Below are 56490 nucleotides of genomic sequence, written 5' to 3'. Positions count from 1 at the left end.
GCGCAGGCAGGACGGCAACCACGAGGGCGGAAGGTGACCGTGGCGGCAGGACGTGTCGTCGCCGGCCGCTATGCGCTGTCCACGCTCATCGGGCAGGGCGGCATGGGCCAGGTCTGGACGGCCTACGACCAGCGGCTCGACCGGCGTGTGGCGGTGAAGCTGCTGCGCCCCGACAAGGTGGCCGGCCAGGAGGCGGACGAGCTGCGCCGCCGGTTCGTGCGCGAGTGCAGGGTGACCGCGCAGGTCGACCACCCCGGGCTGGTCACCGTGCACGACGCGGGTAGCGCGGGCGAGGAGCTGTTCCTCGTCATGCAGTACGTCGACGGCGCAGACCTCTCCGACCACCTCGCCGAGCACGACCCGTACCCGTGGCAGTGGGCGGTCGCGGTCGCCGCGCAACTGTGCGCCGTACTGAGCGCCGTGCACGCCGTGCCGATCGTGCACCGGGACCTCAAGCCGCGCAACGTGATGGTGAAGCAGGACGGCACGGTCACCGTCCTCGACCTCGGTGTCGCGTCGGTCATGGACACGGACACCACCCGCCTCACCCACACCGGTTCGCCGATCGGCTCGCCCGCCTACATGGCGCCCGAGCAGGCGATGGGCGGCGCGGTCGGCCCGTACACCGACCTGTACGCACTCGGCGTACTGCTGCACGAACTCCTCAGCGGTGACGTGCCCTTCGCGGGCTCTACGGCGCTCGGCGTGCTGCACCGGCATCTGTACGAGCCGCCGGTGCCCGTGCGCCGCATCCGTCCCGAAGTCCCGGAGCCCCTCGAAGCGCTCGTCCTGCGCCTGCTCGCCAAGGACCCGCAGCACCGCCCCGGCTCCGCGCAGGACGTGTACGAGGAGCTGGCGCCGCTGCTGCCCGCGCGCGGGATGCCCACCGGGGCGCCCCTCGACCCCACACGACCCTTCCTGCGCCCGCACGCCCCCTGGCCGGACCGCGCGCGCACGCCCGCGCCTCAGCCGGCCTCGATCACCCCGGTCGCTGAAAAACCGGATGTCGCCGGCGCCGTCGACGAGGTCAAGCGTCTGCTCGGGGAGGGCCGCATCACCCAGGCCGTCGACATCCTCGGCGCGATCCTGCCCACCGCCGCCGAACAGCACGGCGAGCACTCCCCGGTCGTCCGCACCCTGCGCAAGCAGTACGCGGCCACGCTCATGGACGACGGCCAGTACCGGCGCGCGCTGCCCGAACTGCGCCGCCTCGCCGACGAACGCGCCACCGAGGCCGGCCAGGCCGACCCGCAGGCACTGCGCTTCCGCTACGAGGCGGCCCAGTGCCTGGAGCAGCTCGGTGAACCGGCGGCGGCACTCGCGGAGTACCGCGCGCTGCTGCCGTACTACGAGAACCAGTACGTGTCCGGCGACCCGGCCCTCGCCCACGACGTCCGCCGCCGCATCGGCCTCCTCCTGCTCGCCCTGGGCGACCGCGCCGCCGCCCACGACACGCTGGCCCGCCTGCTGCACGACGCGGAACGACTGCACGGCCCCGGCCATCCGCTCGCGGGGGAGGTGCGGCGGACCTTGCAGTGGCTGGGGCAGATGCGGGGCTAGAACCGGCCGGATGCGCCATAGACGGCCGTGCGGGTGGGCGGCGGTGCCCGAAGTCCTGGCGAATCGTTGGTCGAATGGGTTGGCCAGAGCTTGGTCACTGCCTACCATCGATCACCGCAAGACCTTGTGCACTGTCGCACAATCTCCTCGGGAGGTCCCCTTGCACCGCCGCCGTCGCACCGCGCTCCTCCTCTCTGCCGCGATCGCCGCGGCCCCCCTCCTCACCGCCTGCGGAAACGATGCGCATCCGGGTGCGGCGGCCGTCGTCGGAGGCCAGCGGATCACCGTCTCCCAATTGGAGACCCGGGTGAACGAGGTGCGCGAGGCACAGCGCGCGGCGGTCCCCGACGAGGCACAGTACGAACAGGCCATCGCCAAGACCGGCACCCTCACCCGCGACACCCTGCACAACATGGTCCTCGACCGGGTGCTGCACCGCGCCGCCCAGGACGCGGGGGTGACCGTCAGCCGCAAGGAACTCCAGCAGATGCGCTCCGCCCTGGAGCAGCAGACCGGCGGCGCCGAGGCGCTGGAGGCGGCCTGGCTGCAGGAGTACGGCATCGCCCCCGAGCGTCTCGACGAAAACCTCCGTCTCCAGCTGGAGGCCCAGAAGCTGGCCGCCAAGCTGGGCACCGACACCTCTGATCCCGCCTTCTGGAACACCCTGGCCAAGGCTTCCAAGGACCTCGACGTCGACCTCAACCCGCGCTACGGCAGCTGGGACGTCCAGAAGAGCAGCCGCGTCGACGCGAAGACACCGTGGGTACGGGAGATCACGGCGACGGGGACGCAGCAGACGACGTAGCGGTACGGCGGGGCCATCGTCCGCAGGCACATGCGCGTGCGGGCCCATGCGCGTGCGGGCCCATGCGCGTGCGGGCCCATGCGTGTGCAGGCCCGTGACTCCGTGGACAAGCGTGCCTGTGGACAACCCCGCCTGTGGACAACTCGCGGGGCCGTCGGCGGCGTGCGTTAGCTTCGAATCGTGAACGCAACCAGCCCCGGAGCCACCACCAGCCCCGAAGCCGCCCCCGGCCGTATCGTCCTGCTCACCACCAGCCACCGTGTCGCGCCCGGCCTGCTGTCCTGGCCCGCCTGGCAGGCACTGCACGCCGCCGACCGCGTGCTCTGCGCGGACGGCGCGCACCCGCAGCTGCCGTATCTGCGCGAGGCGGGGATAACCGTCGAGGAGGCGTCGCCGACCGCCGAGGAGCTGGTCGACGTGTGCGCCGGCGGCAGGACCGTGGTCGTCGTGGCGACCGGCGAGGGCGAGCCGGCCCTCACGGACGGCCTGGCGCGCCTCGCGGGCTCCGGCCGCGTCCACATGCCGGAGCTGGAGCTGCTCCCCGCCTCCTACGACCTGCCGGGCGCCCGTCTCCTCGACCTCGTCCAGGTCATGGACCGTATCCGCGCCGAGTGCCCCTGGTCCTCCCAGCAGACCCACAAGGGCCTGGCGAAGTACGGCATCGAGGAGGCGTACGAACTCGTCGAGGCGATCGAGGACGGCGACCGCGACGAACTGCGCGAGGAACTCGGCGACGTCCTCCTCCAGGTCGTCTTCCACGCCCGCATCGCCGAGGAGGACTCCGACACTCCCTTCTCCATCGACGACGTGGCCGGCGGCATCGTCACCAAGCTGATCCACCGCCACCCGCACGTCTTCGGCGACGAGACCGCGACCACCCCCGAGGAGGTCAAGGCGCACTGGCTGCGCACCAAGGCGATGGAGAAGCAGCGCACCTCGGTCACGGACGGCGTCCCCCTCGGCCAGCCGGGCCTCGCGCTCGCGGCGAAGCTGGCGTCGCGGGTGCGGACGGCGGGACTGGAGGTGCCGCTCCCGGCCGGGGAGGGCATCGGGTACGAGTTGCTGGCTCTGGCGGTCCGGGCGGAGGCGGCCGGGGTGGACCCGGAGGCGGCGTTGCGCAGCGCCGCGCGGACCTACCGCGACGCCGTGCGGGCAGCTGAAGGGCTCGAGGAGTGAGCGACCAGCCCGGCCCCACCCCGGCCCCTGCCGACACCCCCACCCCTGACCTCTTCACCTGGGAATTCGCCACCAACCCGTACCCGGCATACGCCTGGCTCCGCGAGCACGCCCCCGTCCACCGGACGAAGCTGCCCAGCGGTGTGGAGGCCTGGCTGGTCACCCGTTACGCCGACGCCAAGCAGGCACTGGCCGACCCACGGCTCTCCAAGAACCCGGCGCATCATGACGAGCCCGCGCACGCCAAGGGCAAAACCGGCATCCCCGGCGAGCGTAAGGCCGAGTTGATGACCCATCTGCTCAACATCGACCCGCCGGACCACACCCGGCTCAGACGGCTCGTCAGCAAGGCCTTCACGCCCCGTCGGGTTGCCGAGTTCGCGCCGCGCGTGCAGGAGTTGACGGACCAACTCATCGATCAGTTCGTGGAGAAGGGGAGCGCCGACCTCATCCACGAGTTCGCCTTCCCGCTCCCCATCTACGCGATCTGCGACCTGCTCGGCGTCCCGCGCGAGGACCAGGACGACTTCCGGGACTGGGCGGGGATGATGATCCGGCACGGCGGAGGCCCGCGCGGAGGCGTGGCGCGGTCGGTGAAGAAGATGCGCGGCTATCTCGCCGACCTCATCCACCGCAAGCGCGAAGCCCTCCCGGAGACCGCCGGTCCCGGCGAGGACCTCATCTCCGGCCTCATCCGCGCCTCCGACCACGGCGAGCACCTGACCGAGAACGAGGCCGCCGCCATGGCCTTCATCCTCCTGTTCGCCGGTTTCGAGACCACCGTGAATCTGATCGGCAACGGCACCTACGCCCTTCTCACCCACCCCGACCAGCGTGCCCGCCTCCAGACGTCCCTGGCGGCCGGCGAACGTGCCCTCCTGGAGACCGGCGTCGAGGAACTCCTGCGCTACGACGGCCCCGTGGAGCTCGCCACCTGGCGGTTCGCCACCCGGCCGCTCACCATCGGCGGGCAGGACATCGCCTCCGGCGACCCCGTCCTCGTCGTCCTGGCCGCCGCGGACCGGGATCCGGAGCGGTTCGCCGACCCCGACGTCCTCGACCTCTCCCGCCGTGACAACCAGCACCTCGGATACGGCCACGGCATCCATTACTGCCTCGGCGCCCCCCTCGCCCGTCTGGAGGGCCAGACCGCTCTCGCCACACTGCTCGCTCGACTCCCCGACCTGCAACTCGCGGTGGATTCAGCCGATTTGCGCTGGAGAGGAGGCCTCATCATGCGCGGGCTGCGCACGTTGCCGGTCGATTTCACGCCCCGTGGTCGACTCCTCTCACCTGCGTAAAGGTGACACGCCCTCAAGTCTGTGATCTTCACGTGATCTGTGCGGCATTAACTTGTGACAAGTGATCGGCTGCCTATACGTTCACGGATCAGCGCGACACCGAGCCCCACCCGTCGCGCCGGTCACAGCTGTCTCGCGAAAGGTATCCGCATGCTCACCGGGAACGGTCGTCACCGTCGCCCCCGCCAGGCTCCGGCACTCCTCGTCGCGGCCGGGGTGACCGGCTCCGCCATCGCGATCCCGCTCCTCGCCGCCACCGGCGCGAGCGCGGCCAGCGGCACGACGTGGGACCAGGTCGCGGACTGCAAGACCGGCGGCTCTTGGAGCGAGAACAACGGCGACGGGAAGTACGGCGGCCTCGAGATCGCCCAGGAGGACTGGGAGCAGTACGGCGGCCTCGACTATGCCGCGCGCGCCGACCAGGCCAGCCGCTCCCAGCAGATAGCCGTCGCCGAGAAGATCCTCGCGGACAAGGGCGTGGGCTACTGGTCCACCTGCGGCCTGCTCAACGGGCTCGACAAGGACTCCGGCTCGGCCGACGTCGACACGGGTGTTGCGGGCGACGCGGGCACGTCGGGCTCGACGGGACTGTCCAACTCGACCGGTTCCTCCGGATCATCCGACTCATCCGGATTGTTCGGCTCGGATTCGTCGGCAGACTCGTCCGCGGACGCCTCCTCTCCTTCGCCGCCCGCGTCACCCACCCCGTCTGACACCCCGTCGGGTCCGTCGAAGACGACGGACGACTCGGCCAAGTCCGACGCATCACCTGAATCCGACTCCGGCTCCGCTGCCTCGCAGGAACCCGACAGCCCCTCCACGGGTGCGACGAATGAGGGTGACTCGGACAACTCCTGGCAAGAGGGCGGATTTTCGGGTCTGGTCGACACCGGAGCCCTCAGCGGCGGCCGCCACCGCGGCGGCACCGCCGACGAGAGCACCGCCGACACCGGCGTCACTGGCAACTCCACCGGCCGCCACGCCGCCCGCGGCGACTCGTACACCGTCCGTCCCGGAGACACTCTCGCGTCCATCGCCGACTCCCTTGGCGTCCAAGGCGGGTGGCGTGCGCTCTACGACGAGAACAAAGAAGTGATCGGTGTCGACCCAAGTCGTATCGTCCCCGGTCAGACCCTGGGCGTCGGTGCCGAATAGGGCGAAAACTGGCGGGAGTTCGCGTCACACTTCGCCACCGAATGTCCGGTTTGGTGAAAGTGTGGGATGAGTCTCAGAAGCCCTGATCGTCTTTGAAATTCGGCGGATCGCGTGTCTACGGTCAGGACCGCTCGCCACCGCGAGCCCCGGCTGCCGCAACGCCGAATCCTGCCAGCGGCCGCATGGGAACAGTCGTCGCGTCAAGCGCCGTAGGCAGGAGCGGGGGACCCAAGGTAAGCGCCGGGTCCGGCAGTTGAGGCCCTTCGGGGGCTCGCGGCCGGCACCGGCTTGGGGTGAAGCCGTGCCGCGCACACACCGTGCGCGACACGACCGGGCAACTCAACCGGCCCGAACCCGACAGCTCACCTCGCAGGCGTCGGTGAGGGGATCCATCCATGCTGTTTTCCGGCAAGGGCAAGCACCGTCGTCCGTCCAAGGCCACTCGCGCCATCGCCATCGCCGGTGTGACCGGCGCGGCCGTCGCCGCCCCGCTGATGGCGGCCGGCAACGCCTCCGCCGCCACCGCCTCCGAGTGGGACACCGTCGCCCAGTGCGAGTCCGGCGGCAACTGGTCCATCAACACCGGCAACGGCTACTACGGCGGTCTGCAGTTCTCCGCCTCCACCTGGGCCGGGTACGGCGGCACCAAGTACGCCTCCACCGCCGACCAGGCCACCAAGGCCCAGCAGATCGAGATCGCCGAGAAGGTCCTCGCGGGCCAGGGCAAGGGTGCCTGGCCGGTCTGCGGCAAGGGTCTGTCGAGCGCCGGCTACAGCGGCGGCTCCTCCTCCGACAGCTCGTCGAGCGACAGCGGCACCAGCACCCGTTCGTCCGAGCAGCAGGCCTCGCGTTCCGCCGAGCGCCCGGCCGCGGAGAAGGCCGAGCGTCCGGCCGCCAAGAAGACCGTCACCACCCCGACCGGCAAGAAGGTCAAGAAGGGCGACGGCGAGTACAAGGTCGTCACGGGCGACACCCTCAGCTCCATCGCCGAGGCGCACGACGTCAAGGGCGGCTGGGAGAAGCTGTTCGAGCTGAACAAGGACATCGTCGAGGACGCCGACCTCATCTTCCCGGGTCAGCAGCTCCACCTGAAGTGACAGCGGGCAGGTAGCTGAACCGCAGCGCCCTCATATACGTGAGCTCCATTGTGAGGCCACGTGAGGGCCACCCCCCGTCCCCACGGGCTCCCCGCCCCGGTGCGTCTCCCCCGTACGCACCGGGGCGGGGTTTTTCATGCCTGCCTTGCCTGTGCGTCCTTATTTGGCGTGCCCTTTGTACGGACTCTTTGTTCCGTTCGGAAACAATTTACTCTCGGTTCTGCCCAACGGGTGGGCGACCGGCTGGCCGATCCCCCGGAGCCGGTTAGGCTCGTCTCGCAGAACCCACCGCGGTCCTGCTGACCCGCGTCACATTGAAGAAGGAGATGCTCGTGCCGTCCATCGACGTCGTCGTAGCCCGGGAAATCCTGGACTCCCGAGGCAATCCCACGGTCGAGGTCGAGGTCGGCCTCGACGACGGCAGCACGGGTCGTGCCGCCGTCCCGTCCGGCGCCTCCACGGGCGCCTTCGAGGCCATCGAGCTCCGCGACGGCGACCCGAACCGCTACCAGGGCAAGGGCGTCGAGAAGGCCGTCCTGGCCGTCATCGAACAGATCGGCCCGGAGCTGGTCGGCTACGACGCCACCGAGCAGCGCCTGATCGACCAGGCGATGTTCGACCTGGACGCCACCGACAACAAGGGCTCCCTCGGCGCCAACGCCATCCTCGGCGTCTCACTCGCCGTCGCCCACGCCGCCTCCGAGGCCAGCGACCTGCCGCTCTTCCGCTACCTGGGCGGCCCGAACGCGCACCTGCTGCCCGTTCCGATGATGAACATCCTGAACGGCGGCTCGCACGCCGACTCCAACGTGGACATCCAGGAGTTCATGATCGCCCCGATCGGCGCGGAGACCTTCTCCGAGGCCCTGCGCTGGGGCACCGAGGTCTACCACACCCTCAAGAAGGTCCTGAAGAGCAAGGGCCTGGCCACCGGCCTCGGCGACGAGGGCGGCTTCGCCCCGAACCTCGGCTCCAACCGAGAGGCCCTCGACCTCATCCTCGAGGCGATCAAGGAGGCCGGCTACACCCCCGGCGAGCAGATCGCCCTCGCGCTCGACGTCGCCGCGTCCGAGTTCTACAAGGACGGCTCCTACCTCTTCGAGGGCAAGACGCGCACGGCCGCCGAGATGACCGAGTACTACGCCGAACTCGTCGAGGCCTACCCGCTCGTCTCCATCGAGGACCCGCTGTTCGAGGACGACTGGGAGGGCTGGAAGACCATCACCGACAAGCTGGGCGACAAGGTCCAGCTCGTCGGCGACGACCTGTTCGTCACCAACCCCGAGCGCCTGGCCCGCGGCATCGAGGATGGCGCCGCCAACGCCCTGCTGGTCAAGGTCAACCAGATCGGCTCGCTGACCGAGACCCTGGACGCCGTCGAGATGGCCCAGCGCAACGGCTTCAAGTGCATGATGTCCCACCGCTCCGGCGAGACCGAGGACGTCACCATCGCCGACCTCGCCGTCGCCACCAACTGCGGCCAGATCAAGACCGGCGCCCCGGCCCGCTCCGAGCGCGTCGCCAAGTACAACCAGCTGCTGCGCATCGAGGAGATCCTCGACGACGCGGCGGTGTACGCGGGCCGCTCCGCCTTCCCGCGGTTTCGCTCTGCGAACCATTAAGCACAGCAAGGGCTGACCCTTACCGGGTTAAGCCTTAGCCAGTCGTACGTACGTCCCCGTACTCGGTCCCGTACCGTGTCCGGGGACGTACGCACGTATGAGGGTGAACGGAGGCGGGACATGGCCGTGAAGGACCGCGACCGTTTCTCCACCGCGACCAGGATCCGGCTGCTCGGCGAGCAGACCGCGGCCCGCGTCTACCGCTCCCAGACCAAACGGCAGGCCCGCCGCTCCCGGCTCACCGGCCGGGCGGCGCTGCTCGCCCTGGTGCTGTGCACGCTGATCGTGGCCATGGCCTATCCCATAAGGCAGTACGTCTCCCAGCGCGCCGAGATCTCCGATCTGCAGCGGGAGAAGGAAGAGGCCGCCGAGCGGGTCGAACGGCTGCGGGACCTCAAGGCACGCTGGCAGGACGACGCGTACGCCGAGCAGCAGATTCGGCAGCGGCTGCACTACGTGATGCCGGGGGAGACGGGGTACATCGTCATCGACCCGGACGCGGCCAAGCAGTCGCGCGCCGACCTCGGGGCGGCCGACCGCCCCTGGTACTCGAACGTCTGGGACGCGGTCGACAAGTCCGACGCCGCCGCCCAGTGAACGGATGACAGAAAGACAGGCATGCATACGCCCCCGCCGCCCACCCCGCGCACCGAGCCCACCGACGCGGACGTCGAGGCCTTCAAGCAGCAGCTCGGGCGTCCGCCGCGCGGCCTGCGCGCCATCGCGCACCGTTGCCCCTGCGGGCAGCCCGACGTCGTCGAGACGGCCCCGCGCCTGCCCGACGGCACGCCCTTCCCGACGCTGTACTACCTGACGTGCCCGAAGGCCTCCTCGGCGATCGGCACGCTGGAGGCGAACGGCGTGATGAAGGAGATGACGGCCCGGCTGGAGAGCGACCCCGTGCTCGCCGCCGCCTACCGTGCCGCGCACGAGGACTACATCCGGCGCCGCGACGAGATCGAGGAGCTCAAGGGCTTTCCGAGCGCGGGCGGCATGCCGGACCGGGTGAAGTGCCTGCACGTCCTGGTCGCCCACTCCCTGGCGGCCGGCCCCGGGGTCAACCCCCTGGGCGACGAGGCGCTGGGGATGCTGCCGGAGTGGTGGCTCAAGGGGACGTGCGTGACGCCGGTCCAGGAAACGTCCGTACAGGAGGGGGAGGCCCAGTGACCCGAGTCGCCGCCATCGACTGCGGTACGAACTCCATCCGTCTCCTCGTCGCCGACGCCGACCCAGTGACCGGTGAACTGGTCGACCTGGACCGCCGTATGACGATCGTCCGTCTCGGCCAGGGCGTCGACCGCACCGGACGTCTGGCCCCCGAGGCGCTGGAGCGCACCTTCGCCGCCTGCCACGAGTACGCGGCGATCATCAAGGAGCACGGCGCGGAGCGCCTGCGTTTCGTAGCGACCTCCGCATCCCGGGACGCCGAGAACCGGGACGAGTTCGTACGAGGTGTGCTGGACATCCTGGGTGTCGAGCCGGAGGTCATCACCGGTGACCAGGAGGCGGAGTTCTCCTTCACCGGTGCCACGAAGGAGCTGACGGGGCGGGAGGACCTGCACCGGCCGTTCCTGGTCGTGGACATCGGCGGAGGTTCGACGGAGTTCGTCGTCGGCGACGACCACGTGCGCGCGGCGCGCTCGGTCGACGTCGGCTGCGTCCGGATGACCGAGCGGCATCTCGTCCGGGACGGGCTCGTCAGCGACCCGCCGTCCGAGGCGCAGATCGCGGCGATGCGGGCGGACATCGAGGCGGCCCTCGACCTCGCCGAGCGGACGGTCCCGCTGCGCGAGGCGCACACGCTGGTGGGCCTGGCGGGCTCGGTCACGACGGTCGCGGCGATCGCGCAGAACCTGCCCGAGTACGACTCGACGGCCATCCACCACTCCCGGATCCCGTACGACGAGGTCCGCGAGATCACCGACCGGCTCCTGCGCTCCACCCACGCCGAGCGCGCCGCCATCCCCTCCATGCACCCGGGCCGCGTCGACGTGATCGCCGCGGGCGCCCTCGTCCTCCTCTCGATCATGGAGCGGATCGGTGCGGAGGAGGTCGTGGTGAGCGAGCACGACATCCTCGACGGGATCGCGTGGTCGGTCTCCTGAGCAGGCTGGACGACGTATGAGCGCGTCCGAGGGGGCCTCGCGGGCCCCTCGGAAACGCGTCGTCGGAAAAGTTCGTGAAGTTCTTCACAAGGAAATCGGCCCGGTAGGAGCACGGGAGGCGCTCGGTTGACCCGTCTGGGGGTCCGATACGCCATTGAACGTGTTCAGAAGGGGTGGGGAAGGGTGCTCCGGGAGGTGCCCGCGAGGGCCCGGCGAGGGTGGCTCACGGGTGGGCCGGTCCGAAAGAGAGGCAGCTCACGCGGCATTGACAACGGCCCGCACTGTACGGTGGGTTCCGGTCGCCGCCATGACCTGGATCAGGCGAGCCGCGGAGAATAGCACACACCCTGCCCGAGCTTGTGAAGGGGCGCACGAGCTACCCCCCTGGAGCGGGTGGATACTCGATGGCATGAGCACCACGGAGCGTCCCAGGATCCTCGTAGTAGGCGGTGGGTACGTAGGCCTGTACGCAGCTCGGCGCATCATGAAGAAGATGCGCTACGGCGAGGCGACCGTCACGGTCGTCGACCCCCGGTCGTACATGACCTACCAGCCCTTCCTTCCCGAAACCGCCGCCGGCAACATCTCCCCCCGACACGTCGTCGTCCCGCTGCGACGCGTGCTCCCGAAGGCGGAGGTCCTCACCGGCCGGGTCACCACCATCGACCAGGACCGCAAGGTCGCCACGATCGCCCCGCTGGTCGGCGAGGCGTACGAGCTGCCCTTCGACTACCTGGTCATCGCGCTCGGCGCGGTCTCCCGCACCTTCCCGATCCCCGGCCTCGCCGAGCAGGGCATCGGCATGAAGGGCATCGAGGAGGCCATCGGCCTGCGCAACCACGTCCTCGAGCAGCTGGACAAGGCCGACTCCACGAACGACGAGGAGATCCGCCGCAAGGCGCTCACCTTCGTCTTCGTCGGCGGTGGCTTCGCGGGTGCGGAGACCATCGGCGAGGTCGAGGACATGGCTCGCGACGCGGCGAAGTACTACAACAACGTCTCCCGCGAGGACATGCGGTTCATCCTCGTCGACGCCGCCGACAAGATCCTGCCCGAGGTCGGCCCCAAGCTCGGCCAGTACGGCAAGGAGCACCTGGAGGCCCGCGGGGTCGAGGTCTACCTCTCCACCTCCATGGACTCCTGCGTCGACGGCCACGTCGTGCTGAAGAACGGCCTCGAGGTCGACTCCAGCACCATCGTCTGGACGGCGGGCGTCAAGCCGAACCCGGCCCTGTCCCGTTACGGCCTCCCGCTCGGCCCCCGCGGCCACGTCGACTGCGAGCCCACGCTCCAGGTCAAGGGCACGGACTACATCTGGGCCGCGGGCGACAACGCCCAGGTTCCGGACCTCATCGGCCGCAAGGCGGGCAACGAGAACGCCTGGTGCCCGCCGAACGCGCAGCACGCGCTGCGGCAGGCGCGGGTCCTCGGTGACAACGTGATCTCCGGTATGCGGGGCTTCCCGCAGAAGGACTACTCGCACGCCAACAAGGGCGCGGTGGCCGGGCTCGGCCTCCACAAGGGCGTCGCGATGATCGTCATGGGCAAGATGAAGATCAAGCTGAAGGGTCGCCTGGCCTGGTACATGCACCGTGGCTACCACGGTCTGGCCATGCCGACCTGGAACCGCAAGATCCGCGTCTTCGCCGACTGGACGCTCGGCATGTTCCTCAAGCGCGAGGTCGTGGCCCTCGGCGCCCTGGAGACTCCGCGCGAGGAGTTCTACGAGGCGGCCAAGCCGGCGCCGGTCGCTGCCGCGAGCAAGGCCGAGGAGAAGCCGAAGGCCGAGCAGGCCAAGGCGTCCTGACGCGGCGCGGTTGAACTGACCGAAGGGCTCCCCGCCATCCGTGGTGCGGGGGGCCTTTCGGCGTTTGACGGTGTCGGTGTGTGTCGGTGTGACCGTCGCTGAGGGCGGCCGCACGGTGAAACGCGCGCCAAACCCCATGCCCCGCGCACGCATTTTGCACAGCCGTAACGCGAACGGGGGACTGCGGCTCAGCCCCGCTGGTGTTTACGTGGTGTTGGACATTCCGGGATCCCCCGTCACGGAGGTGTACGCCATGCCACACGCCGCCTCGCGGCTGAAGAGCCTCGTCGAACAGTTGCTGGGAGCCCCACTCCCGGTGCGCATCCGCGCCTGGGACGGTTCGCAGGCGGGGCCGCCGGGCGCACCGACCCTCGTCGTACGCAACCGCAGGGCCGTACGCCGCCTCCTGTGGAAGCCCGGCGAGCTGGGCCTGGCCCGTGCCTGGGTCGCGGGAGACCTGGACATCGAAGGCGACCTCTACGCCGCCCTCGAGCAGATGGCGGGCCTCGTCTGGGAACGCGGAGAGGACGCCAGGACCCTCACCCAGGCCCTGCGCGACCCCGACGTACGCGCCGCCGTCCGCGGACTGTTCGCACTCGCCGGGCCCCCGATCCCGCCCGCCCCGCCCCGGGAGGAGGTCCGCAGACCCCGCCGCCACCTGCACACCAAGCGCAGCGACAAGCGCGCCATCAGCCACCACTACGACGTCGGCAACGACTTCTACGAGATCGTCCTGGGCCCGAGCATGGTTTACTCCTGCGCCTACTGGCCGGCCCCGGAATCCGAAGGCGGCACCCTCGAGACCGCCCAGCGGGACAAGCTGGAACTCATCTCCCGCAAGCTGGACCTGACCCCCGGCCGGCGCCTGCTGGACGTCGGCTGCGGCTGGGGCTCCATGGCCATCCACGCCGCCCGCGAGCACGGCGTGAGTGTCGTCGGCATCACCCTCTCCCACGAGCAGGCCGCGTACGCCCGTAAGCGCGTCGCCGACGAGGGACTGACCGACCGGGTCGAGATCCGCGTACAGGACTACCGGGACGTCGCCGACGGGCCGTACGACGCGATCTCCTCCATCGGCATGGCCGAACACGTCGGCGCCGACCGGTACCTGGAGTACGCCACCGACCTCCGCCACCTCCTCAAGCCCGGTGGGCGGCTGCTCAACCACCAGATCGCCCGCCGGCCGGAGAGAAACGAATCGGCCTATCAGGTCGATCAGTTCATCGACTCCTACGTCTTCCCCGACGGCGAACTCGCCCCCGTCGGCACCACCGTCACCCAACTCGAACGCGCCGGTTTCGAGGTCCGTGACGTGGAGTCGATCCGCGAGCACTACGCCCTCACCCTGCGCCGCTGGGTCGCCAACCTGGAGGCCGACTGGACCCGGGCCGTGCAGCTGACCAGCCCGGGGCGGGCCCGCGTCTGGCGGCTGTACATGGCTGCCTCCGCCCTCGCCTTCGAGCGCAACCGCATCGGTGTCAACCAGGTCCTCGCCATCAAGACCCCGGAGTCCGGCGACTCGGGGATGCCCCTGCGCTCCCGTACCTGGAACTGAACACAGGCGGAAGGGGCCCGTCGCCGTCCGGCGACGGGCCCCTTGTCGTCGTACCCCTACTCGGACTTGATCGCCGCCAGCATGTTCAGCCGCGCCGCCCGCCGGGCCGGCCAGAGCGCCGCCAGGACGCCCACCGTCGCGGCCAGCAGCAGGAACACGGCCATCCGGGCCCACGGCAGGACCAGTTCGTACGTCGCCATGCGCGTGCCGAGCAGCTCACCGGCCGCCCAGCCGAAGAACACGCCGAGGCCGATGCCCAGCACCCCGCCGAAGAGCGAGATGACCAGGGACTCCAGGCGGACCATCCGCTTGATGCCCTTGCGGTCCAGGCCGATCGCGCGCAGCATGCCGATCTCCTGGGAGCGCTCGAAGACGGACATGGCCAGGGTGTTGATGACGCCGAGGACCGCGACGAGCACCGCCATCGCCAGCAGGCCGTAGACCATGTTCAGCATCAAGGTGAACATCTGCGCGATCTCGTTGGACAGGTCCTTCTTGTCCTGGACCTTGATGGCCGGGTTGGAGCCGAGGGCCTTCTCGATCCGGTCCTTCGTCGCGCTCGACGCCCCGTCGGACGTCTTGACCATGACCCGCATGTCGGCCGGGTCCGTCTGGTGCGGGGAGAGGGCGGCGTTGTCCAGGAGGATCCCCTGGATCATGTCGTTGCCCTCGTAGACCCCGGCGACCGTCAGCTTCTGCTTCTCGCCGTCCTCGTAGTTGACGGTGAAGCTGGAACCCGCCTTCCAGTCGTGCAGCTTGGCGGTGTCGGCGTCCACGACCACCTGCGCGCCACCCACCTTGAAGGAGCCCTCGTCGACCTTCAGTTCGGTCAGCTCGCCGATGGTGCTGCCCGTGACGCCGGTGAGGTACTCGGTCTGGCCGTCGATGCGCGAGGGGGCGTTGCGCAGCGGGCTGGTGGCGGTGACGTCGTCGAGCTGCTTCAGCTTCTTCTCGACGTCCGGCGACAACTCGTTGAAGTTCGCCATGGACACCACGTAGTCCGCCTTGATCGCGGACGCCGCCATCTTGTCGATCGACTTCTGCAGGCTGCCCGCCATCACCGTCATGCCGGTGATCAGGGTGAGGCCGATCATCAGCGCGGAGGCGGTGGCGGCCGTACGACGGGGATTGCGCACCGAGTTCTGGCGGGCCAGCTTGCCCGAGACACCGAACACGCGCAGCACCGGTGCCGCGGCCGCGATCAGCGGGCGGGACAGGAGCGGCGTGAGGATGAAGACGCCGATGATGAGGAGGACCGCGCCGAGGCCCATGGGGGCTTGGCCGTCCGAGCCGGACATCGTCGTCGCCGCGAGGACGACCGCGATGCCCGCTCCCGAGAACAGCGCGCCCAGCGTGTTGCGCAGCACCAGCGACTTGGTCGTCGCCTGCGCGTGCACGCTGCTCATCGCCGCCACCGGCGGGATCTTCGCGGCCCGGCGGCCCGGCAGCCAGGCCGCCAGCATGGTGATGAGGATGCCGACGGCGAGGGCCGTGACGACCGTGCTCGGCGCGATGATCAGCGGTCCGTCCGGGACGGCCGCGTCGAACGTGCCCATCAGCGCCCGCAGTCCCGCACCGATGCCGACACCGGCGGCGAGGCCGGTCACCGCGGCGACCGTGCCGACCACGAACGCCTCGACGAGGACGGACCGGGTGACCTGCCGGCGCGAGGCCCCCACGGCCCGCAGCAGCGCCAGTTCCTTGGTGCGCTGCGCGACCAGCATCGTGAAGGTGTTGGCGATGATGAACGTACCGACGAAGAGCGCGATGCCCGCGAAGACCAGCAGGCCCTGCTTCAGCCCGGACATCTGCGAGGCGATCATCTCGGCCTGGTGGTCGGCGAGTTGCTTGCCGGTCGTGGTCTCCGCGACGTCCTTCGGCAGCGCCTTGTCCAGTTCGGCCTTCAGCGCGGCCTGCGTGACACCGGCCTTCGCCTTGACGGCGATCTCGTCGTACGTGCCCGTCTTGCCGAACAGCTGCTGCGCGGTCGCCGTGTCGAAGAGGGCGAGGCTGCCGCCGGCCGCGACATTGCCGTCGTCGGTGGTGAAGATGCCGACGATCTTCGGGTCGAGGACCGGGCCGTCCACCGAGAGCCGAACGGTGTCGCCGACCTTGTACCCGGTGCGCTCAGCGGTCTCGGAGTCGATGAGGACCTCGTCCGCGCCCTTCGGTGCGTGCCCGCTGACCAGCGGATACCGGGCGTCCTTCGTGCCCCAGTAGTTCCCGCCCTGCGACTGGAAGCCGCCGCCGATCAGCTTGCCGTCCTTGTCGGCGATCGCGGTGAAGCCGTTGACCACGCCGATGGCGGACGCGGCGCCGGGCACCTTGGCGCTCTCGTCGAGCACCGCCTGCGTCAGCTCGGCGGTCTTGCCGAGGGTGTCGCCCCTGTTGGCCTGGGTCTCGGGCTCGACGGCCACGTCGACCTGGTCGAAGCCCTTGGCCGAACTCTTCTGGTAGGCCTCGGAGATGGTGTTGGTGAAGACCAGGGTCCCCGACACGAAGGCCACGCCGAGCATCACGGCGAGCACGGTCATCAGGAGCCGGGCCTTGTGCGCGAGTACGTTGCGCAAGGCGGTACGGAACATGGGTGTTCTTCTCAGTTCTTCTCGTCAGTCCTGGCGGTCCTGGCGGTTTTGGCGGTCCTGATCGGGGGTCAGCTGGTGCGGCCCTTGGCGTCGAACTGCTTCATGCGATCGAGGACCGCGTCGGCGGTCGGCCCGTACACCTCGTCGACGAGCCGCCCGTCCGCCAGGAACACCACCCGGTCCGCGTACGCCGCCGCCACCGGGTCGTGGGTCACCATCACCACGGTCTGTCCCAACTCCCGCACCGAGTTGCGCAGGAAGCCGAGGACCTCGGCGCCCGAGCGCGAGTCGAGGTTTCCGGTCGGCTCGTCGCCGAAGATGATGTCGGGCCGGGAGGCCAGGGCGCGGGCCACGGCGACGCGCTGCTGCTGGCCGCCGGAGAGCTGGGAGGGCCGGTGGCCGAGCCGGTCGGCCAGGCCCACCATCCGGATGACCGAATCCAGCCACTGCTTGTCCGGCTTACGGCCCGCGATGTCCATCGGGAGCGTGATGTTCTCCAGGGCGGTCAGGGTCGGCAGCAGGTTGAACGCCTGGAAGATGAAGCCGATCTTGTCCCGGCGCAGCTTGGTCAGCTGCTTGTCCTTCAGGGACCCGAGCTCGGTGTCGCCGATGCGCACGGAGCCGGAGGAGAAGGTGTCCAGGCCGGCCACGCAGTGCATCAGCGTGGACTTGCCGGACCCGGAGGGGCCCATGATCGCGGTGAACTCGGCCTGCTGGAAGTCGATGGAGACCCGGTCGAGGGCGACCACCTGGGTCTCGCCCTGTCCGTAGATCTTCGACAGATCCGTGGCACGCGCCGCCACGGTGGTGGTCCGGCCGGCGATGGATGCGGTGGTCACGAGAAGAGCACTCCTGTAGGACGTGGGGGGTTGTCGAGGGACGTCATCCATCGTCCTGGCCGCGGACGGCCGTGTAGTCAGCCGCTGTTCCGGTTCCGAAGGGCGACTCACGGCGGACCACTCGCCGCGGTGTCATACCTGGGGATGAGGGGCACCCCTGAGGGGTGGCCGGGCGGAGAACAGGTGGAGCCCCCTCGTTCGGGCGGTGAAATTCCGTCATTCCGCATACACGGCCGAGCGTCGCACGTAAGGCTATTGGCAAGTGCGGATGGCCTGTTCCGTGTGCTGATGCACCCTCAGACATCAATAAAATAAGACAACATCGCTCCGCCTGCCCGCTGTTCGGGGGACGCGTCCCGATAGTCTCGGAACCTCGAAGCGGCGCCCATGGCCTGCCCGGATGGTGGAATGCAGACACGGCGAGCTTAAACCTCGCTGCCCCTTCGCGGGCGTGCCGGTTCAAGTCCGGCTCCGGGCACTTTCGACCCTTTTCCCGGCCGCCTTCGCGGCTCTCGTTCCCTGCACCCTTCATTGAAGAGTTCACCGCACGACCCGTTGACAGCGGGCGGATGCGGTCGGAGACTCACGTCAGGAAGTTGGTGAAGTAAATTTCACCATGCGAACGCCAGGCGAACGAAGTCCCCACCCGAACAGAGCGCCTCCGGGGCGCGAACAGAGAGGCTGGTCGATGCGCACCACCGTCGGCATCATCGGAGCCGGGCCCGCAGGCCTGCTCCTCGCCCGGCTGCTCCACAACGCGGGCATCGACTCCGTCGTCCTGGAGAGCCGCGACCGCGCCTACGTCGAGCATCGGCAGCGGGCCGGAATCCTGGAGCAGGGCACCGTGGACGTGCTGCGCGCGGCCGGCGCCGGGGAGCGCATGGACCGCGAGGGGCTGCGCCACGACGGCATCGAACTCCGGTTCGCCAGGAAGCGCCACCGTGTCGACTTCCCCGCCCTCGCCGACGGCCGGTCGGTGATGGTCTACGCCCAGACCGAGGTCTGCAAGGACCTCATCGCCCTCCAGCTCAAGGAGGGCGGCCCGCTGTTGTTCGAGGCGGAGGCCCTCGCCGTCGAGGACGCCGACACCGACCACCCCCGCGTCCGCTTCCGGCACGGAGACCGCGAGGACGTCCTGGAGTGCGACTACGTCGTCGGCTGCGACGGCTTCTGGGGCGTCGCCCGCCAGGCCGTCCCGTCCGAGCTCACCCAGGTGTTCGAACGTACGTACCCCTTCGGCTGGCTCGGCATCCTCGCCGACGTACCGCCCTCGCACGACGAGCTCGTCTACGCCCGCCACGACCGCGGCTTCGCCCTGCTGTCCATGCGCTCCCCGTCCGTCTCCCGCCTCTACCTCCAGGTGCCGGCCGACACCGACGCCGAGACCTGGAGCGACGAGGCCATCTGGGGGGAGCTGGAGCGCCGCTTCGAGACCGCCGACGGCTGGCGGCTGGAGCGCGGCCCGATCACGCAGAAGTCCGTCACGCCGATGCGTTCCTACGTCCACGAGCCCATGCGGTACGGCCGCCTGTTCCTGGCCGGGGACGCGGCGCACATCGTGCCGCCCACGGGCGCGAAGGGCCTCAACCTCGCCGTCGGGGACGTCGTCACCTTCGCGAGGGCACTGACGTACGAGAAGGAGTCGGGCTCTGCGGAGCTGCTCGACGCCTACTCGGAGACCTGCCTGCGCCGCGTGTGGCAGGCCGAGCGGTTCTCCTACGACATGACGACGCTCCTGCACCGCGCCCCCGACGCCACCCCCTTCGAGGACCGCCTCCAGCTGGCCCGCCTGGAGCGGATCGCCTCCACCCGGGCCGCCGAGACCGACCTGGCCGAGGCGTACACGGGGTTCCCGTTCGAGTGACAGGCGATCAGGTGACGGGCGTGTCGCAGCTTGGTCATGAAGGGGCCCCAGCTCTGCCGGGAATCAAAGGTCCGCGTAGCGTGTTGCGCAGCACGACGAGGGAAAGATCCTCCCCAAGCACTAGGGTCAATCCTTTGCCTACCTATTACTCTTGAGCCAAGGCCACGCAGGGTGGCCATGGAGGAGTGAAATGAGGAGCAGCAACCCGGTCTTCTCGCGACGGGGGTTCAGCCGCGACAACGGCTACGCGGGCTTCAACACCGCGCCGCAGGCCGGGGGCGCAGCTGTAGGCACGCAGGGCAACCCGTATGCGCAGCCGCAGGCGGGCAACCCGTACGCGCAGAACCCGTACGCGCAGCAGGACCTTCAGCACGGCGCACCGCCGCAGGCCCCGGTCACCACCGGCCGCATGACGATGGACGACGTCGTCCTGCGCACCGGCACCACCCTCGGCGTCCTGGTCGTCACGGCCGCGCTCGCCTGGGCGCTGCTGCCGATCGACGACGCGAACATCAGCCGGTCGTACGGCATCGGCATCGGTGCCGCGCTGATCGGCATGGTCCTGGCCTTCGTCCAGTCCTTCAAGCGCAAGGCCTCGCCCGCGCTGATCGTGTCGTACGCCGCGTTCGAGGGCGTCTTCCTCGGCGTCCTGTCCAACATCGTCGACAACCGAATCGCCGACGGTGCGGCCATGCAGGCCGTGATCGGCACCATGGCGGTCTTCGCCGGTGTGCTGGTGGCGTACAAGGCGGGCTGGATCCGCGTCAACCGCCGGTTCGTCGGCTTCGTGATGGCGGCCGCGCTCGGCTTCATCCTGCTGATGATGGTGAACCTGCTGTTCGCGGTCTTCGGCGGCGGTGACGGCCTCGGCTTCCGCAGCGGCCCGCTCGGCGTCATCTTCGGCGTCGTCGGCATCCTGCTCGGCGCGTGCTTCCTCGCCCTGGACTTCAAGCAGGTCGAGGACGGCATCGCCTACGGTGCTCCCCGCGAGGAGGCGTGGCTGGCGGCCTTCGGCCTGACGCTGACGCTGGTGTGGATCTACATGGAGTTCCTCCGGATCATCGCGATCCTCAATAGCAACGACTGACGCGGGGCGCGTGCGCCGGCACGAACCGTGTGAAAGGGCCCCGGGCTTCCTGCCCGGGGCCCTTCGTCGTCGAGACAGTGCGCGCTAGAGGAACTTGCGCGCGGCCCTCCTCAGGTCGTACTCGTGGACGATGGCCTTCGCGTGGCCGTAAGCGAGGTCGTATTCGTGGCGGAGCCAGCTGACCTTTTCCTCGAAGCGGAAGAGAGCCGGGCCTTCTTCGACGGTGCGGAGCCAGTCGGAGACTTCACGACCGGTGCAGTGGGGGATGCGGGCGAGCATGTTGCGATGGGTCTCCTCGGAGAGGACGTGGGACATCGGCGCCTCCGGACGCAAAGGGGATGTAAGCCGGTCCTTCAGGTCACCGTGCCTGAGCGTTCGCCTGTTGGCAACAGTCTCGGTGCGAAGCGTAGGCTCGCGGTGTGGTGGATACGACGGTTCTGACCCGGGCTGTGGATCACTTCGCCGATCGCCTTCGGGCGGCGCCGCAGAGTCGGTTGCAGAGAGGGGCTGCGGCGGAAGCGCTGGAGCTGGCCAGGGAGTTGGCGCGTCGGGCCCAGCTTCTGGAGGCGCCTGGGGTGGAGCCCAGGGTGATGCCGGATGCGGGGATGTTCGCTGCCGCGGATCAGATCACGGTGGCTGTGCACGACTTGGTGACCGTGATTTCGACTGACGCCGAGGTCGAGGATGCGGTGGCCTTGGTTGCTCAGGCGCAGAAGAGGGCGGGGGTCTGAGGTTCGTCTGCCCGTTGCGCTCAGAGCGACGCTATGACCCTGTCCGCCAAGATGTAGACGTTCTCCTCGCCGCACGCGAACGTCAGGGTGTACGCGCCCGAGATGCCCGAGCCGCCCAGCAGTATCGGGGTCTCGCCCGTGCGTAGGGCCGCTGCCAGGCGTTCTGCCGTTTCGCGGTGGCCCGGGGTCATGCACAGGGTTGTGCCGTCGGCGAAGACGTAGACGTCGAGGGTGCCGAGCGGGCCGGGGCGGACGTCGGCCAGTTCGATACGGGATGCGGCCAGTTCCTCCAGCGTGGCGACCGTGCGTTCGTGGTCGTTCACGACCGGTGACGCGACCGGGACGAAGTCGGGGTGGGAGGGGTGGCGTCGGCGGGCCGCGGCCAGTTCCGGGGAGTCGCCGGCGAACTCGTCGGCGTCCGCGCCGGGCTCGGCGACCGGCTCCAGGCCCACGAAATCGGCCTGCCGGGGCAGGAACAGTTCGCTGTCGGGCAGGCCCAGCAGGGAGGGCGCGTCGGTGGCGTCACGGGACTCCTGGGCGGCCCAGAACGCCCGCGCCTCCGCGAGCTCGCGCTCACGTTCCTCGGCGAGCGCCTCGGCCACGGCGGCACGTATCTCATCGACGTCGGCGGGGCGGCGGGCGGCCGGCACGCGGCCCCGCGCGGCCGTGGCGTTGTTCTCGGCGAGCTCGGCTTGCAGGGCGGCGATCTGTCGGCGCAGCACCATGAGGGTGCGCAGGACGGCGACGCCCACGGCGCCCGTTGCGGCCGTGGTGACCAACAAGGCGATCGGCATGGCGCTCACTGACGTAACTCCCGGTTCAAAGTCGACCCCCCGACTTCCTACATCAGCTTGAAGGGTGAACCGACCCGCTGTCAGTGCGTAACGTCACGAAACGGACAGGACTTTGGGCCCGAGGTTTACCGCCGAGGTGGCCCTGACCTGCATGGATCCCCTTTCCAAGGGAGATAGGTCACATCCTGGGGGAGATTGGATCACAAATCGGCCCAGAACCTTGGAGTTTCCCGGGTTCTGGGCCGAGGGTCACGCTGGGTGGAGCGTTGACTACGTCAAGGGGTCAGCTGAGGCGCTCGATGACCATCGCCATGCCCTGGCCGCCGCCGACGCACATCGTCTCCAGGCCGAACTGCTTGTCGTGGAACTGGAGGGAGTTGATGAGCGTGCCGGTGATGCGCGCGCCGGTCATGCCGAAGGGGTGTCCTACGGCGATGGCGCCGCCGTTGACGTTCAGCTTGTCGAGGTCGATGCCGAGCTCGCGGTAGGAGGGGATCACCTGGGCGGCGAAGGCTTCGTTGATCTCGACCAGGTCGATGTCGTCGATGGTGAGGCCCGCGCGGCCCAGGGCCTGCTGGGACGCCTCGACCGGGCCGAGGCCCATGATTTCGGGGGAGAGGGCGGAGACGCCGGTGGAGACGATGCGGGCGAGCGGGGTGAGGCCGAGCTCGCGCGCCTTCGTGTCGCTCATGATGACGACCGCGGCGGCGCCGTCGTTCAGCGGGCAGCAGTTGCCGGCGGTGACGAGGCCGTCGGGGCGGAAGACGGGCTTGAGGCCCGCGACGCCCTCCATGGTGACGCCGGGGCGCGGGCCGTCGTCCTTGCCGACCACCGTGCCGTCGGGGGTCGTGACCGGGGTGATCTCGCGCTCCCAGAAGCCGTTCTTGATCGCTTCCTCGGCGAGGTTCTGCGAGCGGACGCCGAACTCGTCCATGTCCTGGCGGGTGATGCCCTTGGCGCGGGCGAGGTTCTCGGCGGTCTGGCCCATCGCGATGTACGGGTCGGGGACGAGGCCGTCCTCGCGCGGGTCGTGCCAGGTGGTGCCCTCCTGCTGGGCGACCTCGGCGGTGCGGGCCTCGGCCTTGGCGAAGAGGGGATTGTGCGTGTCCGGGAGGCTGTCGGAGTTGCCCTTGGTGAAGCGGGAGACCATCTCGACGCCGGCCGAGATGAAGACGTCGCCCTCGCCGGCCTTGATGGCGTGCAGGGCCATGCGGGAGGTCTGGAGGGAGGAGGAGCAGTACCGGGTGATGGTGCAGCCGGGCAGGTGGTCCATGCCCATCTGTACGGCGACGATACGGCCGAGGTTGTTCCCCTGCTCCCCGCCGGGCAGGCCGCAGCCGAGCATCAGGTCGTCGATGTCCCTCGGGTCCAGCTCGGGGATCTTCGCGAGGGCGGCCTGGATGATCGTGGCGGTCAGGTCGTCCGGGCGGAGGTCCTTGAGGGAGCCCTTGAAGGCACGGCCGATGGGGGAGCGGGCGGTCGAGACGATCACGGCTTCGGGCATCACGGCTCCAGACAAGAAGGGGCGGCGCGTAGCGCCTCGTTGAGGGGCGGTGGTCGGGCGGCGGGTGGGAGTACGGGGGATAGGCGTCGTCGTCTGGGAAGTTACCCGTACGTATGGTCCAGGTCACGCTTGTCGGTGTGTGACCCTGACCGCAGTTTTCTAAGCGCTTGCTTTGTCGTGCTCTCCTTGGGGTGCGGGTCGGTCAGGTCGACGGAGTCGCCGGTGTCGCGTCCGGCTCGGGCACCCGCCGACGACGGCGCCGTTTGAGGAGCGCCCACGGCCCCTTCGGCCCCGTCGGCACCGCCGCCGCGACCTCCGTACCGGCCTCGGACGCGGCCTCCGCCGCCGCTCGGGCCACTGGAAGGAAGCCCTCGCGGCGGGAGGCGTCGGGGCGCTCCTCCTCCGCCGGCCACAGGCCCAGCGCCGCGCAGACCGTCGGCAGGACCGCCATCGCCGCCGTCGCGTACCCCTCCGCCGAGGGGTGGTAGTTGTCCGGGCCGAAGAGCTCACGCGGGTTCGCCGCGAACTCCGGGCCCAACAGGTCGCCCAGCGACACCGTACGGCCGCCCTGCTCGACGGCCCCGATCGTCTGGGCGGCCGCCAGTTGCCGCGAGGCCCGGCGGGCGATCCACCGCAGCGGCTGCTGCACCGGCTCGATCGTGCCCAGGTCGGGGCAGGTGCCGACCACCACCTCCGCACCGGCCGTGCGCAGCCGTCGTACCGCCGCGGACAGATGACGTACCGAGCGCGTCGGCGGCATCCGGTTCGTCACGTCGTTCGCGCCGATCATGATCACGCAGATGTCGGGCACCCGTGTCGGGTCCGCCAGGGTCAGGGCCACCTGGCGGTCCAGGTCGTCCGAGCGGGCCCCGGGGGAGGCGACATTACGGAGTTCCACCGGGCGCTCCGCCACCGCCGCCAGCCCCGACGCCAGCAACGCGCCCGGCGTCTGCCCGGCCCGGTGGACGCCCTGGCCGGCCGCCGTGGAGTCGCCCAGCATCGTCAGCCGCAGAGGTGGTTCGCCGGAGGTGGTGTAGCCATGGCCGTACCGGCCGTCCGCCTGGGGGACGTGCGCCACCGTGCCGTTGCCCACATGGCGCTTGGCCAGCTGCACCTCGGCCAGCAGCAGACCCACGGCCGCCGCGCCCACCAGCCCGATCCCGCCGCCGCCGTACGCCGCGCCGGCCGCGATCCGCCGGGCCACCCTCGCCCTCGACATGCTCGTCATCCGTCGCCGCCACCTCCGCCTAGCCCGTACATCCACTCCTTGCCCCGTACGGACCGTGGCCCAATCCCAGCAGCGAGTGAACGACCGTCATGCGCCGCGTACAGGCCATAGGCTGGCGGAACCACTACGACCACATCTTTTGCAGCATCCGGAGACAACGGTGCAATTTCACGACTCGATGATCAGCCTCGTCGGCAACACCCCGCTGGTGAGGCTCAACAGCGTGACCAAGGGCATCCGGGCGACCGTCCTGGCCAAGGTCGAGTACTTCAACCCGGGCGGTTCCGTGAAGGACCGCATCGCCCTGCGCATGATCGAGGCGGCCGAGCAGAGCGGAGAGCTCAAGCCCGGCGGGACCATCGTCGAGCCGACCAGCGGAAACACCGGGGTCGGGCTCGCCATCGTGGCCCAGCAGAAGGGGTACAAGTGCATCTTCGTATGCCCCGACAAGGTGAGCACGGACAAGATCAATGTGCTGCGGGCCTACGGGGCGGAAGTGGTCGTGTGTCCGACCGCCGTCGACCCCGAGCACCCGGACTCCTACTACAACGTCTCCGACCGGCTCGTCCGCGAGACCCCCGGCGCCTGGAAGCCCGACCAGTACTCCAACCCCCACAACCCGCTCTCCCACTACCACTCGACCGGCCCCGAGCTGTGGGAGCAGACGGAGGGGAAGATCACCCACTTCGTGACGGGCGTGGGGACCGGGGGGACCATCTCCGGGACCGGGCGGTATCTGAAGGACGTCAGCGACGGCAAGGTGCAGGTCATCGGCGCCGACCCCGAGGGCTCCGTATACTCGGGCGGCTCCGGGCGGCCGTACCTCGTCGAGGGCGTCGGTGAGGACTTCTGGCCGACGGCCTACGACCGTACGGTCGCGGACGAGATCGTCGCCGTGTCCGACAAGGACTCCTTCCAGATGACCCGCCGGCTGGCCAAGGAGGAGGGGCTCCTCGTCGGCGGCTCCTGCGGCATGGCCGTCGTGGCCGCGCTACGGGTCGCCGAGCGGCTGGGCCCCGACGATGTCGTGGTGGTGCTCCTCCCGGACAGTGGTCGTGGCTACCTCAGCAAGATCTTCAACGACGAGTGGATGGCCGACTACGGCTTCCTCGAGGACGCGGGACCGAGCGCCCGCGTCGGCGACGTCCTCTCCTACAAGGAGGGCGACGCCATCCCCTCCCTCGTCCACATGCACCCGGACGAGACGGTCGGCCAGGCCATCGAGGTGCTGCGCGAGTACGGGGTCTCGCAGATGCCGATCGTCAAGCCCGGCGCCGGCCACCCGGACGTGATGGCCGCCGAGGTCGTCGGATCCGTCGTCGAACGCGAGCTCCTCGCCGCGCTGTTCACACAGCGGGCCTCGCTCGACGACCCGCTGGAGAAGCACATGTCGGCTCCGCTGCCGCAGGTCGGCTCCGGCGAGCCGGTCGGGGACCTGATGTCCGTGCTGGGCGCGGCGGACGCGGCGATCGTCCTCGTCGAGGGCAAGCCGACCGGAGTCGTCAGCCGGCAGGACCTGCTGGCCTTCCTGGCCAAGGGTGCGAAGTAGCGGCAAACGTCCGGTGAACTGCCCGTGTACACGGCGAACTTGCGGTTGCTCACCGGAGTGGTCGACTTCGCTGAAGTGGTACGAGGGCGTCACGTCCGCGCAGCACCCGCTTAACACGGGTCCGGCACATTAGTGGGTGTCGGCAGGGCGGGAGCGGCTCCCCGCCCCGGCCGACGCAGAACGGCGCCAAGGACCTCCGGAGCGGCTCCCGGACCTCCATGGACGCCACGGACGCGCAAGCCCGGCCCTGACCCGGCCCGCGTCCTTCGCGGGGACCGCCGTCGTCCCGCCCCCCGGTAACGGGGGTGCGGCGGTCCCCGCGAATATTATTTCGGGGACCCTTTCCTCACTTCGCCTCACTCCTGACGGAGTGTTCGCCGGCCGTCATTCCTCCCAGTCGCTGTCCTTAGAGGATTTGCGGCGACGGCGGCCGAAGAGGCCAGGGTTGGTGCGGGTGGCCTGGACGACATTGACGCCGACGATGCCGGCCCAGGCGACGAGCAGGCCGGGCAGGTCGGCGACGCCGCCGCCGATCGCGGACAGTGGGACCGCCAGGACAAGTGAGACGATGCCGAAGCCGAAGCGCTCCCCCCAGGAATCGGTGGGCTGCGGTGAGCGGGAGCCCCGGGCCACCACCATCTGCTGCTCGGCGAGCTGTCGGCGCAGTTGGCGCTCGACGGCGCCGTCGATGCGCTGGTCGACCTTCTCCAGGAACGAGTCGACCAGCGCGGACTCGTACTCCTCGCCCAGTTCCCTGCGAGCCCGCAGGGTGGCGTTCAGTTCCTTCTTCAGCTCGGTGTCCCGCGCTTCCAATCCGGTCATATGAGCCACGGTAGGGAGCCGGAACGCCCGTCGCACTGGGGTTAGCCCCCCTGTTCCGGCTGGGGATCCCCCGCGGCGCCCGAGGTGGCGCTCACTTCACCAGTCCGTGCTTCTTGGCGTACGCGTTCGCCACGTCCTCCGGGTCCTTCTTGTCCTTGTCGACCTGGCGGTTGAGCTCGGTGAGGTCCTCCGTCGTCAGGACGTTGCCGAGGCCGGCGAGGGCCTTGCGGACCGTGGGGTCAGCCTTGCGGTCGGCGATGAGGGGGACGACGTGCTGGCCGGGGATCAGGTTCTTGGGGTCCGTCAGCACGACCCAGTCGTTGGCCTGGATGTCGGTGTCGGTGGTGAAGAGGTTCGCCACGTCCACGTCGCCCTTCTTCAGGGCGCCCTTGACCAGCGGTCCGGAGGAGTCCAGCGACTTGAACTCCTTGAACTCGACGCCGTACACGTCCTTGAGGCCCACCACGCCCACCTGGCGCGTCTTCACCTCGGGCGCGGCGCCGATGACCAGGTTGCCGTTCTGCTTCTTCAGGTCGGCGAGGGAGGCCAGGCCGTACTTCTCGGCCGTCTCCCGCGTGACCACGAAGGCGTCCGAGTCCTCGGCCATGCCGTACGGCAGGACCTGGAGGCCGGACGGGAGGGCGATGGTGAGGGCGTTCTGCATCTCCCCCTCCTCCGTCGCCGTGGCTTTCGGGGCGACGTAGTGGAGGAGGGCGCCCTGGTACTCGGGCAGGAGGTCGATGTCGCCGCCCTTGAGGGCGGGGATGAGGATCTCGCGGGTGCCGAGGTTGGGGCGGACGGTGGTTTTCACGCCGGCCGCCTGCAATACAGCGGCATACAGGTACCCCAGCACCTGGTTCTCGGTGAAGTTGGCGGTGCCGATGGTGATGCCGCCCTTGCTGGAGCCGCCGCCGGAGGTGGTGGTGCCCTGTCTGTCGAGGGAGGTGATGCCGCTGGAGCAGGCGGAGAGGGCAGGGACGGAGGCGACTGCGAAGAGGCCGCCGAGGAGGGTGCGTCGATTCATTTCCGGATTCCCTAGGCGGTGCGGTGGCGGAAGAGGAAGCGCTGGAGGCCGGCGAGCGCCAGGTCGAGGACGACGGCGACCGCGGCGACCAGCACCGCGCCGCCGAGCACCTGTACGAGGTCGCGCTGGGCGAGGCCGTCGAAGACGTAGCGGCCCAGGCCGCCGAAGGAGACGTACGCGGCGATCGTGGCCGTGGCCACCACCTGGATCAGCGCGAGGCGCAGGCCCGTCATGATCAAGGGGAGGGCGAGGGGGAGCTCGACCTGGAACAGGACCTGGTGGGCGCGCATGCCCTGCCCGCGTGCCGCGTCCTTCACGTCCGGGTCGACGGCCGTCATGCCCGCGTAGGTGTTGGTGACGATCGCTGGGACCGCGAGGGCGACCAGGGCGACGTACACCGGGGTCATGGACAGGCCACTGGCCAGGAAGACCAGGACCACCAGGCCGACGGTCGGCAGGGCGCGGCCGAAGGACGCGAGGTTGATCGCGAGGAACGCGCCCTTGCCGGTGTGGCCGATCAGCAGGCCGAGGGGGAGGCCGATGGCGGTCGCGATGAGGGTGGCGAGGAGTGAGTACTGGAGGTGTTCGGCGAGGCGGTGGGCGATGCCGTCGGCGCCGGACCACTGGGCGGCGCTGGTCAGCCAGCTGCCGAGGTTCTTGAAGAGTTCGTACATCTCAGGCTCGCCGCCTCTTCCACGGGGTGAGGACGTACTGGACGGCGACCAGCAGCGCGTCCGCGACCACGGCGAGGAGGAGGGTGAGGACCACTCCCACGATCACCGGGGTGGGGAAGTTGCGCTGGAAGCCGTCGGTGAAGAGCTGGCCCAGGCCGCCGTCGCCGATGTAGGTGGCGACGGAGACGAGGGAGATCGACATGACCGTCGCGATGCGGACGCCCGCCATGATCACCGGGAGCGCGAGGGGGAACTCGACGGTGAGGAGCGTACGCAGGGGGCGCGTGCCCATCGCCTTCGCGGCCTCCTTCGTCTTCGCGGGGACCGCGTCGAGGCCCTCGACCGTGTTCCGGAGCAGGACGACCAGGGTGTAGATCGTCAGACCGATCACGGTCGTGGTGCGGGTCAGGCCGCTGACCGGGAGCAGGAGCACGAAGACCGCGATGGACGGGATCGTGAACAGGACGTTCGACGCGCCGAGCAGGAAGCCGCGCAGGGGGCGGACCCGGTGGGCGAGCACCGCCAGCGGGAGCGAGATCAGCAGGCCGAGGAGGACGGCGGTCAGGGCGGCCTGGAGGTGGGAGATCGTGAGGGTGGTGAGGTCGTCGGTGTGGCCGGATATCCACGACCAGTCGATGGTCATGCGGCCACACCCGTCTCCGGCGTCTGAGCACGGGCTTCCGCGTGGGCCTGGCCCGCGTGGGCGTGGATGTCGTCGCGGGAGGAGACGCCGGTGAGGGCCCCCGCCGCGTCGACCCGGGCGATCAGGCCGGTGGGGGAGGCGACGGACTCGTTGAGTGCCGACAGCAGGGAGTCGTCGTCCTTGAGCGGCCGTACGGGGATCTCGGCGTCCTTCGACGTCCAGTGCAGCGGCCCCCGCGCCTCGTCGAGTACGAGGGTCCAGGCGCCGCCCTCGGGGGCCGGGCCCTGCGGGACGTCCGCGAGGGTCCTGAGCGAGAGCAGCTTCAGGCCGCGTTCGGCGCCGAGGAAGTCGGCGACGAAGTCGTCGGCCGGACGGGCCAGCAGCTCGGTGGGCGTGGCGCACTGCACCAGGTGACCGCCGGTGCGGAAGATCGCGATCTGGTCGCCGAGCCGGACCGCCTCGTCGATGTCGTGGGTGACGAAGACGATGGTCTTGCTCAGCTCCTTCTGGAGGCGGAGCAGTTCGTCCTGGAGCTGGGTGCGCACGACCGGGTCGACCGCGCCGAACGGCTCGTCCATGAGCAGCACCGGCGGGTCGGCGGCGAGGGCGCGGGCGACGCCGACGCGCTGCTGCTGGCCGCCTGAGAGCTGGTGCGGGTAGCGGCGGCCGGCCTCGGCGGTGAGGCCGACGGTCTCGAGGAGCTCGGCCGCGCGGGCGCGGGCCTTGCGGCGGCCGTGGCCGAGCAGCAGCGGGACGGTGGCGATGTTGTCGAGCACCGTGCGGTGCGGGAAGAGTCCCGACTGCTGGATGACGTACCCGATGGAGCGGCGCAGCTCGGCGGCGTCCTGCCGCTGGACGTCCTTGCCGCCGACGCGGATGGTGCCGGAGGTCGGCTCGACCATGCGGTTGATCATCCGCAGCGTGGTCGTCTTGCCGCAACCGGAGGATCCGACGAGGACGGTCACGCCGCCTTCCGGCATCCGGAGCGTGAGGTCGTGGACTGCTGTCGTGCCGTTGGGGAAGCGTTTGTGGACCGCGTCGAACTGGATCATGAGTTGTCCCTTGCCCGGCTGTATAACGTCATGCAGAGTTCTTGGTGAGTGAATAGGTTGTCAACGCCTCGGCGTTAATCCGAGGTAACGGATGACTGGAAAGCAAGATCGGGTGTCCTTGTTGAGGAGGGTTTGGGCTTGATGTCGTCTCGGATCGTGGACGCACCGCGGATTGCGGGCTCTTCTCTTGTCGTCCTCGACGGGGTCGGCCTCGGCGTCACCGACGTCGTCCGCCTCGCCGACGGGGCCGCGCGGCCGGTTCCGGGGAGCGAGGGGATGCGGCGCGTCGAGGAGTCCTGGGACGCCGCCCGCCGCATCGCCGCGACCGGCCGCGTCTACGGCCGCTCCACCGGCGTCGGCGCCAACCGGAACGAGGACGTGCCCACCGAAGCGGCCGCCGAACACGGTCTGCGCCTGCTGCGCAGTCATGCCGGTGCCATCGGCGAGGAGTTGCCGGCCCGGCAGGTGCGCGCGATGCTCGCCGTCCGCGCCAACCAACTGCTGGCCGGCGGCGCGGGCCTGAGGCCCACCGTCGTCACGGCCCTGTGCGAAGCGCTGGAGAACGGGGCGTACCCGGTCGTGAACGAGTTCGGCTCGGTCGGCACCGGCGACATCGCCGCCCTCGCCCAGGCCGGCCTCGCGCTCGCCGGCGAGCACCCCTGGCGGGGACCGGGCGCCCCCGCCCCCCAGCCGCTCGACAACAACGACGCGCTGGCCTTCATCAGCAGCAACGCCCTCACCCTCGGCCAGTCCGCCCTCGCCCTGCACGAACTGCGCGGGCTCCTGGAGGCCACCCAGGTCGTCGGCGCCCTCTCCCTGCTCGCCGTCGACGGCTCCCACGAGGCGTACGCGGCCCCCGTGCACGCCGCCCGTCCGCACCGCGGCTCCAGCGAAGTCGCCCGCAGGATGCGGGAGTTGATCGGCGCCGCCGACCGGCCGACCCCGCCGCTCGGCCGCCTCCAGGACCCCTACGGCTTCCGCTGCCTGCCCCAGATCCACGGCCCGGCGCACGACGCGGCCGACGCCCTGGAGGAGGTCCTCGCGATCGAGATCAACGCGGCCGCCGAGAACCCGCTGATCTGCCCCGAGGACCTGGCCGCCTACCACCACGGCGGCTTCTACCAGGCCCAGCTCGCCCTCGCCCTGGACCACTTCCGGCTGGCCATGACCCAGGCGGCCCGCCTGTCCACCTCCCGCCTGTCGACGCTCAACGAGCCCGCCTTCACCCGGCTCAGGCCCTTCCTCGCCGACCAGGAACCCGCCTCCTCCGGCGTGATGATCCTGGAGTACTCCGCCGGGGCCGCCCTCGGCGACCTGCGGGCCTTCTCGGCGCCCGCGTCGCTGGGCCACGCTGTACTCTCCCGAGGCGTCGAGGAACAGGCCAGCTTCGCCTCGCTCGCCGCACGTCAGACGCTGCGCGCGTGCGGCGCGTACCGTCTCGTCGTCGGCTGCGAACTCGTCGCCGCCGTACGGGCGCTGCGCCAGCGCGACGCCCGGCCCGACCCGGAGCTCGGGGTGGGCCGTGCGCTGGAGCTCGCCGAGTCGGTGCTCGACGAGGACCCGGCCGACCGGCCGCTCACGGGAGACGTGACGACGGCGGCCGCACTGCTCGACCGGTTCACGGACATCTGGAGGGGGAGCGAGTCATGAGCGCGGGCGTGAGCGCGGACGGGAGTGCGGGCGTGGTGGACAAGAGCGCGGGGGTGGCGGGCGCGGAGAGCCGGAGCGCGCATGTGCCGGACAGCCCTGCCGCGCGGCTGCAGGCGCTCTTCGAGGGGCACCGGCTGACGCCGACCCAGCGGCGCATCGCGCACAGCATGGTGCGGCGGGCCGCCGACGTGCCGTTCCTGTCCAGCGTGGAACTGGCCGAACTGGCCGGGGTCAGCCAGCCGTCGGTGACCCGTTTCGCGGTCGCCCTCGGCTTCGACGGCTACCCGGCCCTGCGCAAGCACCTGCGCGAGGTCGCGCCCGCCGAACCGGCGGCGGACTCGGGGTCGTACAACGAGTACCAGCAGGCCGTCGAGGCCGAGATCGAGAACCTGCGGCACCTGGCGGAGGTGCTGGCCGACCCGCGGCCCGTGCAGAAGGCGGGCCGTCTACTGGCCGCCTCGCGCCCACTTCCGGTCCTCGGGCTGCGGGCCGCTGCCTCGCAGGCGTACGGCTTCGCGTACTTCGCCGCCAAAGTCCATCCGGACGTACGGCTGCTGAACGAGGGCGGCACGATGATCCACGACCGGATCGACTCCGCCGTACGGGCCGGCGCCTCGACGCTGCTGTGCTTCGCGCTGCCCCGGCATCCGCGCGAGGTCGTGGACACGCTGACCTATGCGAAGGAGGCCGGGCTGACGGTGGTGACGGTCGCCGACTCCGCCTTCGCGCCGGTCGCCAAGGCCTCCGACCTGCTGCTGCCGGCCGCCGTCGGCACGGGACTCGCCTTCGACACCGCCTGCGCCCCGATGCTGCTGGGCCGGGTCCTGCTGGAGGCGATGTGCGACGACCTGCCGGACGCGCAGGCGCGGCTGGAGGAGTTCGACGCGAGGGCGGCGGCGCGCGGGCTGTTCGTCGAGTGAAGGCGAGTGAATTTCGCGTGCTCTAAGACTCGTCTCACGTTCGCTCGCTAATCTGCCCGACCAGGAAAAGCAGTCAGGAATCGCAGTGCTGTGAGGCGACAAGGAGGCGGAACGTGGCACGCGGAGATCGCAGAGCTCATGGCCTGGCTCGGGTGGCTGTCGTCGTACGGGCCGGAGCCACGCCGATGTGGTGGCTCGGGGTGTTCGCGGCGGGCATCGGCGTACTGGTGCCGGGCATCACGGGGCGGCGGATCGGGGTGATGGCCGGGGCCGCGCTGTTCATCGTCGCGACCGCGGCGGTGGCGTACTGGCGCCGCAGGCGCTACACCGACCTCGCCCGCTCGGCCGCCCGCGCGAGCAAGCACGATGTGCTCCAGGACCGTGCGGTCAGCGCCCGCAACTGGCGGCGGGGACACCGCTGGTGGCTGCTGCTCGCCTTCCTGGCCGCGCTGGGCAGCGCGTTCGCGGTCCCCGCCGCGGGCGGAATGCTGCTCGCCGGCTGCGGTGCCGGGCTGCGGCTGAAGGCCGCCTGGCTCGGGCGGCGCGAGCGGGCCGAGGACGCGCTGCTGTGGGTGCGCGTCGACTGGCTCGCCGCGAACGGCGGCCGTCCGGCCGGCAAGGCGGTCAAGGCCTACCGCAGCACGGGCATCGCGGCGGGCGACGCGGCCCCGGGCGGGGCACGCCGCCGCACCGCGGCCCTGGTCTAGCCGTCAGACCTGGTCTCGCTGTGAGATCTGGCCTGGCTGTGAGATCTGGTCTGGCTGTCAGGTCTGGTCAGACTGTCAGACCTCCAGCTCCTCCTCGATCCTCCGGAGTTGGTGGCGGGCCATCGCCAGGTTGGACCTCTTAGCGTCGAGGACCAGGTAGAGGAAGAGTCCGTTGCCGCCCCGGCCGCGGATCAGGCGGATCAGGTGGTACTGGTCGGACAGCGTGATCAGGATGTCCTCGATCTGGCTCTTGAGCCCGAGGTGCTCCATGGTGCGCATCTTGGCGCGGACCACATCGGTGTTGCCGGCGGCGGCGACGTTGAGGTCGAAGCTCTTGCCGCCGCCCATCGTGCCCAGCGCCATGCCGCTGGTGTAGTCGACGAGCGCGACGCCGGTGGCGCCCTCGATGGAGGCGAGCGCCTCTTTCAGTGCGGTTTCGGTGTTGGCCATGACTGTTCCCTCGGTTCCTCTCAACTTTCGGTGATGGTGCGCGCCACCGTCGGTGCGGTGGGCGCTTCGGTGGTCGGGAGCGGAGCGGGGGCGGGGGCGGGGGCGGGGGTGCGGGTCTCGGGGGGCTTGGAGCGGGAGGTGCGGGGGGTTCGGGCGCGGGGTGCGGGGGTCTTGGCTGCGGTCTTCGCCGGGGACTTCGCTGGGGACTTGGTCGGGGACTCGGTCGGGGACTTGTCCGAGGGCTTGGCCGGTAGTGCCGTGGCGGCGTCGACCAGCTCCGCGATGCGGGCGGCCGCCCGGCGGCCCTCCAGGTGGAGGCGACCGACGTTGACGGGGTCCTGGGCGAGCAGGGTCACGACGGCGGCAGGGCCCGCCGCGTACGTCGCCGCACAGCCGTGCACGCCGCGTACGAGCAGTTCGCGGAAGTCCCCCTGGCCCGTGGTGTCCGCCAGCTGTGCGGCGAGGCCGCAGGCGGTCGTCGTGAGCGCGGCCAGGTTCTCCGGGTCGATGCCGGGGGTGTCCTGGGCGAGGACGAGACCGTCGGCGCCGGCCGCGAGGGCGCCGGTGAGCTGGGGCACGCGGGCTCTGAGCCGACGTAACTCCTCGAGGATGTCGCTCTCCGCTGCCATCAGGTCTCTCCTCTCGGCGCGGGTCCACTGCCGCTGCCGCCGCTCAAAGGGCCTCCAGCGCATCCCTGAGCCTCTTCAGCAACGTGATGTGGGGATCGGTGAACTCGGGCGGGAGCGCGTCGAGGGTGTCGAGCCCTGCGAGGCCTTCGTGTGTTTCGGGCGGTTCGGTGGGGGCCTGCGGGCGGGGCGCGATGACTCCGGCCGCCGCCAGCCGCCGTAGGTCCACCAGCGTGTGGAACGCCGGGCGGCCCAGGTCCCGGGCGATCTCCACCGCCGTACGGACGTCGTCCAGCCGGGCCAGGACCGCCCGCTGGCGGGCGGTGGGCGGCGGGGGTGCGGCACGGTCCGCCCGGGTGAGCGGTGCGTGGTCCGTGGCCGGATCGGGCCAGATGCCGTGCAGCAGATCGCGGCGGCGCAACGTCTCGCGCTCCACGGCGGCCACCGGCACCGGGCACTCGCAGCCGGGCCCGGCCTCGGCGCCGTAGCGGAAGCGGCCCGGGGTGCTGCTGGGGGCGAGGACGAAGTACGCCGCGTCGTACAGCGCGGTGAGCCGGCACAGCTCCAGCGCTCCCGGAGTGAGGTGTCCGCCGTCGACCAGGCGGTGGCCGGCGCGGTGCCGGTCGCCGGTCTCGGCCAGCGCCTCCCGCCAGGCCTCGGCGTCCAGCGTGCCGCGGGCGGTTAGCAGGACCTCGATCCCGGGGGAGGAGGGGCTCTCGGCGTGCACCACCCGGCCCTCGGCGAGGTGGAGCGTGCCGCGCTCCCGGACGAGGACGCCGGTGGCGCGCTCGGCGGCGAGCCGGGTCAGCATCGGCGAGACACCGCCCCAGCCCCGCTCCCGGGCCGCCGCCTTGTTCCGCACGGGCAGCCGGGGCGGCGGAGGGGTTCGTACGGCGGTCATCCCAGCACCAGCCGTCCGACCATCTCGCCGAGTCTGATGCGGGCCAGCGCGAGGTTCCCCTCCGCGCGAGCCAGCCACAGGTGCAGGCACACGCTGCTGTCGAAGGACGTCCGCACGAACCGCAGCACGTGGTAGCTGTCCCGATTGCTGATGATCAGGTCCTCGACGGGTGGATCGGCGCCGTCCTCGTCGGTGCCGTCCCCTTCGGGTTCGGGCGCGAAGGCGTGCTGCTCGGCGGCGAGCCGGGCGAGCTCGGCGGCCTCCACCGCGGCCGTCTCCCGGTCGCCGCCCGGGGACTCCCCGACGATGCCCAGGGCCAGTCCGCTCGTCCAGTCGACCAGTGCGGCGCCCCGGGCACCGGGCAGTCGCATGGCTTCCAGCAGGCACTCGTCGATTCCGGGCACCGTGGCTCCCCTCCCGCCTGGAGTTCGGCTGAGTGACCCCGAAACTACGCACTGTGTGGGAGAGGGGTGAGGCTTCTGGCATTTTCCAGTGGAACATGCGGCAGATGACTAAGGTGGGTCAACTGGCCTGGTTTTCCAGGCCAGTTGATCAGCGCCAGTTGATCAGCGGATGCTCCGGCGTACGTCAACGCCCCCGGGCGCGCGGAGGGTGGTGAGCGCGTCCGCGTGCGCCCCTCCCGACTCGGCCACGATCTCCTCGACGCTCTGCGGCTCGCGTACGGTCGCGAAGGCGATGCCTCCGGCACCGTCCGGGGCGAAGCCGTAGATCCCGGGCCGGGCGAGGGAGTTGTAGGCGTAGTGGTGCGCGAAGTAGTACGCGCCCGTGTCCAGCGCCGCCGCGTAGTCGCCCTGCTCCAGCAACGGCAGCGCGCGCCCCGTCGCCAGCAGGTCGCCCGCGAAGCACGCCGGACCGGCGACGTCCTGCACCACCTCGGGCCCCTCCTTCGGCCGCCCCTTGCCGTCGTACGCGGCGATCCTGAGCGGCCACGCCCCCGGCGCGTACACCGTCCGCGTCGCCACCTGCACGCCCGCGTGCGTGACCGCGACCGGCCGCCCGCCGGCGCTCTTGGCGTACTCGACCCGGGCCACCACCGTGCCGTGCTTGGCCAGCAGCGACCGCCCGAACTCCGTCACCAGCCCGTACCGCCCGTCGAACAGCCCCGGCACCGCCTCGCGCAGCACGCGCGCGTAGTCCGCGTACGTCGGTTTCGTCGCGTCCGACATGAAGTTCACCGGAAGTCCGCCGCCGATGTCGATCGTGTCGATCTGCGGCCGCCCGATGCGCCGGTTGATCTCCTCGGCGAGCCCGTACGTCTCCGCCACGCCCTCGGCCATCAGCGACAGCGGGATGCCCTGCGAGCCGGTGTGCGCGTGCAGCCGGGTCAGCCAGGGGCGCTCGGCATACGCCCGGACCACCCACTCGCGCGCCCCCTCGTCCCGCAGCGCCACTCCGAACTTCGAGGTCGCCGTGGCGGTGGACAGCGCCTCGATGGAGCCGCCGCCGACCTGCGGGTTCACCCGGATCCCGAGGGGGGAGCGGCTGGGGGCGGACCTCATCAGGCCGTCGATTCGGTCCAGCTCCTGCGGGTTGTCCGCGTTGACGGCGATCCCGAGCGCCAGCGCCTCCCGCAGCTCGGCCGGTGTCTTGGCGGGCGAGTCCAGGACCGTCCGGCCCGGCGGCAGCCCCGCCGCCCGGGCCAACGCCAGTTCGCCCGGGCTCGCCACCTCGGCGCCGATCCCCTCTTCCCCCAGCAGGCGCAGCACCGGCACCAGCGGGGTCGCCTTCACCGCGAAGGCGTGCAGCACGGGCGTGCCGGGCGCGGTGACCGCGTCGAAGGCCGCCCGCAGAGCCGCCGCCGACTCCTTGATGCCGGTGACATCGAGCAGGCCGACGACGGGGGTGGCCGACCCGAGCAGCCCCTGTTCCACGGCGGCCCGCACCGCTTCGTCCCGCCGGGCCGCACGTGCGGCGTCGGAGCGGCTGTCCTGATCGCTGTCGTAATCGCTTTCGTGATCTGGCCCGTGATCGTCGTTGACGTTGCCCACAACATCCCCCGTCATGTCGTTGCCTGCGTCCGTGCGTCCATGCGTCCAGCCAAACACAGCGCCGTGCCCGGGCCGACGGGCGGACGTATTGACTAGTTCTATTCAGGACGTCAGGATGTGAATATCAGCAGTAACAGTCCACTGGGAGCAATCCGCATAGGAGGCAGACCGTGTCAGGACCCCGCCCCGTACGAGCGCCGCGCGGCACGGAACTGAGCGCCCTGGGATGGCAGCAGGAAGCCGCCCTGCGGATGCTCCAGAACAACCTCGACCCGGAGGTCGCCGAACACCCCGACAAGCTGGTCGTCTACGGCGGGACGGGCAAGGCTGCCCGCGACTGGCGCTCCTTCGACGCGATGGTGCGCACGCTCAGGACGTTGAAGCAGGACGAGACCATGCTCGTCCAGTCCGGCCGCCCCGTCGGCGTCATGCAGACCCACGAGTGGGCGCCGCGTGTGCTCATCGCCAACTCCAACCTCGTCGGCGACTGGGCCAACTGGGAGGAGTTCCGGCGGCTGGAACAGCTGGGGCTGACCATGTACGGGCAGATGACCGCCGGTTCCTGGATCTACATCGGCACCCAGGGCATCCTCCAGGGCACCTACGAGACCTTCGCCGCCGTCGCCGCGAAGAAGTTCGGCGGCACGCTGGCCGGGACGATCACCCTGACCGCCGGCCTCGGCGGCATGGGCGGCGCCCAGCCGCTCGCCGTGACCATGAACGACGGTGTCGTGATCTGTGTCGACTGCGACCCCCGGGCGATCGAGCGGCGCATCGAGCACCGGTACCTGGACGTGAAGGCCGACTCCCTGGACCACGCTCTCCAGCTGGCCGTGGAGGCACGGGATCAGCGCAAGGCCCTCTCCATCGGCGTCCTCGGCAACGCCGCCGAACTCGTCCCGCAGCTGCTGGCCATGGGCGCCCCCATCGACATCGTCACCGACCAGACCTCGGCGCACGATCCGCTGGCGTACCTGCCGCTGGGGGTCGACTTCGACGACATGGCCTCCTACGCGGCCAAGGACCCGGCGGGCTTCACCACCCGTGCGCGCGAGTCCATGGCCCGGCATGTCGAGGCGATGGTCGGCTTCATGGACGCCGGCGCCGAGGTCTTCGACTACGGCAACTCGATCCGGGGCGAGGCCCAACTCGCCGGGTACGAGCGGGCGTTCGCCTTCCCGGGCTTCGTGCCCGCGTACATCCGGCCGCTGTTCTGCGAGGGCAAGGGCCCCTTCCGGTGGGCGGCGCTGTCGGGCGAGGCGTCGGACATCGCCAAGACCGACAAGGCGATCCTCGAGCTGTTCCCGGAGAACGAGTCCCTGGCCCGCTGGATCAAGATGGCCGGGGAGCGGGTCCACTTCCAGGGCCTGCCCGCGCGTATCTGCTGGCTCGGCTACGGCGAGCGGGACAAGGCCGGCGAGCGGTTCAACGACATGGTCGCGAGCGGGGAGTTGGCGGCTCCGCTGGCGATCGGGCGCGACCACCTCGACTCCGGGTCGGTGGCTTCGCCCTACCGCGAGACCGAGGCGATGCTCGACGGGTCGGACGCGATCGCCGACTGGCCGCTGCTGAATGCCATGGTGAATGTGGCGTCCGGGGCGTCCTGGGTTTCCATCCACCACGGCGGCGGGGTCGGGATGGGCCGGTCGATTCACGCCGGGCAGGTGACGGTGGCCGACGGGACGAAGCTGGGCGGGGAGAAGATCCGGCGGGTGCTGACGAACGACCCCGGGATGGGTGTCATCCGGCATGTGGACGCGGGGTACGACATCGCGGAGTCGTTCGCCGGTGAGCGGGGTGTGCGGGTTCCTATGCGCGAGGGTGACGACGCGTGATCCAGCGTGACGGTGGGCGTGGCGGTAACTCTCCGGTGGGGGCTGAGGCCTCGTCGCCGGGCGCGGGGCCGGCTGTGCCCACCCTCCCCCATAGCCTTGACGGCATGAGCGGTGCCCCCATCGCCCTGCGGAACGACTGCCCACAGCCGGTGCGGGGTGACGGGTCACAGCCTGTGCGGGGTGACGGGTCACAGCCTGTACGGGGTGACCGCGTGCAGCGTGCGGCAGCCGGTGGGGCGCAGTCTGGCGCTACTGGCGGGGCGCAGCCTGGGGAGCCTGGTGGGTCGCAGCCTGGGGCGCCTGGTAGGCCGCAGCCTGTGTCGGATGCGGGGGCGCAGCCTGGGGCGCCTGGTGGGCCGCAGCCCGTGTCGGCTGGCTCGCCGCAGCCTGGCGTGGCCGGCGTCTCCTTCCACCAGATGTGGCGCGAGCTGCACCCCATCGGCCGGCACGCCGACTCCGGTGGCTACCGCCGCTTCGCCTGGACCGGCGCCGACGCCGAATGCCGGGCCTGGTTCAAGGCGCAGGCCGAGGCGCGCGGCCTGACGTACGAGCTCGACCGGAACGGGAACCAGTGGGCCTGGCTCGGAGATCCCGCCGCCGGGGAGGCCGTCGTCACCGGGTCGCATCTCGACTCCGTGCCCGATGGCGGGGCCTTCGACGGGCCCCTCGGGGTCGTGTCCTCCTTTGCCGCGCTCGATGAACTGCGCGCTCGCGGAGCCACGTTCACCAAGCCCCTCGCCCTCGTCAACTTCGGCGACGAAGAGGGCGCCCGTTTCGGGCTCGCCTGTGTCGGGTCGCGGCTCGCCTCCGGGCAGCTCACCGTCGAGCAGGCGCACAGGTTGACCGACGGTGACGGGATCACACTGCCGCAGGCCATGGAGGCCGCCGGATACGACCCGGACGCCATCGGGCCGGACCCGGACCGGCTCGCCCGTATCGGCGCCTTCGTCGAGCTGCACGTCGAGCAGGGGCGGGCGCTCGACCTCAACGGCGATCGCGTCGGCATCGCCAGCGCCATCTGGCCACACGGGCGGTGGCGGTTCGACTTCCGGGGCGAGGCCAACCACGCGGGGACGACCCGGCTGGTCGACCGGCGCGACCCCATGCTGTCGTACGCCGAGACCGTGCTCGCCGCCCGCCGCGAGGCCGAACTCGCCGGTGCCGTCGCCACCTTCGGCAAGATCGCCGTCGAGCCCAACGGCGTCAACGCCATCCCTTCGCTCGTCCGCGGCTGGCTCGACTCCCGAGCCCCCGACCAGGAGAGCCTGGACCGGGTGGTCGGCGGCGTCGAGAAGGCCGCTCGCGAGTACGCCGCCGCACACGGCATCGACCTCGACGTCGTCCGGGAGTCCTTCACCCCCGTCGTCGATTTCGACCACGCCCTGCGCGACGAGCTCGCCCGCATCCTGGGCAAGGAGACCGACCTCAAGGTCCCCGTCCTCGGCACCGGTGCCGGACACGACGCAGGGATCCTCTCCGGGAGCATCCCGACCGCCATGCTGTTCGTACGCAACCCCACCGGCGTCTCGCACTCCCCGGCCGAGTACGCGTCCGAGGACGACTGCGTGGCCGGGGTACTCGCACTCGCCGACGTACTGGAAGGGCTGGCCTGCAGGTGACCCATCACCACACGCAGACGTACTGGCTGGAGCACGCCTGGCTCGACACCCACGTCGAGCCGGGTGTGGCGGTGGACACGAGAGACGGCCGCATCACTGCCGTCCACAGGGACACGCCCACCCCACCGCCCGGTGCGGAGGTGCTGCGCGGCCTCACCCTCCCCGGGCTGGCGAACGCCCACTCGCACGCCTTCCACCGTGCCCTGCGCGGCACCGTCCAGGTCGGCTCCGGAACCTTCTGGACCTGGCGCGAGGTCATGTACGCCACGGCGGACCGGCTGACCCCGGAGACCTACCACGCCCTCGCCCGCGCGGTGTACGCCGAGATGGCGCTGGCCGGCATCACCTCCGTGGGTGAGTTCCACTACGTCCACCACGCCCCCGGCGGCACCCCCTACGCCGACCCCAACGCGATGGGCGAGGCGCTCATCGATGCCGCCGCCGAAGCCGGTATCCGCATCACCCTCCTCGACACCGCCTACCTCTCCTCCGCCATCTTGAACAAGCACAGCGGCCGACCGCCCACCACCCACCAACTCCGCTTCTCCGACGGGAGCGCGGACGCCTGGGCGGAACGCTGTTCAGTTCTCAAGGAACGGGATCACGCGCGGATCGGGGCGGCCATCCACTCCGTACGGGCCGTGCCCGCCGAACAGTTGGCGACCGTGGCGCGGTGGGCCGAGGAGCGGCGGGCCCCGCTCCATGTGCACCTGTCCGAGCAGACCGCCGAGAACGACGCCTGCCGGGAGGCTCATGGGTGCACGCCCACGCAGCTGCTGGCCGAGCACGGCGTCCTCGGGCCACGTACCACCGGCGTCCACAACACCCACCTCACCGACGAGGACATCGCCCTCATCGGCGGCAGCGGCACCGGCACCTGCATGTGCCCGACGACGGAGCGGGACCTGGCGGACGGCATCGGCCCTCCGGCCGCCCTTCAGCAGGCGGGCTCCCCGCTCTCCCTCGGCTCCGACAGCCACGCCGTCATCGACCTGCTCGAAGAGGCACGCGCGATGGAGCTGAACGAGCGCCTGCGCACCCGCACCCGCGGCCACTGGACCGCCGCCGCCCTACTGCGGGCCGCCTCCGCCGACGGCCACGCGGCCCTCGGCTGGGACGAGGCGGGCACCATCGAGACCGGAGCGCTCGCCGACCTCACGACGATCGCCCTCGACTCGGTCAGAACAGCGGGGCCGCTGCCCAGGCTCGGCGCCGAGACGGCCGTATTCGCCGCGACAGCAGCGGACGTACGGCACACGATCGTGGGTGGGCGGCACGTTGTACGAGACGGGGCACACGCCCTCGTCCCCGATGTGCCGCAGGCCCTCGCCCAAGCCATCCGATCCCTGCGCGCCTGACGACGACCGCCGAACCCCGCCCCCACGAGGACACGATGAGCAGCAGCACTGTCATCACCAACATCGCCACGCTGGTCACCAACGACCCCTCCCTCGGTGACGGATCCCCCCTCGGTCTGATCCAGGACGCGGCCGTCGTCATCGACGGCGACCGCATCGCATGGACCGGTGAATCAAGCAAAGCACCCGCCACTGACAATCGGGTCGACGCCGACGGCCGGGCTGTCCTCCCTGGCTTCGTCGACTCCCACTCCCACCTGGTCTTCGCGGGCGACCGGACGCAGGAGTTCAACGCCCGTATGTCCGGCCGGCCCTACAGCGCCGGCGGCATCCGTACGACGGTGGCGGCGACCCGGGCGGCCACGGACGCCGAACTGGAGGCCAACCTCACCCGCTACCTCGCCGAGGCCCTCCGCCAGGGCACGACCACCTTCGAAACGAAGTCCGGCTACGGCCTGACGGTGGAGGACGAGTCCCGCGCACTCCGCATCGCCGCCGCCCACACCGACGAGGTCACCTACCTCGGCGCCCACATCGTCTCCCCCGACTACGCCGACGACCCCGCCGCCTACGTAGCCCTGGTCACCGGCGAGATGCTCGACGCCTGTGCCCCATACGCCCGTTGGATCGACGTCTTCTGCGAGAAGGGCGCCTTCGACGGCGACCAGGCCCGCGCGATCCTCACGGCGGGCAAGGAGAAGGGGCTGCACCCGCGCATCCACGCCAACCAGCTCTCGTACGGCCCCGGCGTGCAACTCGCGGTCGAGCTGGATGCCGCCAGCGCCGACCACTGCACGCACCTGACGGACGCGGACGTCGATGCACTGGCGAACAGCCGTACGGTCGCCACGCTGCTCCCCGGCGCCGAGTTCTCCACGCGTGCCGAGTGGCCGAACGCGCGGCGTCTGCTCGACGCGGGCGTCACGGTCGCCCTGTCGACCGACTGCAACCCGGGCTCTTCCTTCACGTCCTCTGTCCCGTTCTGCATCGCGCTCGCGGTACGGGACATGGGGATGACGCCGGACGAGGCGGTGTGGTCGGCCACGGCGGGTGGGGCGAGGGCCTTGCGACGGGAGGACGTCGGTCGTCTCACGCCGGGGGCGTACGCCGACCTGGTGCTGCTTGACGCCCCGAGCCATGTGCATCTGGCGTACCGGCCGGGGGTGCCGCTGGTTACCGGGGTGTGGCGGCGTGGAAGAGGCCTGACTTCACGCCGCGTATGAGATGAGCCAAGGGTTCGGTGGTGGTGGTGAGTTCGGTGTCGGGGGTTTCGCTTTCGCGGAGGTGGAGGGTGCGGGCGGATGCGGCGAGTTCGACGCAGGCGTCGCCGTCACTGCCGTCGGAGAAGCTGGACTTCTGCCAATGCCTTGCCTGGGTCATGCGGGTCCTCACAGTTCCTTCGCCAGACGGTGGATGAAATCCCGCGACTGTGCGGGGGCGAGTGACGCCTTGCCCACCTTAAGGAGAAGGGTACGAAGCCGCTGGAGCTGAGCCTCGGTATCGATTGGACCCTTGTTCACGGGTGCATCCCGGAGCCCGGTGTCCAACTGCGGTACTGGACCGCCGAGGTAGATCATCGCGGCTCCGGCGCCGGCGAAGTCGTCCTGGTCGACGGGGATGACGCGCACAGTGACGTGGTCCGGCTCGCTCAGCTCCAGCATCTGCCTGAGCTGGGCGCGAGTGACACCGCGGTCGGAGACGCGGATGCGTAGAGCGAACTCGTGGACGATCGCCTCGTACGGGGTGGGCTTGTCTCCTTCCAGGACCGTGCGACGCCGCATTCTGTGTTCGACCCTCGGTTCCAGCTCGCTCGCGGGCAGCCCCGGATTCATGTACGAAAACACCGCGCGGGCGTAGTCCGGTGTCTGGAGCAGCCCTGGTACGTGGGTGATGACGACCTCGCGCAAGAGCGTCGCGTGGTGCTCCAGTTCGGCGAGGTCAAGAAACGGTGTCGGCAGAACACCCCGGAAGTCCTCCCACCAACCCCGTGTCCGATCGGTTGCCATCGCCACCAGAGCGTCGATCAACGCCTCGTCGGTACAGGCATAGTGAGCGGCGAGCCGTCGTACGCGCTCCGCGCTCACGCCCGCAAAGCCGGCTTCCACCTGGCTGATCTGCGCCGACGTCGAATTCAACAGCCCTGCCGCTTCACGGGCCTTCAAACCGGCCGCCTCCCGCAAGCGGCGCAACTCGGTGCCCAGGCGCACCTGTCGTGCCGTGGGTTGGCTCCTTGGTGCCATGCGCCCCTCCCGACCTCAACCGGCCTGCGGCCGTGCCTCGTTCGGGCGTCAGATTACGGCATTGGCTTGCGTGAGGAAAAATTTTTGCTCTACCGTCGGTGACGCGACGCACACGCTGCGGAAGCGCATCACTCCCTCCTGCCCTCAATCCCCTGGAGCCGACGCATGCCCGAACCCGAACCCGAAGCCGAACCCTGGGAGTACTCCCTATCCATCCCGCACGACCCCCGAGCCGTCACCATCTGTCGCCGCACCCTCCGCCTCATCCTCACCATGCACGGCCTGATCCGCCTCGCGGACACCGCCGAACTCCTCGCGACCGAGCTGGTTGCCAACGCCGTACTCCACACCAAGGGCCCCGCCACCCTCCGCGTCCGCTGGTCGGCCGGCGTCCTGCGGATCGGCGCCTGGGACGCGGACCCCGAACCGCCCGAGCCGCCGGGCAAGTTGGACGACCTCACCGAGGCCGAGCACGGTCGCGGTCTCGCTCTGGTCCGTGCCTGTGCCGACGTCTGGGGCTGGCAGCCGCTCTCCAGATTCGGCGACCGGGGCAAGTACGTATGGTGCGAACTGGGGGTGGCATAGTGCCCGGCTCGTCACACGAGGCGATGCACCGGATCTTCCAGAAGGATCCCGCGCTGCTCACCCGCGCCCTGCAGAGCGTGTTACGCATTCCCTTTCCCGAGCCGCGCGACTTCGCCGCGATGAACGTGGACCTCACCGAGGTCGAGCCGGTCGAGCGGCGCGTGGACACGCTGCTGCGGGCGGAGACCGACGAGGGCACCTACCTCCTGGTCGTGGAGTCGCAGGGCCAGCCGGACGAGCGCAAGCGCGGCAGCTGGCCCTACTACCTTAGCTACTTGCACGAGAAGTACCGCTGCGAGCCGGTCCTCATCGTCGTCACCCAGAGCAGGGCGACGGCTCGCTGGGCGGCGGAGCCTATTCATTTCGGGGTGCGGGGGTGCCCCTCGCTGACGGTACGCCCGTTCGTGCTCGGCCCGGACAACGTGCCGGTGATCGCGGACGAGCGGGAGGCCGAACGGGACGTACCCCTTGCGGTGCTCTCGGCCATGACACATGGCCGCGGTCCGCGGGCCGCCGCCATACTGGAATCCCTGGCAGCCGCCCTGCGGACCATCGACGCGGACAGCGCCGCGGTCTTCGTGCAGTTCGTCGACTCATGCCTGGCAGACCGCCAGGCCCAGCAGATGTGGAGGGACCTGATGACGGCGATGCAGTACTTCTGGCGGCACCCGCTGGCCGAGCAGGTACGCGAGGAGGGGCGGGAAGAGGGCCGGCTCGAAGACCGCGTCGAGATGACGCTGAACATTCTCGAGTGGCGCGGCATCCAGATCCCGGACTCGGTACGCGAGCGGGTCCGTGCCTGCACCGACCTGCACCAGCTCGAACTCTGGGCGCAGCGAGCAGTGCACGTGACCGACGCCGAGGACCTGTTCGCCGACGACCGATCCTGAAGCATCGATTGGCAGATCTGTTCCACCCCGGGATCAATCCATACCCCCGCGACCTGCGCATTTGCTGCGTCGCCCCCGGAACGGCCTGGAACAGATCTGCCAATCGCCGCTGCCGTCCGAGGGCGCCGGGTTGGCGGGTGGAGTGGTTGGGTGAACGGTGACGTCGAACGCTCCCCGGACCGGGTGTTTGCCTTCGACGAGTTCGGGCCCCTCGGGATCCGGCCCACCGTCGGCTCCTGCTGGGCGAAGCAGGGCAAGCCCGACCGGCTTCCAGCGACCTTCCACCGCACCCTGGCCAACTCCAACCATCCGAACCACACGGTGCAGACCCCGTGCCTTGCACCGCTACCTGCGTCGGCGCAACGCGAACGCCCGCCACCCCGACGTGCTCGCCGCCCAGGCAAGGAACGCGCCCGCATCAGCAGCGAGAAGGGCATCCGGTGGGGCGGACGCCCTCTGCCCAAAGCGGCCTGACCAGGAGCCGGGCCGACATCCCCGGCACATCACTAACCGACCCGCTGCATCGCCTTCCGGTGCCGTTCCGCCATCGCGGCCCCGGACTCGCGGCGGGCCATCCTGCGCAGGACGGATGGTGCGAGGAGCAGCCCGGCGACTGCCCAGGCACCCAGCACGCCCGCTGTCTCCAGGTGCCGCCAGGATTCGCCGATCTCGGCGGCGACCGCATCGGCCGGCAGCAGCGCCGAGCGGAGACCGAGGCCGAGCCAGTACACGGGGAAGATCTGCCCGACGGTCTGCAGCCACTCGGGCAGCTTCGACAGAGGGAAGTAGATCCCGGAGATCACGACGAGTCCCATCACCGGAAGCATCAGCAAACCGACGGCGCGCGGACTGCCGACGAGTGAGCCGATGACAGCGCCCATCGGCAGGGTGGCCAGGAGGCCCAGCGGCACCACCCACACCAACGTCAGCAACGCTCCGCCGCCCTGCCGGGCAACCCCGTCCACCAGGAACACGCCAACGGCAAAGGGGAGGGCCATGGAGACGAGAGCCGTACCCGACACCATGATGATCTTGCCGACCAGGTGGCCGACCATGCCGTGAGGCACGGCCTTGGCCCGCAGCAGGGTGCCGTCCTCGCGCTCGGTCGCGAGCAGCTGCGCCGTGGTCATCATCCCGGTGAACGCGAGCGTCATCCCCAGCATGCTCGGCAGCAGGAACGCGCCAGTCGAGATGCCGGCGCCCTTCAGCGGATCGTCCCTGACCAAGAACAGCGGCACGATGAGCAGAACCGTCCAGAGCACGTACCCGAACACGTCCTGGCCGGTGGTGAAAGTCTGCCGGAGCTCTGTCCGGCCGCGCCGCACCCCTACTACCGCCGCGTACCACACCGGACTCATCGCGATCCCTCCCCGAAAGCGTGCATCGCCCGCTCGTCGGGAACGCTCCCCAACTCCAGCTCCCGCACCATCGTCAGGTAGGTGTCCTCCAGGCTCGCCCGGCGCACCTCCAGCCCGCCGATCGCCTCGCCGTGCTCCTCGAACAGCTGACGGACGAACCGGGTGGGCTCGGCCGTCGCCTCCTCGAAGGGCCGCCCGTCCCGCGTCCAGCGCACAGTGGCCTCGGCCGATACCTGCCGCGACAACTCCTCGGCCGAGCCATCGGCCACGATCCGGCCACCGGCCAGAATGAGGATCCGGTCGGCGAGCCTCTCCGCCTCGGCAAGGTCGTGCGTGGTCAGCAGAACAGTGGTGTTCTCATCCGCCAGCCCGCGTACCAGGCCGTGGAACTCGTTCCTCGCCTCCGGGTCCAGACCGGCCGTCGGCTCGTCCAAAAACAGCACCTCGGGTCTGCCTACGATGCCGACGGCCACGTCGAAACGCCTGCGCTGCCCGCCGGACAGAGTTCCGACCCGCTTGTCCGCCTGCTCGGTCAGCCCCACTGCGGCGAGGAGCTCGTCAACCTCCCACGGCCGCCGCACGAGGGCGGTGGAGTACGGCGCGTAGTACGAGCCAAGATGGGCCAGCAGTTCCCGCACCCGCCACTTGCCGTGGTCGCGCCAGGACTGCAACACGATGCCCAGGCGCGCACGCCACCGCTCGTCCCCGTCGGCCGGATCGGTGCCGAGGACGGTCACGTCACCGGCCGAGCGCATCCGGAAGCCTTCCAAGACCTCGATCGTGGTCGTCTTGCCCGCGCCGTTCGGGCCGAGCAGCAGGACGACTTCGCCTCGCCGGGCCGTGAAGGCGACACCCTTCAATACGTCCTGGCTGCGGTAGCGCATCCGCAGATCCCGTACGTCGATGACCGTGTCGCCCTCTGGCGGTGGGCTGCTCCCAACCCCGGATAAGGCGTGAGCGGTCGTCATCGATGTTCCCCCGTCCGTCTCGTGGTCCGTCCTCTGGGTCAGAGGCCGGAGGCCGTGCCGATGTCCGTGGTCATGGGACGTGTCTACGGCTATGGCTGCCGTTGCCACCTGGCAGCGGGCGTTCAGGCCGCCGGACGAACACATTACCGAACGGTTCAGGTATCTCATCCTGTTCCACCGACCCGGCGAACGTTCCCGGTCAGAGCACTAGTCGGCCCCGGCCCGCCACCGCTGATCCGCCCGCCCCAGCTCTCTGACCAGGGACACCGAACCGTCCCCGCCCGGCGCCACCGAGTGGTCCGGGGCGATGGCCGGGCGGATTACGCCGACGGTGTCCACCGCGAACCGCAGGTTCTGGCCGTTGGGGCCGTCGATCGAGTCGCACTCCCAGATGCCGACGCCCTTGTCCACCGAGCCCCGGCTGTCCAGGCAGAAGTCGGGGTCGGCGGACGACTGGAGTACGCCGCGACCGGAGTCCACCCGCCACCGCTGGGTGGGGGAGGAGCCGCAGGGGGCCGTGATGACGTCCGTGCCCAGTTCCAGGTCGCCGTCGCGGATGTCCAGGCACAGGCCCGAGGCGGTGTTCACGACCTGGGCGTATGTGTCGCCCGGTGGCTTTGGCGGGGGCGGGGCGGGGGACGTGGGCGGCTTCGAGGACGGTGCCGTCCTCGACGGGGTGGTGGTGGGACTCTTCGACGGGGTCGGACTCCTCGTGGGCGAGGGTGACTTGGAGGTGGCGGAGGGGGACGGCGTGGTCAAGGCCGGCGTCGGCAGCGCCACTGGCGGCCGGCTCGCCGGCGTGCTCACCGAGGCCCCCGCTGACTCCCCCGCTGACTCACCCCCCTGCGCCAGCAGGACGACCAGCAACGGCGCCAACGCCACCCCCAAAGCCGCCGAGGCCAGCACGAAACGGCGGGACGGCGGCCAAGTCCCGGGTAGCCCAAGGGCCTTGACGCCCTTGGCCTCATCCTCCCTGCCCGCCTCGCGTCGCCCGTACGCCGTCCCCGCCCACGGCAGCAGCCCCTCCGCCAGCGCGGTGCGCGGGCTGTCCCGCAGGGCGGACAGTTCCTCGTAGGCCGTCGTGCAGTGTGCGCAGTGCGCCATGTGGGCGTGCAGGTCGGGGCTGTCACGGGGACTGTCCGGCCGTACCGACTCCTCGATCAGGCGGCGGAAGTCCCCGCAGCGCGGATCGTCGGAGGCGGCGAGGCGGGACCGCAGGCAGGCCTGGGCCATGGCCTGGAGGGCCTGTTGGGTGCCGTACACCACGTCCTCGCGTGTGAGGCCGAGGAAACCGGCCGTTCTGTCGGCGGGTTCCCGCTCCACCACGCCGTACCAGACGAGCCCCTGGGCGCGCGACGGCAAGGACTGGAACGGTCCGAGCAGGGGTGGGACCAAGCCTTCAGAAGTCGCCGTATTCAGGACAAGAAGAAGCCCCGCGTCGAGTCCTGCCGCCCGTTCGTCGGCGGACCAGGACGCGGCCACCCGCCCCGTCAGCAGCAGGAGCCGGTGCCGCCACGGGACGCCGGGGTCGATGCCGCGGGCCGTCTCGCGGGCCGCGAGCGTGAGGGCCTGGGCCGCCAGTTGCCGTGCCGCGGACTCGTTCGTCGCGCACAGGCGGGCGTAGGCGAGGACCGACGGGCGGTGCCGGGCGCGGAGTTCCTGGAGGGCCAGGTAGGCCGTGGCCGGATCGGCGCGCAGCAGTTCGGTGAGGCGGGCGTCGGACGCACCGGCGTAGGCACCGCCCCTGCCGCCCCCCTTGGCGCCCCCGCCCCCGACCTCGTCGTCGGTCCCGTCGGCCCGAGCCATCCACCCGCCCTCCTCGCCACCCCGTCCTGACGGACCGGCCGGTCTGTGATGGGTGCCCATAGTGGTGGACGGGACCCCGCGAGGAAAGAGGTTCCCCCGGGTAACCGACCAACGGGTAACCAACCAACCCGGCCCACCCCGGGCCGGGTCGCTCAGTCACCGCCGACGGTAGCCCAGGCCGTCACTCCTCGACCGTCAACCCCTTCCGCAGCCGCACCAGTGTCCGCGACAGCAGCCGCGACACATGCATCTGCGAGATGCCGAGTTCGTCACCGATCTCGGACTGGGTCATGTTGGCGACGAAGCGCAGGGAGAGGATCTTCCGGTCCCGGGACGGGAGTTCTGCGATCAGCGGCTTCAACGACTCGACGTACTCGATGCCTTCGAGCCCGTGGTCCTCGTAGCCGATGCGGTCCGCGAGGGCGCCCTCGGTGTCGTCCTCCTCCGGCTGGGCGTCCAGCGAGGAGGCGGTGTAGGCGTTCGACGCGGCCATGCCCTCGACGACCTCGTCGTTGGACAGGCCGAGGCGCTCGGCGAGTTCGGTCACCGTGGGCGCCCGGTCCAGCTGCTGGGCCAGTTCGTCACCGGCCTTGGCCAGGTCGAGCCGGAGCTCCTGCAGTCGGCGCGGTACGCGCACCGACCAGGACGTGTCGCGGAAGAAGCGCTTGATCTCTCCGACGATGGTTGGCATCGCGAAGGTGGGGAACTCCACACCTCGGCTGAGTTCGAAACGGTCGATCGCCTTGATCAGGCCGATCGTGCCGACCTGGATGATGTCCTCCATCGGCTCGCTGCGGGAGCGGAAGCGGGAGGCGGCGAACTTGACCAGGGCGAGGTTGAGTTCGACGAGCGTGTTGCGGACGTACGAGTACTCGTGGGTGCCTTCCTCCAGCGACTCCAGGCGCTCGAAGAGGGTTTTGGACAGGGCCCGTGCGTCCACCGGTCCCACCTCGTCGTACGGGGGGATGTCCGGAAGCCCTGCGAGTACGTCGTCCTGTTCGACTGTTTCGACTGTGACGTGCGTCGCGTCCTGTTCGACGTCGACGAGTATGTCGTCGCGTACGTCGGTGCGCTCGATGGGATCCAGATGTTCCGGGGGGGATGTCGACGTCGCCTCATGGGTATGCGATGCGTCGAGCCGGGGTGACATGATGTCCTCCATCGTTCTCGGCATATGGCTGCCGAAGCCAGTTCCGTAGCACTGCGGTGTGCGGCGCCTCCAAAGCCGGCCGTGTTCGGGTACGTGTCCCTACTAGCCCTACCCGCTTTCCCGAGCCCGCCGCAAGTGCGTTTTGTTCGTAAGTGTCCGTTTGCGTGCGATTGTTCGGGTGTCGGACGGCGTAGGGAAGGCGTAGTGTTCGAGGGCGTCAGTCAGCAGTCACGACGTCGGGAGAGAGAGACGGCATGGACCGCGGGACGGTCGGCAGCGCACAGTCGGGCCGGCTTCTGGTTGAGGTTCGCGAAGAGGGCTCCAGTGCCGTCGTGACCCCGGCGGGTGAGTTGGATCACCACACGGCCGATTTGTTGCGTGAGCCACTCGAGGAATGCCTCGCCAAAGGATTCAGTCGGCTGGTGGTCGACTGCTCGCGCCTGGAGTTCTGCGATTCCACCGGCCTGAATGTGCTGCTGGGTGCGCGACTGAAGGCGGAGGCCGCCGGAGGCGGGGTGCACCTGGCGGGGATGCAGCCCGTGGTCGCGCGCGTCTTCGAGATCACCGGGGCGGACGCGGTCTTCACCGTCCACGAGACCGTGGCAGCGGCCCTCGCCGGCGAACCGGGCGGCGTTGACGAAGCCGGCTGAGCCGGTGGATCCGGCCGCGGCCGTCTCGGCCGTTCCACGCTCATCCCCTGCTCTGCCCCGCTCATCCCCTGCTCTGCCCCGCTCGTCCCCCGTCCTTGCCCTGCCCGTCCCCCGCTCGGCCCCCTGTGACCGGCGCTTTCCGGGCGTCACGGCCCTCGTGCCGAATACAGGGGTGTTCTGCCGGTCCGGTCGGGCAGGAGACATCCGTACTGCCTGTCGGGACCGACCGGTCGCGGTTCCTGTCGAGCCGACTGCCGTACTGACCGTGTAGTGACTGTGTACAGATTTTTTGATTCGTGAACCGGTGAATCGGTGAGGTGAAGCGCTGATGAGCACCACCCGGCCTTACCCGCCGGGCGACCGCGGCCCGGAGCCCAGCGGCGCTTCCGGGGCGTCCGAGGGGGGCGTGCCCGCGACCGGGGCGTCCGTGGAGGACGCGGCCGTGTCGTCGGGGGGACGCCAGGTCCGCAGGCTGAGCTTCGACGGGGCGAGCGGGGTCGTCCCGCTCGCCCGCGACTTCGCCCGCCAGGCGCTGTACGCGTGGGGCTGGCTGCCCGCCGCCACCGCCGACCAGCGGGCCGCCGCCGAGGACGTGCTGCTCGTCGTCTCCGAGCTGGTCACCAACGCCTGTCTGCATGCCGAAGGGCCGGACGAGCTGCGGATCGCCTGCGACAACAAGGTGATCCGCGTCGAGGTCTCCGACAAGGGCACGGGCCAGCCGGCCCCCCGCACCCCGCACCGCGCCGGCCGCCCCGGCGGCCACGGCATGTTCATCGTGCAGCGGCTGTGCCTGGACTGGGGGGTCGTACGCAGCCCGGGGGTCGCGGGCAAGACGGTCTGGGCCGAGCTGGGGGCGCCGGCGTAACGCCGTCCCGGCGGTCCGTGTTACGCCGTCCCGGCGGTCCCGCGCAACGCCGTCCCAGTCCGCGCAACGATCGGGGCCCCCGTAACGCCGCCCCGGTCCGCGCAACGCCGACCGGGGCCCGCGTAACGCCGCCCCAGGGTTACCCGCGGTTCGCGTTTTTCTCCCCACGTCACCGAGTGCGCGCCGGATCACCACACATCCGGCGCGCACTTTGTCTTCCCTCCACAAGGCCCCGGGCGTACCTTGACGGCCGATCTGATGTGCCGTCAGGAAATCAGGAATGAGGGGACCGTGCCGTGTCGTACCCGAAACGAACCGCCGTGCTCGCCTCCGCCGCGGCCCTGGCCGGCTCGGCGGTGCTGATGGCCGCCCCCGCAGCCCACGCCGAGGTCGTCGACGTCAACTACCAGTGCAAGACCCCGATCGGCGACAAGAGCGCCGTCTCACCCATCGACATCAAGGGCGTCAAGAGCGGCGGCGGCTACAAGGTCACCATGTCGTGGCAGAAGGGCGTCTCCTCCAGCCCGGTCGAACTCGGCAAGGGCTCGATGAACCCGAGCGCCACCATCAAGCTGGGCGGCGCCGACAGCGGCACCATGACGGTGACCGGCCCCGCCAACCAGGAGGCTATTCCCGCCAACACCCCCATCAAGATCAGCGACCTGTCGGGCACGTACACCCCGAAGAAGACCGGCGAGGTCACCTTCACGGCGGGCGTGCTCACCATCAAGGCGCTCGGTACGACGACGACGTGCACGCCGACGAACGACCCGGAGCCCTCGCTGACCCTGGACGTGACGGCGGCGAGCGGCGGCGGGGCGCCCCAGAGCGGCTCCGAATCGGGCAGCGGCTCCGGCGCCGAACTCCCGCAGACCGGCCCCGAGGACTCCGCCATCGCCCTCGGCACGCTCGGCGGAACGGTGCTGCTCGCGGGCGCGGCGGGGGCGCTGTGGCTGACGCGGCGGAACCAGGCGGCGGCGCGGGTGCGCCACTGACCCGTTTTCGCACGACGCGCGACCGCACGACCTCTGGATCCGCCGATGCCGAAGATGCCGCCGATGTCGTCCGACGCCCGTGTCCTGTGTCCGTCACTCCTGGCCCCGCTGAGCCTGCTGGCCCTGCTGGCCCTGCTGGTCCTGCTGGGTTCCGCCACGACGGCGGCCGCCGCCGACGGGTGGTCCGCCTCGCCCTCCGGCGGCGGCCGGCCGTCCTTCTACGCCGAGGGCGCCCCGGGGAGCGTGCTGCAGGACGCGGTGTCCGTGACGAACCGGGGCGCCGGGCCGATCACCGTACGGCTGCGGGGCACCGGCGCGCCGATCGTCTTCGCGGACCGCACGGTACGGATCCCCGCCCGCACCCGCGCCGACGTCCCCTTCACGGTGACCGTCCCGGCCGGTGACCGCGGTGCCGAGATCGTCGCGCGCGGCCCGGACGGCGGCGACCAGCGCGTCGGTCTCCGACTCCGCGTCACCGTCCCCGAACTGTCCGCGCTGACCGTGGAGCACGTCGCCGTCCGCGGCGACCACATCGCGTACGACCTGGTCAATCGCGGTACGACGGCCCTCGTGCCGCGGCTCGCGGTGGGCGCGGACGGCCTGCTCGGCCCGGTCCTCGACCGCGCCCCGCGCACCCTGCCCCTCGAACTGCCCCCGGGCCGCCGCGTCCACCTCACCGAACCGTGGCCCGACCGGCCCGCTCTCGACGCGGTCGACGTGCGGCTGACGGTGACGGCGGCGGGCGGGGCCGGCGACACGGCGGAGACCTCGGTGCGGTTCGCCCCCTGGGGCGCGGTGGCGGGGGCCGGGGGAGCGGTGGCGGCGGGCGGTTCCTTCATCGCCGTACGACGACGAAGGCGCCGTAGGGACGACGGCGCCGCGCCCGAATCCCCGCGTGTGGAAGACGAGCTGACGGGAGCGACGACGTGAGCGGCAAGGTGCGGACGCGGATACGGATACGGATGCGGATTCCGGCAACGCTGGCGATGGTGCTCGCGCTGTTTCTGGTGCCCCTGGTGCCCCTGGTGCCCCTGGTGCCCCTGGGCGGCACTGCCGTGGCGGCGGACGGGCCGAGTGTGAAGCTGTCCAAGTCGCAGGCGGGGACCGGGGGCTCGATCACCGTCACCGGTGACGGCTGGCGGGCGCGGGCGTTGCTGATGATCCTGATCTGCGGGCAGTCCGCGCCGTCACGGGGTGTGGTCGGCGGCACCAACTCCTGTGCCAACGCGGACGGTCGGGCCGTCACCACCGACGCCGAGGGCCGTTTCAGCCGGAAGCTGCCGGTCGCCGAGCCGCCGGTGCCGTGTCCCTGCGTGGTGCACGTGGCGACGGTGACCGGGGCGAAGGCCGAGGCGGACGCGATCTTCCAGGTCGCCGGGCACGCCGTCGAACCGCTGCCCGCGGAGCCGGCCGGCGGACGTCTGTCGGTGCTCACCGACACCCGGCTCGACGGGTCGAGTGGGCTGCTGACCTGGTTCGGGGCGCCGCCCGCGCGCACCCTTGTCTTCACCGTCGGCAACGTCGGCAGCTCCGCCGTCAAGAGCCCGGTGTTCCAGGTCGGCACCTCCCACGGGGTGTTCGCGCCGGAGTGGCAGGAACAGCAGTGGCGCGGCACGATCCAGCCGGGCCGCAAGGCCCAGATCGAACTGCCGGTCGAGCTGGCGGCCGGAGCGCACGGCGACTACACCGTCTCGCTGAAGTACGGCGGGAAGGTCCTCGCCGAGCAGCCCTGGGGCGTGGGGCGGCCCTGGGGCGTGACCCTGTTCTGGGTCCTGGTCTGCCTGGTCGTGCCTGCCGCGGTGTTCCGCGCCGGGATGGCGGTGGTGGACCGGGTACGGCCGCGGCGCGCCGGCGGGATCCGGCATCGCGGGCTGCGGCTGCCCGAACTCGCCCTGCGCCTGACGGGGTTGCAGACGCCCGGCGTAGCCGCTGAGCCGGAGACCCCCTCTGCTTCGACCCTGCCGTGGTTCACCCCGGACGCCGATCCGGGCACGGCCGGTCGACTCTCCGCACCGCACGACGACAGCCCGACGAGTCCTACGACTCCCACCAGGAAGGGTCCCACGTGAGCAAGCGAAGGAGAGTCATACCGGTCGGCACAGGGATCGGCACAGGGAGAAGAACGGGCGCGGCCGGCGTCGCCCTGATGCTCGGCGGGACGGGCATCCTGCTCGGCGTGGCCGCGGGGCCCGCCCAGGCAGCCGAGGTGTCGTACGCCACCCGGTGCGTCCCGCCCCCGGCGTCCGGTCTCGGCCCCGTCGACGGCACGACCAAGGTGGAGATCACCGCACCGGCCACGGCGAAGGTGGGCGAGGAGGTGGAGGTGGTC

54 protein-coding genes, 1 tRNA gene, 1 pseudogene and 1 riboswitch (2 of these 57 only partly in view) are annotated in these 56490 nt (G+C 70.6%); of the genes and pseudogenes, 34 read left to right on the top strand and 22 right to left on the bottom strand.

Going from position 1 to position 56490, the window contains the following annotated elements:
* The 13 genes from CLM62_RS33130 to CLM62_RS33070 all read left to right on the top strand — a co-directional run.
* A protein-coding gene (locus tag CLM62_RS33130; protein WP_095753579.1) for a hypothetical protein crosses the window boundary here: on the top strand, window positions 1-37 show its 3' end. Its footprint begins 572 nt before the window's first position; the window shows 37 of its 609 coding nt (coding positions 573-609); its start codon lies beyond the left edge, outside the window; it ends in the stop codon at window positions 35-37.
* Between the two features lie 38 nt (window positions 38-75).
* Window positions 76-1560 (top strand): serine/threonine-protein kinase, encoded by a 1485-nt coding sequence (locus CLM62_RS33125; protein WP_306457952.1) that lies wholly within the window; start codon window positions 76-78, stop codon window positions 1558-1560.
* A gap of 160 nt (window positions 1561-1720) precedes the next feature.
* Entirely contained in the window at window positions 1721-2365 is a 645-nt protein-coding gene (locus tag CLM62_RS33120) for a SurA N-terminal domain-containing protein (RefSeq protein WP_095753577.1), read from the top strand.
* A 180-nt stretch (window positions 2366-2545) separates the two neighbouring features.
* Window positions 2546-3541, top strand: coding sequence for a nucleoside triphosphate pyrophosphohydrolase (locus CLM62_RS33115; RefSeq protein WP_095753576.1), 996 nt, complete (start codon window positions 2546-2548; stop codon window positions 3539-3541).
* A complete protein-coding gene (locus CLM62_RS33110; RefSeq protein ID WP_095753575.1) occupies window positions 3538-4842 on the top strand; it encodes a cytochrome P450 in 1305 nt (434 codons plus the stop codon). The genes CLM62_RS33115 and CLM62_RS33110 overlap by 4 nt, the downstream gene beginning before the upstream one ends.
* A gap of 150 nt (window positions 4843-4992) precedes the next feature.
* Window positions 4993-5997, top strand: coding sequence for a transglycosylase family protein (locus CLM62_RS33105; protein ID WP_095753574.1), 1005 nt, complete (start codon window positions 4993-4995; stop codon window positions 5995-5997).
* 195 nt (window positions 5998-6192) lie between these two features.
* A riboswitch (cyclic di-AMP (ydaO/yuaA leader) is annotated at window positions 6193-6388 on the top strand.
* A gap of 4 nt (window positions 6389-6392) precedes the next feature.
* Entirely contained in the window at window positions 6393-7094 is a 702-nt protein-coding gene (locus tag CLM62_RS33100; RefSeq protein ID WP_095753573.1) for a transglycosylase family protein, read from the top strand.
* A 332-nt stretch (window positions 7095-7426) separates the two neighbouring features.
* Window positions 7427-8716 carry a phosphopyruvate hydratase gene (gene eno / locus CLM62_RS33095; protein WP_095753598.1) on the top strand — a complete coding sequence of 430 codons (1290 nt, stop codon included), beginning with the start codon at window positions 7427-7429 and terminating at the stop codon, window positions 8714-8716.
* 120 nt (window positions 8717-8836) lie between these two features.
* Complete coding sequence (locus tag CLM62_RS33090; RefSeq protein ID WP_095753572.1) at window positions 8837-9313, top strand: septum formation initiator family protein; 477 nt, start codon at window positions 8837-8839, stop codon at window positions 9311-9313.
* A gap of 21 nt (window positions 9314-9334) precedes the next feature.
* On the top strand, window positions 9335-9883 hold the full coding sequence (locus CLM62_RS33085; RefSeq protein WP_095753571.1) for a DUF501 domain-containing protein: 549 nt from the start codon (window positions 9335-9337) through the stop codon (window positions 9881-9883).
* Window positions 9880-10821: a Ppx/GppA phosphatase family protein gene (locus CLM62_RS33080; RefSeq protein WP_095753570.1), complete on the top strand. Its 942-nt coding sequence runs from the start codon at window positions 9880-9882 to the stop codon at window positions 10819-10821. The genes CLM62_RS33085 and CLM62_RS33080 overlap by 4 nt, the downstream gene beginning before the upstream one ends.
* Before the next feature lie 409 nt (window positions 10822-11230).
* Entirely contained in the window at window positions 11231-12628 is a 1398-nt protein-coding gene (locus CLM62_RS33075; RefSeq protein ID WP_095753569.1) for an NAD(P)/FAD-dependent oxidoreductase, read from the top strand.
* Window positions 12629-12881: 253 nt separating this feature from the next.
* The gene (locus CLM62_RS33070) at window positions 12882-14183 is read left to right on the top strand and encodes a class I SAM-dependent methyltransferase (protein ID WP_095753568.1); all 1302 of its coding nucleotides are present in this window, start codon (window positions 12882-12884) and stop codon (window positions 14181-14183) included.
* A gap of 56 nt (window positions 14184-14239) precedes the next feature.
* Here the strand turns inward: CLM62_RS33070 and CLM62_RS33065 are convergent, their stop codons facing one another.
* Together CLM62_RS33065 and CLM62_RS33060 are read right to left on the bottom strand one after the other, a co-directional pair.
* The gene (locus CLM62_RS33065; RefSeq protein ID WP_095753567.1) at window positions 14240-16768 is read right to left on the bottom strand and encodes an ABC transporter permease; all 2529 of its coding nucleotides are present in this window, start codon (window positions 16766-16768) and stop codon (window positions 14240-14242) included.
* Between the two features lie 68 nt (window positions 16769-16836).
* Complete coding sequence (locus tag CLM62_RS33060) at window positions 16837-17607, bottom strand: ABC transporter ATP-binding protein (RefSeq protein ID WP_095753566.1); 771 nt, start codon at window positions 17605-17607, stop codon at window positions 16837-16839.
* A 394-nt stretch (window positions 17608-18001) separates the two neighbouring features.
* Between CLM62_RS33060 and CLM62_RS33050 the strand changes: the two genes are divergently transcribed.
* The 3 genes from CLM62_RS33050 to CLM62_RS33040 all read left to right on the top strand — a co-directional run bounded on the left by CLM62_RS33050 (window position 18002) and on the right by CLM62_RS33040 (window position 20558).
* Window positions 18002-18085, top strand: a tRNA-Leu gene (locus CLM62_RS33050).
* A 210-nt stretch (window positions 18086-18295) separates the two neighbouring features.
* Complete coding sequence (locus CLM62_RS33045; protein ID WP_095753565.1) at window positions 18296-19471, top strand: 4-hydroxybenzoate 3-monooxygenase; 1176 nt, start codon at window positions 18296-18298, stop codon at window positions 19469-19471.
* A 190-nt stretch (window positions 19472-19661) separates the two neighbouring features.
* A complete protein-coding gene (locus CLM62_RS33040; RefSeq protein WP_095753564.1) occupies window positions 19662-20558 on the top strand; it encodes a Bax inhibitor-1/YccA family protein in 897 nt (298 codons plus the stop codon).
* An 84-nt stretch (window positions 20559-20642) separates the two neighbouring features.
* Here the strand turns inward: CLM62_RS33040 and CLM62_RS33035 are convergent, their stop codons facing one another.
* A complete protein-coding gene (locus tag CLM62_RS33035; protein WP_095753563.1) occupies window positions 20643-20873 on the bottom strand; it encodes a DUF4287 domain-containing protein in 231 nt (76 codons plus the stop codon).
* Window positions 20874-20977: 104 nt separating this feature from the next.
* Between CLM62_RS33035 and CLM62_RS33030 the strand changes: the two genes are divergently transcribed.
* Window positions 20978-21289 carry a hypothetical protein gene (locus CLM62_RS33030; RefSeq protein ID WP_179382326.1) on the top strand — a complete coding sequence of 104 codons (312 nt, stop codon included), beginning with the start codon at window positions 20978-20980 and terminating at the stop codon, window positions 21287-21289.
* A 20-nt stretch (window positions 21290-21309) separates the two neighbouring features.
* Here the strand turns inward: CLM62_RS33030 and CLM62_RS33025 are convergent, their stop codons facing one another.
* The 3 genes from CLM62_RS33025 to CLM62_RS33015 all read right to left on the bottom strand — a co-directional run bounded on the left by CLM62_RS33025 (window position 21310) and on the right by CLM62_RS33015 (window position 24815).
* The gene (locus CLM62_RS33025) at window positions 21310-22092 is read right to left on the bottom strand and encodes a hypothetical protein (protein ID WP_095753562.1); all 783 of its coding nucleotides are present in this window, start codon (window positions 22090-22092) and stop codon (window positions 21310-21312) included.
* Between the two features lie 274 nt (window positions 22093-22366).
* Window positions 22367-23587: an acetyl-CoA C-acetyltransferase gene (locus CLM62_RS33020; protein WP_095753561.1), complete on the bottom strand. Its 1221-nt coding sequence runs from the start codon at window positions 23585-23587 to the stop codon at window positions 22367-22369.
* A 202-nt stretch (window positions 23588-23789) separates the two neighbouring features.
* Window positions 23790-24815: an SGNH/GDSL hydrolase family protein gene (locus CLM62_RS33015; RefSeq protein WP_095753560.1), complete on the bottom strand. Its 1026-nt coding sequence runs from the start codon at window positions 24813-24815 to the stop codon at window positions 23790-23792.
* Between the two features lie 160 nt (window positions 24816-24975).
* On the opposite strand from CLM62_RS33015, the gene CLM62_RS33010 reads away from it, so the two are divergent.
* Entirely contained in the window at window positions 24976-26364 is a 1389-nt protein-coding gene (locus CLM62_RS33010; protein WP_095753559.1) for a cystathionine beta-synthase, read from the top strand.
* Window positions 26365-26748: 384 nt separating this feature from the next.
* Here the strand turns inward: CLM62_RS33010 and CLM62_RS33005 are convergent, their stop codons facing one another.
* The 5 genes from CLM62_RS33005 to CLM62_RS32985 all read right to left on the bottom strand — a co-directional run bounded on the left by CLM62_RS33005 (window position 26749) and on the right by CLM62_RS32985 (window position 30579).
* Window positions 26749-27186 carry a hypothetical protein gene (locus CLM62_RS33005; RefSeq protein ID WP_179382325.1) on the bottom strand — a complete coding sequence of 146 codons (438 nt, stop codon included), beginning with the start codon at window positions 27184-27186 and terminating at the stop codon, window positions 26749-26751.
* A gap of 91 nt (window positions 27187-27277) precedes the next feature.
* Entirely contained in the window at window positions 27278-28210 is a 933-nt protein-coding gene (locus CLM62_RS33000; RefSeq protein ID WP_095753557.1) for an ABC transporter substrate-binding protein, read from the bottom strand.
* Window positions 28211-28221: 11 nt separating this feature from the next.
* On the bottom strand, window positions 28222-28884 hold the full coding sequence (locus CLM62_RS32995) for an ABC transporter permease (RefSeq protein ID WP_095753556.1): 663 nt from the start codon (window positions 28882-28884) through the stop codon (window positions 28222-28224).
* Window position 28885: 1 nt separating this feature from the next.
* Entirely contained in the window at window positions 28886-29527 is a 642-nt protein-coding gene (locus tag CLM62_RS32990) for an ABC transporter permease (protein ID WP_095753555.1), read from the bottom strand.
* On the bottom strand, window positions 29524-30579 hold the full coding sequence (locus CLM62_RS32985) for an ABC transporter ATP-binding protein (RefSeq protein ID WP_095753554.1): 1056 nt from the start codon (window positions 30577-30579) through the stop codon (window positions 29524-29526). The genes CLM62_RS32990 and CLM62_RS32985 overlap by 4 nt, the downstream gene beginning before the upstream one ends.
* Before the next feature lie 141 nt (window positions 30580-30720).
* Between CLM62_RS32985 and CLM62_RS32980 the strand changes: the two genes are divergently transcribed.
* The 3 genes from CLM62_RS32980 (at window position 30721) to CLM62_RS32970 (ending at window position 33856) form a co-directional block, all read left to right on the top strand.
* Complete coding sequence (locus tag CLM62_RS32980) at window positions 30721-32229, top strand: aromatic amino acid ammonia-lyase (RefSeq protein WP_179382324.1); 1509 nt, start codon at window positions 30721-30723, stop codon at window positions 32227-32229.
* Entirely contained in the window at window positions 32226-33149 is a 924-nt protein-coding gene (locus tag CLM62_RS32975; RefSeq protein WP_257004223.1) for a MurR/RpiR family transcriptional regulator, read from the top strand. Before CLM62_RS32980 ends, CLM62_RS32975 begins: the two co-directional genes overlap by 4 nt.
* Window positions 33150-33301: 152 nt before the next feature.
* Window positions 33302-33856 (top strand): hypothetical protein, encoded by a 555-nt coding sequence (locus CLM62_RS32970; protein WP_179382334.1) that lies wholly within the window; start codon window positions 33302-33304, stop codon window positions 33854-33856.
* 75 nt (window positions 33857-33931) lie between these two features.
* On the opposite strand, the gene CLM62_RS32965 is transcribed toward CLM62_RS32970, so the two are convergent.
* From CLM62_RS32965 to CLM62_RS32945, 5 genes are all read right to left on the bottom strand, one after another.
* Window positions 33932-34306 (bottom strand): hypothetical protein, encoded by a 375-nt coding sequence (locus tag CLM62_RS32965; protein WP_095753551.1) that lies wholly within the window; start codon window positions 34304-34306, stop codon window positions 33932-33934.
* Between the two features lie 20 nt (window positions 34307-34326).
* Window positions 34327-34935, bottom strand: coding sequence for a roadblock/LC7 domain-containing protein (locus CLM62_RS32960; RefSeq protein WP_179382323.1), 609 nt, complete (start codon window positions 34933-34935; stop codon window positions 34327-34329).
* A 43-nt stretch (window positions 34936-34978) separates the two neighbouring features.
* A complete protein-coding gene (locus CLM62_RS32955) occupies window positions 34979-35833 on the bottom strand; it encodes a hypothetical protein (protein ID WP_095753550.1) in 855 nt (284 codons plus the stop codon).
* Window positions 35830-36237: a hypothetical protein gene (locus CLM62_RS32950; protein WP_095753549.1), complete on the bottom strand. Its 408-nt coding sequence runs from the start codon at window positions 36235-36237 to the stop codon at window positions 35830-35832. Before CLM62_RS32950 ends, CLM62_RS32955 begins: the two co-directional genes overlap by 4 nt.
* A 162-nt stretch (window positions 36238-36399) precedes the next feature.
* On the bottom strand, window positions 36400-37857 hold the full coding sequence (locus CLM62_RS32945; RefSeq protein ID WP_257004222.1) for a diaminopimelate decarboxylase: 1458 nt from the start codon (window positions 37855-37857) through the stop codon (window positions 36400-36402).
* Window positions 37858-38012: 155 nt separating this feature from the next.
* Between CLM62_RS32945 and hutU the strand changes: the two genes are divergently transcribed.
* The 4 genes from hutU (at window position 38013) to hutI (ending at window position 43877) form a co-directional block, all read left to right on the top strand.
* Entirely contained in the window at window positions 38013-39677 is a 1665-nt protein-coding gene (gene hutU, locus CLM62_RS32940; protein ID WP_095753548.1) for a urocanate hydratase, read from the top strand.
* Between the two features lie 416 nt (window positions 39678-40093).
* Window positions 40094-41296 carry an allantoate amidohydrolase gene (locus CLM62_RS32935; protein ID WP_179382333.1) on the top strand — a complete coding sequence of 401 codons (1203 nt, stop codon included), beginning with the start codon at window positions 40094-40096 and terminating at the stop codon, window positions 41294-41296.
* Entirely contained in the window at window positions 41293-42654 is a 1362-nt protein-coding gene (locus CLM62_RS32930) for a formimidoylglutamate deiminase (RefSeq protein ID WP_095753546.1), read from the top strand. The genes CLM62_RS32935 and CLM62_RS32930 overlap by 4 nt, the downstream gene beginning before the upstream one ends.
* Window positions 42655-42689: 35 nt before the next feature.
* A complete protein-coding gene (gene hutI, locus CLM62_RS32925; RefSeq protein ID WP_095753545.1) occupies window positions 42690-43877 on the top strand; it encodes an imidazolonepropionase in 1188 nt (395 codons plus the stop codon).
* Here hutI and CLM62_RS32920 read toward each other — a convergent pair.
* Together CLM62_RS32920 and CLM62_RS32915 are read right to left on the bottom strand one after the other, a co-directional pair.
* The gene (locus CLM62_RS32920; RefSeq protein WP_095753544.1) at window positions 43828-44034 is read right to left on the bottom strand and encodes a DUF397 domain-containing protein; all 207 of its coding nucleotides are present in this window, start codon (window positions 44032-44034) and stop codon (window positions 43828-43830) included. The genes hutI and CLM62_RS32920 overlap by 50 nt on opposite strands.
* A gap of 8 nt (window positions 44035-44042) precedes the next feature.
* Entirely contained in the window at window positions 44043-44894 is an 852-nt protein-coding gene (locus tag CLM62_RS32915; protein ID WP_095753543.1) for a helix-turn-helix transcriptional regulator, read from the bottom strand.
* Window positions 44895-45059: 165 nt separating this feature from the next.
* On the opposite strand from CLM62_RS32915, the gene CLM62_RS32910 reads away from it, so the two are divergent.
* The 3 genes and pseudogenes from CLM62_RS32910 to CLM62_RS32900 all read left to right on the top strand — a co-directional run.
* On the top strand, window positions 45060-45479 hold the full coding sequence (locus CLM62_RS32910) for an ATP-binding protein (RefSeq protein ID WP_095753542.1): 420 nt from the start codon (window positions 45060-45062) through the stop codon (window positions 45477-45479).
* Window positions 45479-46369, top strand: coding sequence for a hypothetical protein (locus CLM62_RS32905; RefSeq protein WP_095753541.1), 891 nt, complete (start codon window positions 45479-45481; stop codon window positions 46367-46369). The genes CLM62_RS32910 and CLM62_RS32905 overlap by 1 nt, the downstream gene beginning before the upstream one ends.
* Window positions 46370-46531: 162 nt before the next feature.
* A pseudogene (locus CLM62_RS32900) lies at window positions 46532-46843 on the top strand (hypothetical protein); the annotation flags it as partial.
* Window positions 46844-46875: 32 nt separating this feature from the next.
* On the opposite strand, the gene CLM62_RS32895 reads toward CLM62_RS32900, so the two are convergent.
* The 4 genes from CLM62_RS32895 to CLM62_RS32880 all read right to left on the bottom strand — a co-directional run bounded on the left by CLM62_RS32895 (window position 46876) and on the right by CLM62_RS32880 (window position 51651).
* The gene (locus tag CLM62_RS32895; protein ID WP_179382322.1) at window positions 46876-47727 is read right to left on the bottom strand and encodes an ABC transporter permease; all 852 of its coding nucleotides are present in this window, start codon (window positions 47725-47727) and stop codon (window positions 46876-46878) included.
* Window positions 47724-48695, bottom strand: coding sequence for an ABC transporter ATP-binding protein (locus tag CLM62_RS32890; RefSeq protein WP_095753539.1), 972 nt, complete (start codon window positions 48693-48695; stop codon window positions 47724-47726). Before CLM62_RS32890 ends, CLM62_RS32895 begins: the two co-directional genes overlap by 4 nt.
* Window positions 48696-48902: 207 nt before the next feature.
* The gene (locus tag CLM62_RS32885) at window positions 48903-50501 is read right to left on the bottom strand and encodes an RICIN domain-containing protein (RefSeq protein WP_095753538.1); all 1599 of its coding nucleotides are present in this window, start codon (window positions 50499-50501) and stop codon (window positions 48903-48905) included.
* Window positions 50502-50682: 181 nt separating this feature from the next.
* On the bottom strand, window positions 50683-51651 hold the full coding sequence (locus tag CLM62_RS32880) for an RNA polymerase sigma factor SigF (protein ID WP_095753593.1): 969 nt from the start codon (window positions 51649-51651) through the stop codon (window positions 50683-50685).
* Between the two features lie 254 nt (window positions 51652-51905).
* On the opposite strand from CLM62_RS32880, the gene CLM62_RS32875 reads away from it, so the two are divergent.
* The 6 genes from CLM62_RS32875 to CLM62_RS32850 form a co-directional block, all read left to right on the top strand.
* On the top strand, window positions 51906-52301 hold the full coding sequence (locus CLM62_RS32875) for an STAS domain-containing protein (RefSeq protein WP_095753537.1): 396 nt from the start codon (window positions 51906-51908) through the stop codon (window positions 52299-52301).
* A 328-nt stretch (window positions 52302-52629) separates the two neighbouring features.
* Window positions 52630-53166, top strand: coding sequence for an ATP-binding protein (locus CLM62_RS32870; protein WP_095753536.1), 537 nt, complete (start codon window positions 52630-52632; stop codon window positions 53164-53166).
* A 296-nt stretch (window positions 53167-53462) separates the two neighbouring features.
* Window positions 53463-54161, top strand: a complete 699-nt coding sequence (locus CLM62_RS32865; RefSeq protein ID WP_095753535.1) for an LPXTG cell wall anchor domain-containing protein — start codon at window positions 53463-53465, stop codon at window positions 54159-54161.
* 63 nt (window positions 54162-54224) lie between these two features.
* Window positions 54225-55091, top strand: coding sequence for a hypothetical protein (locus CLM62_RS50340; RefSeq protein ID WP_257004221.1), 867 nt, complete (start codon window positions 54225-54227; stop codon window positions 55089-55091).
* A gap of 56 nt (window positions 55092-55147) precedes the next feature.
* Entirely contained in the window at window positions 55148-56230 is a 1083-nt protein-coding gene (locus CLM62_RS32855; protein WP_095753592.1) for a hypothetical protein, read from the top strand.
* A 77-nt stretch (window positions 56231-56307) separates the two neighbouring features.
* Window positions 56308-56490, top strand: the 5' end (the start) of a protein-coding gene (locus tag CLM62_RS32850) for a hypothetical protein (RefSeq protein WP_095753534.1). It continues 1128 nt past the right edge of the window; only the first 183 of its 1311 coding nucleotides appear in the window; it begins with the start codon at window positions 56308-56310; the stop codon falls past the right edge of the window.

The organism is Streptomyces sp. SA15 (genome assembly GCF_002291145.1).
Taxonomy (GTDB): Bacteria; Actinomycetota; Actinomycetes; order Streptomycetales; family Streptomycetaceae; genus Streptomyces.
The sequence above is the reverse complement of the archived record's forward strand: the minus strand, read 5'-3'. Positions and strand labels throughout refer to the sequence as shown.

Excerpts from the sequence above, each read along its gene's own strand:
- CLM62_RS32965 (WP_095753551.1), bottom strand. The coding sequence starts at position 34,306 with ATGGCCAACACCGAAACCGCACTGAAAGAGGCGCTCGCCTCCATCGAG.
- CLM62_RS33015 (WP_095753560.1), bottom strand. The coding sequence starts at position 24,815 with ATGACGAGCATGTCGAGGGCGAGGGTGGCCCGGCGGATCGCGGCCGGC.
- CLM62_RS32955 (WP_095753550.1), bottom strand. The coding sequence starts at position 35,833 with ATGACCGCCGTACGAACCCCTCCGCCGCCCCGGCTGCCCGTGCGGAAC.
- CLM62_RS33100 (WP_095753573.1), top strand. The coding sequence starts at position 6,393 with ATGCTGTTTTCCGGCAAGGGCAAGCACCGTCGTCCGTCCAAGGCCACT.
- CLM62_RS33085 (WP_095753571.1), top strand. The coding sequence starts at position 9,335 with ATGCATACGCCCCCGCCGCCCACCCCGCGCACCGAGCCCACCGACGCG.
- CLM62_RS32910 (WP_095753542.1), top strand. The coding sequence starts at position 45,060 with ATGCCCGAACCCGAACCCGAAGCCGAACCCTGGGAGTACTCCCTATCC.
- CLM62_RS32890 (WP_095753539.1), bottom strand. The coding sequence starts at position 48,695 with ATGACGACCGCTCACGCCTTATCCGGGGTTGGGAGCAGCCCACCGCCA.
- CLM62_RS33020 (WP_095753561.1), bottom strand. The coding sequence starts at position 23,587 with ATGCCCGAAGCCGTGATCGTCTCGACCGCCCGCTCCCCCATCGGCCGT.
- CLM62_RS32995 (WP_095753556.1), bottom strand. The coding sequence starts at position 28,884 with ATGTACGAACTCTTCAAGAACCTCGGCAGCTGGCTGACCAGCGCCGCC.
- CLM62_RS33075 (WP_095753569.1), top strand. The coding sequence starts at position 11,231 with ATGAGCACCACGGAGCGTCCCAGGATCCTCGTAGTAGGCGGTGGGTAC.
- CLM62_RS33065 (WP_095753567.1), bottom strand. The coding sequence starts at position 16,768 with ATGTTCCGTACCGCCTTGCGCAACGTACTCGCGCACAAGGCCCGGCTC.
- CLM62_RS32980 (WP_179382324.1), top strand. The coding sequence starts at position 30,721 with ATGTCGTCTCGGATCGTGGACGCACCGCGGATTGCGGGCTCTTCTCTT.
- CLM62_RS32985 (WP_095753554.1), bottom strand. The coding sequence starts at position 30,579 with ATGATCCAGTTCGACGCGGTCCACAAACGCTTCCCCAACGGCACGACA.
- CLM62_RS32885 (WP_095753538.1), bottom strand. The coding sequence starts at position 50,501 with ATGGCTCGGGCCGACGGGACCGACGACGAGGTCGGGGGCGGGGGCGCC.
- CLM62_RS32960 (WP_179382323.1), bottom strand. The coding sequence starts at position 34,935 with ATGGCAGCGGAGAGCGACATCCTCGAGGAGTTACGTCGGCTCAGAGCC.
- CLM62_RS32895 (WP_179382322.1), bottom strand. The coding sequence starts at position 47,727 with ATGAGTCCGGTGTGGTACGCGGCGGTAGTAGGGGTGCGGCGCGGCCGG.
- CLM62_RS33040 (WP_095753564.1), top strand. The coding sequence starts at position 19,662 with ATGAGGAGCAGCAACCCGGTCTTCTCGCGACGGGGGTTCAGCCGCGAC.
- CLM62_RS32935 (WP_179382333.1), top strand. The coding sequence starts at position 40,094 with ATGTGGCGCGAGCTGCACCCCATCGGCCGGCACGCCGACTCCGGTGGC.
- CLM62_RS33105 (WP_095753574.1), top strand. The coding sequence starts at position 4,993 with ATGCTCACCGGGAACGGTCGTCACCGTCGCCCCCGCCAGGCTCCGGCA.
- CLM62_RS32870 (WP_095753536.1), top strand. The coding sequence starts at position 52,630 with ATGAGCACCACCCGGCCTTACCCGCCGGGCGACCGCGGCCCGGAGCCC.
- CLM62_RS33000 (WP_095753557.1), bottom strand. The coding sequence starts at position 28,210 with ATGAATCGACGCACCCTCCTCGGCGGCCTCTTCGCAGTCGCCTCCGTC.
- CLM62_RS33035 (WP_095753563.1), bottom strand. The coding sequence starts at position 20,873 with ATGTCCCACGTCCTCTCCGAGGAGACCCATCGCAACATGCTCGCCCGC.
- CLM62_RS32975 (WP_257004223.1), top strand. The coding sequence starts at position 32,226 with ATGAGCGCGGGCGTGAGCGCGGACGGGAGTGCGGGCGTGGTGGACAAG.
- CLM62_RS32990 (WP_095753555.1), bottom strand. The coding sequence starts at position 29,527 with ATGACCATCGACTGGTCGTGGATATCCGGCCACACCGACGACCTCACC.
- CLM62_RS32945 (WP_257004222.1), bottom strand. The coding sequence starts at position 37,857 with ATGACGGGGGATGTTGTGGGCAACGTCAACGACGATCACGGGCCAGAT.
- CLM62_RS32920 (WP_095753544.1), bottom strand. The coding sequence starts at position 44,034 with ATGACCCAGGCAAGGCATTGGCAGAAGTCCAGCTTCTCCGACGGCAGT.
- CLM62_RS32915 (WP_095753543.1), bottom strand. The coding sequence starts at position 44,894 with ATGGCACCAAGGAGCCAACCCACGGCACGACAGGTGCGCCTGGGCACC.
- CLM62_RS32880 (WP_095753593.1), bottom strand. The coding sequence starts at position 51,651 with ATGTCACCCCGGCTCGACGCATCGCATACCCATGAGGCGACGTCGACA.
- CLM62_RS50340 (WP_257004221.1), top strand. The coding sequence starts at position 54,225 with ATGTCGTCCGACGCCCGTGTCCTGTGTCCGTCACTCCTGGCCCCGCTG.
- CLM62_RS33045 (WP_095753565.1), top strand. The coding sequence starts at position 18,296 with ATGCGCACCACCGTCGGCATCATCGGAGCCGGGCCCGCAGGCCTGCTC.
- CLM62_RS32855 (WP_095753592.1), top strand. The coding sequence starts at position 55,148 with ATGGTGCTCGCGCTGTTTCTGGTGCCCCTGGTGCCCCTGGTGCCCCTG.
- CLM62_RS33070 (WP_095753568.1), top strand. The coding sequence starts at position 12,882 with ATGCCACACGCCGCCTCGCGGCTGAAGAGCCTCGTCGAACAGTTGCTG.
- CLM62_RS33005 (WP_179382325.1), bottom strand. The coding sequence starts at position 27,186 with ATGACCGGATTGGAAGCGCGGGACACCGAGCTGAAGAAGGAACTGAAC.
- CLM62_RS32875 (WP_095753537.1), top strand. The coding sequence starts at position 51,906 with ATGGACCGCGGGACGGTCGGCAGCGCACAGTCGGGCCGGCTTCTGGTT.
- hutI (WP_095753545.1), top strand. The coding sequence starts at position 42,690 with ATGAGCAGCAGCACTGTCATCACCAACATCGCCACGCTGGTCACCAAC.
- CLM62_RS33090 (WP_095753572.1), top strand. The coding sequence starts at position 8,837 with ATGGCCGTGAAGGACCGCGACCGTTTCTCCACCGCGACCAGGATCCGG.